We start from the raw sequence: 57,671 nt of genomic DNA on the forward strand, positions 1-57,671 counted from the left end.
CTACATGCGAACGGCATGGCCTTCACCGATGACCTCTTCAATCTCAACCGGCCCGCGCTCCGCCTCCACATGCGGTATGCAATCGAGGATGACGACCTCGCCGCGATGCTCGAGGCCTGCCAGATCGCCTAACCGCTCAACTAATACGATGCCCCGGCCCGCGAGGGCCGGGGCAGAAAGGAACTTTTTAATCATGGCATCATACACCGCTACACCCCGCCAGGTCAGCTACGCGATGTCGCTGCTCGACAAGGCCGGATTCCAGACACGCTACATGGACGCATTATTTAAGGTACTCGGCGCAACCATGCGCCAGCGGTCCGGCTCGGTAGCCGACTGGCTCGAAAACATGACCAAGTCAGAAATTTCGCACCTGATCGACGACCTCAAAGAACGAATCGCAGAGTCGGAGGACGACTAAATCGGCACCGCCCGGCCCCACATGGGGCCGGGATTGTCGGTTTCCGCCGCATTTTGTGTCGCACCATCCCATACGATCAATCTAGCCACGATATGCTGGCACTTAGGACAAGGAGACAAGCCATGACAACCATGACGATGAACGGCCTAGCGCAGGCCTACGCAGAGCACCTGACCAGACAGGCTGATATCTCGAACGTGCGGGGACGCCGCGCGTCCGCCGCCGGCTGTAATCCCGCCGCGTATGACTACTCCTACGAGCGCGACGGTGAAACAGTTGATGAGACGATGTGGATCGCCGAAAGCCTCGACGGCGTCATCGCCGGATACACCGAGACTGGCACAATCCGATTCGACGATGGGACCCTCACAATCGAGGCGCGCGAACAGTGATGACTGGCGCGGATTTATTCGCGATCCGGGAGACGATGGGCATCTCAAAAAACGAGGCCGCCCGTCGTCTCCACGTGACCACGAAAACACTCAACGACTGGGAGCACGACGAACGACCAATCCCCGACGGCGTCGCCGAGGAAATCACCGCGTGGGAAGACGAATGGTTAGATATGGTCGCCGCACGCATTGAAGACGTCGCCGACATCGCCGCCACCGGCGACCTGCAGGACGTCGACATGACCCTACACGCTGACTGGCAGATGCACTACGACGAGGCCGGTATGACTCAACGGGAACATATCGCGATGGTGCAGGCGATTCGGCTCGGACTACGCCTCGAAGGCATCCCCGTGACGACGCACTGGGCACGAGGCTAGCCGCGGGTCATCCTGTCCGCGAGTATCCGGTCGCGCTCCGCGCCCGCATGCTGATAGATCATCACCGTGTTCACGTCCGAATGCCCGGCGCGTGCCATGAGTTCCGCAAGTGTCGCGCCAGCCTGCCCGTACAAGGTCAGGCCGGAATGCCGCAGATCGTGGAACCGTCCAACCGGCAGGCCCGCGTTCTCGCACGCCTGCTGGTAAATGTTCAACAGGGCACGGGTGGAAATATGCCCGTCCCGTAGCGGCGCGGTCCACAGTAGAGCGTCCGGGACGGGCGCGACGAACTGGTTCAGATGCTCGGCGACAATCCGGCCCTGAGCCGGTGCGAGCGCGTTCGTCCGATAACCGGCACGGCTCTTTGGCGGCCCAACCGTGATCAGTCCGCCAGGGCCGCGCTTCGTGGTCTGATCGACACGGACCATGCACCCGCCGTCGGTAATATCGTCGCGGCGTAGCGCGGCGATCTCTCCGGCGCGTAGGCACCCGTAGGAGCCGAGGACGAGAGCGGCCTTGTACCGTGGCGGTGCGGCGGCGATGAGCCGGTCTAACTCGGCCGCCGTGTAGGCGATCATCTTGGACCCGTCACGACGTGCCACGCGGCGCATCCACCCGGGCGGGAACTCTGGCATCGTGGGAAGGACGCCGCGCGTATGCGCCGCCGACAGCCCGGCCGACAGGGCACGTGCAATGTTCCCAACCGTCGCGGGACTAACCGTGCCCTGCAATGCTTCGAGGAACTCCCGGATCATGCCCGTGGTGATCTGGGCGAGCCGCGTATCAGGGCCGAGATCGGGGACGATATGCGCATTCCACTGTGACTGGTAAGCGCGGACCGTGTTAGGGGAGTAGTCACTGGCTTCGAGCATGCTGATCCACGTGTCGCGCCATGCGGCGAGTGTGGGTGATGGGCCGGTGAGCGTTCCACCGTCGGGCGGTGTCCACGTGCCGTTGAGGATGCTGGCGTGCACTCGGGTGAGGTCTGCGCGTACAGCGGACTTCGTCACTTGTGTTGGCGTGTAGTAGTCTCTACCGTTTTTCCGGTAGCGGCCCCTGTATCGGCCGCTTCGCGTCGTTTGTACTGAGCCGAAGGTCGAGCGTGTCATAAGGGGTACCCTTTCGCCGTGGTACCCCTTAGGGTACCCCTTCGGATTTCGTCTCGGTTCGTTTCCCTGCGTTTCCGTGCGTCATGGCGGGGTGTGCCGAATCGCGGATATATGGCCGATTGTGGGCTGTAAAACGTTGATACCCCGCCGATTGCTCGACGGGGTACCGTGCCTCTGGCGGAGACGGCGGGATTTGAACCCGCGAGGGACCTTTCAGCCCCTACCTTCTTAGCAGGAAGGCGCACTCGACCAGACTATGCGACGTCTCCAAGTAGTCCAAGAATAGCGTGATGCGCCCCCGCCAGTCCACCTAGGGGGTGTATTCTGCGCGACGTGGGAGCATTTGTGCTGGTCAGAGGCTATACATTGCTGGTCAGAGCCTATGCGGCGAATGTCGCCAAGTTGCGACAGCCATGCGACAAGACTGCTAAATCCGGTGTGTAAGCTCGATTGTGCAACGAGGGAACTCGCGACCTGCTCGTTCGAACGAACAAGCAGGTTTGATCTTCTCTCACCCAACTCAGGGGCCCTGGGCTGGGTGGCTGAATACTCGGCCGCTTGCTCAGCAGAACCCGTAGGGCATCACCGCCCGAATACAAGAAGGATAAAGATCATGACTCGACAGCTTCCACGCAAGCGTTTACTGCAGGGCTTCGTGCTCCTCGGCGGATTCGCCCTGATTGCCACGGGGTGCTCCACCAACGTGAGTGACGATGCCAAGGATACCCAGACAACGGTTTCCTCTGACACGGGCACAACCATCAAGGGTGACAACGTGCAGACGACGGAAATCGATGGCGATGTTACCAACGTGGATAACGGCTATGACGACGCCGACGACGCGGACAATGACACCACCGATGTTCCCGATGCGGCGGATACGAACGACATCACCGACCCGGAGTGGTTGGAGGCGGCCGCTTCTTCCGAGAAGACAATTAATGGTGGTCCATCGGTCAATATCACCGAGTCTGACACCGTCATCACCATCAAGGGTGATTGTGAATCACTCAATATTCTCGGTGCGAATGTGACAGTGTTGGCCGAAGACATATCGGTCCTCAGTATCACAGGTAGCAATGTGAAAGTGTTTGGCGAGGAAATCGGCACCGTGCAGTTCACAGGCTCAGACAACACCATTGTGTGGTCAGATGTTTCCGAGCCGACTGTCGGTTCTGAGCTTGGCACGAATAACACTATCCGGCGGGCTGAGTGACGACGCTTCTGCCTCGTGAGGTTCATGAAAGCGCTCGCGGGGCAGCGAGTCGGCTCTGCGGTCGACCACACAACTAACGCCGGCCCGCCCAACTGGTGCAGGCGCACAGAAGTAATGTGTGGGCGCAAAGGTAGTGCGGGCCCAACGCGTCAGCTGTGCGCGACCGCAGCAGCAACTACTAGGTGTGGCTGAGAGGAATGCACTCCTCCCAGCCACACCTATATGATGAGCACGATATCGACATTTCCAAGCGAGGGGCGCAATGTCCGTGAATACAGGTGCACCGCGACGGGCGGACAAGCCGGTCGTTCTTCTTGTCGACGACGAGGCAGCCATCACCGACGCGCTCGCTCCCTACCTTGAGCGCTCAGGCTTCACTGTTCACATAGCTGCCAACGGTGAAGAAGGTCTGGCGTGCCACGAGGAGCTGGGACCGGATATTGTGGTCAGCGATGTCCTTATGCCGGTTATGGATGGTCGAGAAATGGTTCGCCGTATCCGCAGCCAGGGTGGGTGGACACCGGTTATTCTTCTTACCCAAATCGATGTCTCCTACGAGCGATCTGCCGCCCTGGATGAGGGGGCCGATGATTACCTCTCCAAACCGTTCGACCCGCAGGAACTCGTTTCTCGCATCCGGGCGGTATTGCGCCGCAGTGCGAGAAGTGCGGGCGTTGGAAACAACGCGCCCAAGCCGCTTTCGGCAGCGGAGCGGTTGGTATGCGGCGAACTTGTGGTGGACCGCACGGCCCGCCGGGCTTACCTTGGCGAACGCGAGTTGGTACTCACCCCGAAGGCATCTCTAGTGCTGGACTACCTCATGACTCACCCGAATGAATTGCATACCCGTGAGCGTCTCTTGGCAGCACTGTGGGGTATCGACTTCGTGAGTTCGACGCGGGCAGTCGACCATCGCATCAGGGAAATACGTCGAGTTCTTGGGGATGACCCAACACATCCGCAGTACATCGAGACTGTTCCCTCCGTCGGCTATCGCTTCATTGGGAAGGTGCACTCGTGAGAGGCGCCTTGCATTCCGGATTCAGTGCTTCACTGCGGCACAGGGGCGGGCGTGATCGCACCCTCGCTTTGGTGGCGCCCGGCTCCGACACGACACGGCGGAGCCTACAGAGGAACGCACAGCGAAGCGGAAGGAACCTGGTATGAGCCAACAATCGACGCATCCCATGGCGCCGTCGCGCCGCGTTCCACGTGTACGAATGATCTTGCTGTGCCTCCTTCCCGCGTTGGTGACGGCGGTAGGCGCTGTTATGTGGTACCTGTCGGGTGAGCGACGACGCCTCAATATCTCGATCACTTTTCCCGGTCTGCTCGCGGAACTCGGGATAATGACCAGCCTGTTGATAGTCGCAGTCGTCGCGATCCGGTGGCGATTCCGGGAACATTTTCAACAGGGATGTGTGGCAGGAGAAGAAGCCCGCCGCGTCGCCCACCGGCAGTTCCTGCAGCGCCTCGACCACGAACTGAAGAACCCGCTCACCGCCATGCGTGCCGCGGCAAGCGGGGAGGACTCCGCACAGAGCCGGGCCATTATCGACACCCAGTCGCAGCGAATGAGTCGGTTGCTGACGGATCTGCGCAAGCTCTCGGACCTGGAAACCGCTCCGCTGAGCATTGAGGATGTTGATATTGAGGAAACGACTCGCGACGCCGTTGCAGCAGTCGAGCAGGAATTGGCGGCTCGCGGGGAGACGCGTGCTTTCGATGTGACTTTCCCGGAGGCGCCCTGGCCGTTGCCGACGGTGCGCGGCGACGGCGACCTGTTGTACTCGGCGATCTACAACCTTGTATCCAACGCCGCAAAATACACCGACGAAGGCGCCGTGATTGAGATACGCGGCAGCCAGCGGCAGGGAACTGTGACACTGGAGGTGGCAGATACCGGAATCGGTATCCCGGCGGAGGAAGTGCCTACGGTATGGGCGGAGCTTTCTAGAGCGGCGAATGCGCGCAGTCGCCCCGGCTACGGATTGGGCTTGGCGTTGGTACAGACGATCGTGTCGCGGCACGGCGGCAGCGCCGCATTGAGTTCCAGACTCGGGGTGGGGACAAGCACCGTGATCACTTTGCCTATCAGCTAGACAGGGCGGCGTCAGTTGGACGTGGACGGCCCAGTTTGACGGGCTGGCGTCAATCAGGTGCGGGAGGCATCAGGCGCGAACGGCATCAAGCAGGCATTGACGGCCAGCTAGGCGCGAACGGCATTTGTTGTCAGACGTGGGGACCAGTTAGACGGGCTGGCGTGACGGCGGTACGTTGGTGAAGGGGCACTTACCTGACCGTCATTCCCGTTTGCATGACAGTTCGCCGTCTCAAACCGCACTGGTCTGGCGGCGTCGCACACCACGACGCGGGAGAGACTCGCAATCCTTGATGGTCCGAGATAAACGAATGCCGGAATTCCAACGGAATCCCGGCATGTGGCGGTAGCGGCGGGATTTGAACCCGCGGTGGCTATTAACCACACAGCATTTCGAGTGCTGCACCTTCGGCCGCTCGGACACGCTACCGTCATGTATTGTACAGAACAGGCAGGGAGCGTGCGAGTCGCAAGCCGTTGCAATAGCACACATTTTCGTCTCGCTGCGACTTCATACGGTTGCATCAGTATGGCTGCGAATTTCGTACGGCTGGAGCCGATATGGTTGTGGATTCCCTCAGTTGAAGGTAGTCCGGCCCGCTGTTTGAGCATGGCTGTGGTTTCGTGACCGGCGGATGGGTGTGGCGTGCGTGCCGTGGTGTGGCGGAGTTAGTGGGCCGCGCGCTGAACGGCCAGAAGGGTCGGGGCCGTCTGGCCAGATGCTGATTGCCAGACGGCGTAGGATGTGGCGCTGTGGGCCGGAAGGCGTGCCTGTTAGGTGTCCGATCTTCCGAAAAAAGCACGCAGCACAGTGGTGCATTCTTCCTCGCGGATCCCTCCGACCACTTCAACCTGGTGGTTGAGGCGCGGGTCGCGCAGCACATCGCGCACGGATCCCGCGGCGCCCGCCTTCTGATCCCAGGCGCCGAATACGACTCGTCGGATTCGCGCCAGAACAATCGCACCCGCGCACATTGTGCACGGTTCCAACGTTACGTATAGTTCACAGTCATCCAAGCGCCACTGGCCGATGGTGTTGGCCGCCTGCCGAAGGGCGTTGATTTCGGCATGGCCGACGGGATCGGCGTGGGCCTCCCGAGTGTTCCACCCGCGCCCAATAACCTCGCCATTGCGGACCACGAGAGCGCCAACCGGAATATCGCCGCTCTGTTGTGTGCGTTGGGCGATTGACAGTGCCTCGCCGATCCATGCTTCTTCCAGCTCATACATCACGGCCAGCCTACCGGTTTCCAACGGGCCGAGAACCTCGACGAGGCAACGCGGTCCGTTCGTACGGCAGTGCGTGTGTTCGACGTCGTCGTACGGCTCGGTCGACTTGATAAGTGGCGGTCCGGCGGCGATGGCCGTGCCGGATTTCTTCGACGTCGTACTAGTGGATCATTCGACGTGGCAGCGCAGTCCCCTCCTCGCTGGTAAGTTTGAGCTATGCGTACCCAGATCATTGAGCACCCATTGGTGGCACACAAACTGACTCTTCTGCGTGACCAGAACACCCCGTCGCCGGTGTTCCGTCAGCTCGTTGATGAACTGGTCACACTGCTTGCCTACGAAGCAACTCGGGACGTGAGTGTGGACGCCGTTGACATTACGACTCCGGTGGCTCCCACGACCGGCGTGAAACTGGCAAAACCACGCCCGATGGTCGTTCCGATTCTGCGCGCAGGTCTGGGAATGCTGGAAGGCATGGCAAAGCTTCTGCCGACGGCCGAGATCGGATTCCTGGGAATGAAGCGCGATGAAATGACGCTGGAGGCCATTACATACGCGAACCGTCTACCCGATGACCTCTCCGGCCGCCAGTGCTACATCCTCGATCCGATGCTTGCCACCGGGGGTACGCTCGTCGCCTCGATCAACTACCTGCTGGAACGCGGGGCACGTGAAGTGACCTGCGTGTGTATCCTAGCCGCTCCTGAAGGTATCGCGGCCGTCGAAGCGGCCGTTGGTGACCGCGCCGACGTCTCAATCGTCGTCGCCGCAGTTGACGAGGGCCTGAATGAAAACAGCTATATCGTTCCCGGTTTGGGTGATGCGGGCGACCGTTTGTACGGCGTCGTAAACTGACGGGCGAATGGTGAATTGAAGGCAACTGGGTTGTACACTCGCCACCGCGTCGTGAACCTACAATCAACTCGTTGCCTGGCCCCGAATCGTTAGTGAACGACTCAGGGGTGAGTTAATGACCGGCACGTGGCTTGAGTACCGAGTCGCGAACTGCCGTTTGGGGTGCGCCGACCGGGGCACGCCGCTTGGGACGCGAACCACGGACCGAATCTCGAACAAACGACGAAGGAAAGCAATGTCGAAGAAGAAGCGCCGCAATACCCGACAGAACCGAGCATCAGCAACCACTAAACCCAAACGCGTTGTTATCCCGTTTGTGGAGCGACCTTTCGAGGGTCTGCCGCTGGAAATGGAATTGGTTGCCATGCGGGAGATTCTGCCGCTGGCCACCGTGGACGTGCGAACCACTGAGGAATACGGTAGTGCCCAGCTGACGCTGGCGAGTATCCTCCCCGGGATGGCGGCGGCAATTCGCAGGGAGGATGGCGTGCTCCTGGTCGCCATGCAGACCGTCATGCATTCGGGTGATGCGTCCCTCGATATTGCCGCCCGTATTATCGCCGGGCTGGAACTGCAAGCTGGCGAGACTTTCCACATGCCCGAGCAGCCCGAGCCGGGACCGCGGATGCAGGATGTTCTGGACCTGGAGAGCTTCGAGACCTTCACGCTGTATGAGGAGCCAACATTCTGGATGACGCCAGAGGAGGCAGCGAAGCCAGATAATCGAGATGCGCTTCGCTCCTCTCGTGAACAATTGGTGCCGACCGCTGCGGTAGACGGCGTCCCCGGCGCCTACTGGTGCCGCATGTCTCGTGAGTTCCTGCGCTGGGTGCGACCGGAGCCGCGAGACCGTGTACTCGATGGACTGGCGCGCCTGCGTGTGGCAGGTCAATGCACTTTCGACGAGTCACGCTTTGTTGGCGCCTTCCGGGCACAGGGCTTGTTGATCCCGGTCTGGGAGTTGCAGCCCGGCTCGGAGGCCGACGAATTGGTGCAACCTCTAGCGGAGTTTGCCTCTGTGCTCGACGCTGCCATCTCCTCCACGGAACCGTTGACGGCGGACGAGAAGCGTGCACGAGCAGGGATCGTCTCTCGGCAGGTGACATTGCGATAAGCACCTGGCAATACTCCGTTGTTCCTGCACTCACCGGAATGGGCCACGCGCCTGGTAGCTGCGAAGCGGATGGTCATGAACCGGACTGTGTTTCGCGGGATTCCGACCGCCTGCTGCCTATAGGGTAGATAGCGTGACCGAATCTGATCAGAATGTTGCCGTCGTCATCCCCGCCAAAGATGAGGCGGATCGTATTGAAGCGACCATCCGTGCGGCACGCACCATCCCGCACGTCGATCTTGTTGTGGTGGTCGACGACGGTTCTTCCGACAACACGCAGGAGATTGCCCGTGCGGCCGGGGCAACCACCGTGCGTCACTCCGCGAATCGTGGCAAGGCGGCAGCCATGGAAAGCGGAGCCGCCGCCGTCGCCATGCGTGACAGGGAGGGTCATCCCAGCCGCCTTCTACTTTTCATCGACGCCGACTTGGGCGATTCGGCTACAGAGACTGCGCCGTTGGTCGAGCCGGTTGCCCGCGGAGTTGTTGATTGCACGATTGCAGCCCTTCCACCGCAGGAGGGAGCCGGCGGGCATGGATTCGTGGTCGGGCTCGCCAGAACATCAATCGAGCGTGCAACCGGCTGGACTCCGCGCGCTCCACTTTCCGGTCAACGCTGCCTGACCCGTGCAGCCTTCGAGGCGGCACTTCCTTTGGCGGCCGGCTGGGGCGTGGAGGTGGGTATGACCATCGATCTGCTTGTTGCCGGCTATACCCTGCAGGAAGTGGAGTGCAATTTGCGGCATCGCGCTACGGCAAATGATTTGTCCGGTCAACTGCACCGGGCGTACCAGTACAAAGATGTGCGTATCGCGGTTGCGAAGCGGAGGCTACGCCGAGTGCGCGTAGCCGGGAGTCTGCGCCACGGGATACCAGTCGAAGAGTTTCAGCCGTTTAATTCTTTCGAGGTGCCGACGGCGTAGCGCTCCGCGCATCCGCGTACCTCGCGACCAGGGCGGCCCAGAGGGGGATCGCCACAATCGCCCCGAGCGTGGGAACCACGATCCCCGAGTCGTTGATGAAGAATCCGACAGCGAGGGTTGCCCCCACGGCGACTATTGATTCGCGCAGCAATGGCAGGTCACGCCAAGCCGCCATGAAGGGCCCAGTGCGGAAGGATCTGCTGGTGGTGGCATCGGCATCGCCCGTTTGAGGCGTGGCACTGGCCTGCTGAGGCGTGGCACTGCCCTGCGCGCCTTGGAAGTGACGCGACGAGGGGGTGGGATCTCCGACTGCGTCAGCGTGCACGCTCGCGTCCGCCGCTACGAAGGACCCGGAACTTGAATCAGCGGCCTCGGCACGCGACGCGGAGCGACCTCGATGTTGTACATGCACTCGCCAAGCAATAGTGACCACCACCGCGACAATGGCAATGAGAAAGGCCACCACGGTCCAAGGCAGGTTGAAGAACGATTGCGATAGCTTGCGGGAAATGACTTCAAATCCGCCGCCGTCGAGAAGCGACTGAATGAACCGGCCCATATGCGAGCGTTGTTCGGGCGGACGCAGATAGTCGATGAAGGAAAAACCGAGTGACACGGCGAAGCCCGCGCCGAGGATTGCCAACACACGAAGCCATGTCAAAGGAATACGCCAGACGAGGATCGCCAAGAGGGTGAAACCGACGATGAGGGCGGGCGGTCCGCCGAAGTCGGCGCCCAGCGACGGCGACCCATCCAGAAGCACGGCCACTGCGGCGACACTGAGCACGACCAGTCCTGCCCGCCGGGGATTACCGCGGCGAATATGCCGTTCAGCACCGTAGGCTGTCACCAGCAGAAGACTAACCGCGAACATTGCGAATGTCGCATTGCTCAGGCCGTAGAAGCGACCACCTACCTGCGGTTGTGTTCCCAGAAGGGATGCCAGCTGCAAGGGATAGCCCGCACCTCCGGTGGCCACAACGTCGATAGCGAGAGTCGCCGCTGTGACGCCAGAGACCACCACCAGCGGTGCCGCAGGATCTCTCCACCGTCTGAATAGGCCTATTCCGGCCATGATGGTCGCGATCAGAACAATGCCACCGAAGAGCCCCAACGCCGGGTTGGCAAAACGCCACCACGGCAGCAGATTCACCAGCAGTGAGGCGGCGGGCAGCGATGCGGTCCATGTGCCGAACTGGATGAGGAAGCGACGTGACTCGACGCCGTCGTCGTAGCGCAGACGTAGCGGGATCAGAATTACCATGATGCCGACACACAGCAACATGACCAGATAGAAGGGGCCGACGAGGGGCCGGACCGTCTGCGAACGGACTTGGTCGTCTACCAGCGTCGCAGCGGCGTCGGCACCCGAGCCGATACTGTCAGAACTCGCAATCAGCGCGGATCCCACGGTGTGTTCCAGGGCGGGGGACTGCGGGTCGATCCAGGTCAAAAGGGTGGGAAGGAGGTCCGTCAGTTGGATGAGGCCAAGTTGCCGGGTCGCGTCAGAACTGATCAACCGCGCCTGAGTAGTACCCGAGGTGTCAATCCGCGGGCCGACAGCCGCAAAAAAGCCCAGTTGTGGTGTGATCTCTTGGCTATCCCCAACCGAGGTGACAATGACGGTTGCATTAGGGCTTACAGCCTCGATTTGCTCCAGCAGTGCGCCGAAACGTGCGTCCAGTGCGGCAATCTCCGCGTCGACGTCGTCGGGAACTTCGGCGGCGGGAGCGAAGGCGGAACGCATTTTTTCAAACGCGGAAGAGGTTTCTGCGGGCTGTGTCGAACCGGTGGGTTCCAGCAACGCGTCGGGGTAGCGGACCGCTCCCAGATCGACAACGATGAGGTCCTTGCCCGCCGCTGCTTCCTTGTAGGCGTCTGCCGCAGCATCACGGGCTGTATCCTGGTGTGGTGCGTCCTCGGTGGAGCCGGGAAGTGGGTCGACATCCACGTAATCGGTGCTTAACACGCCGTCTGACTGAGCGAGGGCCAGTGCGGCCCCGGGACCGATGGCCAGCGCATCTACTCCGGCGATTTCGTCACCCAAAAGGCCAATTTCCGCCTGGTAAGACGATTGCTCATTGGCGTTGCGTAAAGCGCCCCAGCCGGGAATATGAAGTCCGGACTCGGTGTGTTCCGGTGATGGAATAATCTCGCAGGCACCCGTCGCATCGGTGGTGCGTTGACCGGCGCTGAGCGTCAGCCACCCGGCCGCTGGGCAAGTTGTTTCCCCGACCGTCCGCACCACGATATTCGCGTTGCCGGCGCGATCAATGAACTTCCACAAGTGCGGGGTGGTCTCGGCGCTCAAGTTGTTCCACAATACGCCGGAGAAGCCGACGACGACGACGGGTCCGGTGCCAGATGGGCCGTCGTTCTTGGTGGTTGCAGCGGCAGTGTTGGCAGCGGGATGTGTGACGGTGGAAGCGCTGGCAGCGGGATGTGTGACGGTGGAAGCGCTGGCAGCGGCAGCGCTCGCGTGGATGGTCCACAGCAGGAGGGCACACAGAAGAGCCAGTGCGCCATGCCTGAATCGTGCTACGACCATGGATACAGAGTACCGCGAATCCTTTTCCTTGCTGCAGTGGGGTGTCATCGCGCCCGTTGTGGAATAAGGCGGTGCGTCGTGGATCGGGGGCTCCGCGCCCGTGCCAATGTAGCCGAATGGGGCCCATATGTTGTGGGCAAGTGGGTTGTGCGCGGACAATCTGGATTGCTCGCACGGCGAGGCCCATATGACGCGGACAAGCAGGTTTATGGGCTGGACGGTGAAATGCGCGTCGTCGGCACCATTACGTGTGTGTGGCTTGTCGCGGCGCTGTGCTGCACGAGCACGCCGATGGCGGGTACAGTGATGACATTGCCGCTATACGGGCGGCCTGAGGGAGGTTGATATGGGCGAGCAGTCCGGGTCTCTGCGTTTTTCTTTCCTGGGCCCGCGCGGCACCTTCTGCAATGAGGCCGTCAATCAAGTTGCGGAAAAGGATGCAACGCTGATCCCCGCTGTTGATGTGCCGGCAGCGCTCAACATGGTTCGCGACGGCGAGGCCGATTACGCCGTCGTCCCCATCGAGAATTCCGTTGAGGGTGGAGTCAATGCCACCCTTGACACCTTGACGCAGGGCACCCCACTGGAAATAAAAGCGGAGATGTTGGTGCCCATCCGATTCGCCTTGGCGGTGCGTCCCGGCACGCGGCTGGAGGAGGTTCACCGTATTGCCACGCATCCGCATGCTTGGGCGCAATGCCGCGGATGGATTGCAGAGCATATTCCCGGTGCGATTCATGTGCCTACCACATCAACCGCCGCCGGAGCTGAGATGCTCGCCTCTGGGGAGGAGACGCCCGGATTCGATGCCGCGCTCTGCCCGGTTCCAACATGTGACATGTTCGGGTTGTCCTCGCTGTCCAACGATGTGGCTGATAATCAGAATGCGATTACCCGCTTCATCATGGTGAGTCTGCCCGGAGCACAGCCCGAACGTACCGGTGCGGACAAGACGACGTTGATGGTGCAGCTGCCTAGCGATGAGGCGGGCGCGCTGCTTTCCATGTTGGAACAGTTCTCAACGCGAGGAGTTAATCTTTCGCGCATCGAATCACGCCCCATTGGGGACGCGCTTGGCCGCTACGCCTTCTCCATTGATGCCGAGGGGCATTTGGAGGACGAACGTATCCAGGCGGTGCTGATCGGTTTGCATCGCGTATGCCCGAGGGTAACCTTCCTAGGTTCTTATCCTTCGGCAGTGGGTAAACAGATACGGCCTCGTCCCGGCACCTCCGATACTGATTTCATTTCGGGACGACGTTGGGTGGCTGGTCTGCTCGGGCGACGAACTCTGCATGAAGGAGATCCCGCGTAGCGCGAAGCACGCTACTGCAAGCTCCGGCAATGCGACCGGCCGTGATGCGACTGGTGGCATTGCCACCAGCGGCTGTTACATCACGCGGACGGCGAGAGCCCCCTCTTCCACCCAAGCGCTGACGTGGCGGGCGAATCCGAGTAGATCGCCATCCGCCTCCACCTGTTCCGGGCGACTCGTCGTTACCGTGACCTGCCGGGTTCGGCGCAACTTGATGTTGCCTGCTTCCGGTAGGGCGCCTCGCGTCTCGCCAACGCTTTGCGTTCCCGCCCGCCGGACCAGGTCTCCCCAGCCGATTAGGCCGCCGCGCGTATTCATCACCGCGATATCGAGCCAACCGTCGTCCACGCGTGCCTCGGGTGCGACGACGAAACCGCCGGGAAGGCGGCCGCAGTTGGCGAACATGATCGACCGTGCCTCGGTCTGTACACCGGTATCGTCGGCGTAGCTTGAAGTGTCAGCGCCAGGCGTGCCGTCCCTGCCGGTAATGATTGTGGCGTGCAGGCGCTCGCCGCTCAGATGTCGCAACCCCGAGAATATGTAGGCGATCCACCCCAGGCTGCGTTTGAGCCGTGCATTGGTGTCGCTCATGACCTTGGCGTCGAATCCGATACCCGAAATGACGACGAAGGGAACTGTGCCCTCGAAAGGTACAGCATCGGGTACAGAAGCGGTGAGTTGTGCACGTTCCTCCTGGCTCATGACAGGTGCATTCATCCACCCGATATCGATACGGCGAGTGCGCCCGGTGATCGCAACAGATGCCATATTGCGTTCGGAATCGAGCGGTATTCCGAGATTGCGCGCCAATAGGTTACCGGTGCCAATGGGCATGATGCCCAAGGGGACGCCGGTGCCCGCCAATGCGCCGGCTACTTGACGCACAGTGCCGTCGCCACCGGCTGCAATGACGACGCTCGGATTCAGATCGAGGGCCCTTCGTGCCTGCCCGCCGCCCGCGTCCTGAGCGGTGGTAGGTATCCAGACGGGTTCACCCAGGCCGGCGTCCCCGGCAGTCTGAATGATGATCTCACGAAGGTCATGCAGGTCGTTCGCGCGCAGCGGGTTGTATATGACGACGACGGGTCCCGTTTTGCGGTGTGGAGCATGGCCGTTGCCCGATTGTAACTCGGCGACAGTGTGCTCCAAAGCGCGCAGCCGTGCACGGTCTACTCGCATTGCTTTCCGCATGATCGTAACCAGCGTTGCGAGAATAACCGCCAGTGCCAGCGCGATGATCGAGATCCAAAGCGTGACCATGGAAGTACCTTATCGAACCCATCCGTTCGGTTGGAACTGTGACCGCTACCCGCAGCCGACCAGCGCAGTCCGCCAGGAGCCGAAGGGCGCGTGGTATGAGTAGGTGGGGTAGTCACCAGAAGTTGAAGTGGGGATGCTGGGGGCGCCGAGGCAACGTATCCTTGAGTACATGATTGATATCCGTTTCGTCCGCGAGAATCCTGAAGCCGTGCGCGAGTCGCAGCGGCGGCGTGGCAATGACGAGTCGACCGTTGATGCTCTGCTGGCGGCCGACGACGCCCGGCGATCCGCATTGCAGACTTTCGAGTCCGAGCGAGCGCGTCAGAAGGAACTGTCGCGTTCGGTCGGAAAGGCAAGCCCGGAGGAACGGCCGGTAATTCTGGCTCAGGCCAAGGAACTCGCCGAACGGGTTAAGGCGCTCGAAGCGGAGGCCGCGCGAGCCAACGTGGCATATGAAGAAGCTAATCGAGCCATTCAGAACATCGTGCTGGATGGTGTTCCCGCCGGCGGAGAAGACGATTATGAGGTGCTGCGCCATGTGGGCACCCCGCGGGACTTCGCTGCAGAGGGTTTCGACCCGGCTGATCATCTCGACGTGGCCGAAGGTATTGACGCCATCGACATGGCGCGGGGCACGAAGGTTTCCGGTGCGCGCTTCTACTATCTCAAGGGTGCGGGTGCACGCCTGGAGTTAGCACTGCTGACAATGGCTGCCGATCAGGCGGAGGCCAACGGTTTCACCCTCATGGTCACTCCCACGCTGGTCAATCCGGACATTATGGCTGGCACAGGGTTCCTCGGCGCGCATTCGGACGAGATTTACTATCTACCGGCGGACGACCAGTACTTGGTGGGCACCTCGGAGGTCGCGCTGGCCGGATACCACAAGGATGAAATCGTCGATCTGTCGGACGGGCCGATACGCTATGCCGGTTGGTCATCGTGTTACCGGCGTGAGGCAGGCTCCTACGGCAAGGACACACGCGGAATCATCCGCGTGCACCAATTCAACAAGGTGGAGATGTTCTCCTATTGCCGGATCGAGGATGCGGCGGACGAACATCAGCGCTTCCTCGCTTGGGAAGAGGAAATGCTGCACAAGGTGGAGTTGCCGTACCGCGTCATCAATACCGCCGCGGGCGATCTTGGCTCCTCCGCTGCGCAGAAGTTCGACTGCGAGGCCTGGCTGCCGACCCAAAACCGCTACATGGAGGTCACGTCGACGTCGAACTGCACCACTTACCAGGCGCGGCGGCTTCACGTGCGGGAGCGGACTACCGGAGAGAATCGTATCGCGGCGACGCTGAACGGCACCCTCGCCACGACGCGCTGGTTGGTGGCGCTGTTTGAGAATCACCAGCAGGCCGATGGGACCTTGTACGTTCCGGAGGCACTGCGCCCGTATCTGGGTGGTCGCGACCATATTGCACCAGTTGACAGGAAATGAATGTGACACTTCCGCTCACCGACGACGCCTACGACTGCACGCCTGCCGATAACCGGAGGACGTATGGCCACGTCGGCTATGCGATGGAGCCGGAAAAGGAGCTGGTCACAGCGATGGCAGAGCTACCGAGTGCCGGACCGGATCTCTTCGTTGCCCTTGATATTGACGGGACGATACTGCGCTACGACACCAGTTTGTCGGAGCGAGTTGCCGGGGCCATCTGTGCCCATTTGGAGGCGGGCACGCATATCACCTTGGCTACGGGCCGTGGGATTCATGCGACAAACCTCGTGCTGGAACAATTGCAGATCAGCCGCGGTGTTGCCGTCTGCTCAAACGGTGCAATTACCGTGGGGGTGGGCGAGCGCTCGCTGCTGCCGGATTCGGGGGAGCCGGTGTCTCTCGTGCGAGAAGTGGAGGTGCCATCGCTCGGTGCGGTCGCGCTGCCGGGTGTGCCTGCCGAGCAATATACGCTGCTGGCGGCTCACACCTTCGACCCACGCCGCCAGGTGCGGTTAATTGGCGAACTGCTTCCCGATGCGCTTATCGCGTTGGAACAACTCGACGGGGCGCGGCTGGTCACGGGAGAGTTCCCGCCCGGAGAATTGACAGGTCCGAGTTATGTGATGTCCCGCGCGGAATTAGAACAGGTTCCCACGGCGACTCGTCTCACGGTTCGCGCGCCCGATATGTCTCCGGCCGAAATGACGGCAGTCATTGAGGAAGCCGATCTCAGCGGTGTGGAGTACGCCATCGGCTGGACCGCGTGGTTGGACATCTCGCCAGGAGGGGTATCGAAGGCGTCGGCACTCGAGGAGATTCGAAGTCGACTCGGTGTAGACCTGCAGGCAACTCTCGCGGTGGGTGACGGCGGTAACGATATCGACATGTTGACATGGGCCGGGGTCGGTGTGGCCATGGGTGGTGCTGCGGATAGTGTTGTTCAGGCGGCAAACGCTCAGACCCGCGATGTGGACAATGATGGACTTGCCGATGTGCTCGAGCTGTTGCTGGACTGATCCGGTGGTTGCGGGGCATGAGTGGAGGTGATCGGTTCCAGTCGGCAGTTGTAGGCAGAGCGTGTCGGCGTACGCTAAGGGATCAGTGCCGGGCTGGAGATGGCTGCTACCAGCCGACAATGGCGGTTTCGCTGCGCGCGAGTCGTCCCGGTGGCCCGAATATACTGGACGCAATCCCGAGGAGGAACGTATGAGGCATCACCCGGCGTACCGTATGCGTGCTCGATACCTCAACCTTCTGCTCCTCCTCTGCGTGTGCCTGACGGGAGCGACTGGATTTGACGGTTTGTCGGCACCGGGTGCTGAAGCTACGCGGGCAGGTTCGCCTCTTTCTACGGCAGCGGTAACCAGAGCTGAGATCGCAGCGCTACCCTCCTCTAAGGCCGCTGCGGGCGGGGACGGGACGTCGGTTCCGGAAGTACCCGCAGGTGTCGAGGATTTGAAGGCGCAAGGCGTGGAGAGTGCGAAGGCGCAAGGCGTGGAGGCCGTGACGCTGGAAAGGCAGCACGTCGTCGTGATCCTCACCGGTGGTTTGCGATGGGATCAGCTCGATGGCGATCTTACGCCGGAACTCTCCGCCTACGCGGCGTCGGGTATTATGTCCAATCTTGTTCCGCTTGCCACTCGCGGGGCGGCGTGCCCGGTTGATTCGTGGCTGGCCATGTCCGCCGGGCGGCAGATTTCGCCGCGCGCGCTTGCAACGCGAGCGACCTGCCCGCGTCCGACCGTGTTCCGGGGCTTCCCCATCCAAAGTTGGGAAGCGTACGAAGACGCTCTGGCTGCTACATCTTCGGAAGGCTCATTGGGGACATTTGGGGCGATTTTGGCCGAGGAGGGTGTGAGCACTCAACCCATTGGAACGGGCGCGGCATTCGTATTGGCGAACCCGGACGGCACGGCGCCGAGAAACTATCAGGTGGCGCCGACGTCGAACATGGAGTTGGCGGCGCTGGTTTCCAGCAGTGCGTCCCAGTACGACCTCACTATCGTTGACGCCGACGCGGAGAGTTACGCCTCCGACGACGAGCGCCAAGCTGCACGTATCGCGGATTTCCTGGAAATCGAGCAACGCCGAGCTGCGGGGCAGGATCCTGATACCACCGAGGGAGGTTCCGAGAATCCGCCGGATGTAGTGGATGGTTCGACGTTAACGCCGCAACGAAGGATCTACTCGGCGATTAACACGCGGCGTGTCGAGGCAATCCTGCGCGATCTTCCTGCAGGAACACGGGTGCTGGTGGCATCGGTGGTTGATATTGATACCACCAGTTACATGCAGCTCCTAGTGGCGGCGGATGTGCCGTCAGCCGAGGCGAGCGGCACCGATGACATGGCGCTGGTGCCCGGGCTTGGATGGAGCGAGTCGGTGCGGCAGGACGGTGTCGTCCAGTTGGCAGATCTCGACCCGACCATTCTGAGTTGGCTGGGAATAACGGACCACAATATTGCCAGTGGCACGCCAATGAGTACCGTGAATCCGGTAGCGGTGCCATGTTCACCCGATCAGGCGTGTTACACGGATCGATTGAGTGAACTAGATGATCAAGCCTTGCATTCGGGCAAGATTCGTACCTGGCGCGGCCGGTTCGTTCATTGGTTGACGACGGCGGCCATCGTGTATTTCCTGGCATCGCTTGTGTTGCTCGCGGCGCCGGTGTATCGGCGTACGCTACGTTTCCGGTGGCTAAGGGAAGCGTGGATGCTTGCTGGGCTGACCGTTGCGGCGGTTCCGTTGGCTAGTTTCATTGTTGACATGCTGCATTGGTGGAATACCGACTCTGCAGAACTGGCGCTTGTGGGTGGCAGCTGGCTATTGGCCGGCGGGATCGGTGTGATTGCACTGAACTTTCAACGCTTGTGGCTACCGGCCCCACTTGTAGTGATAGCGGGGGTGACTGCGGCGTCGCTGACAGTGGATGCCGCTCTCGGTTCGCGTGTGATGGCCGATTCGCCGATTGGTTTTAATCTGTTGACGGCGGCGCGTTTTTATGGCGTCGGAAATGAGGCATATGCGCTGATTGCAGCGGGCACGTTGATTGGCCTCGCCTTCTTGGGCACATGGATTCGAGATCGCGGTGTCGGAGTTTTCCGCGGCAAGTGGGCAGCGGTGCTGACCGTGGGTGCAATTGGTCTTGTCGTTGCGGCGATTGATGCTCTGCCGAGCCTCGGTGCCGATTTCGGGGGAGTGCTATCCTTCCTGCCCGCACTCATTGTTCTTGTGCTCCTTATAGCGCAGACGCGGATTTCGGTGGGGCGCGTTCTTGGCATTGTCGTGGTTACCGGCGGTATTGCGGCTGCTCTAGCGATCGTGGACTGGTTGCGGCCGGCCGAGTCACGCACGCATCTGGGTCGCTTCGTCCAGTTCATTATCGACGGTGAACTAACCGACGTGATTTCGCGGAAGCTGGCGACAAACATCCGCCTATTGTTCGCCTCGACTCACCGCTGGGTGGTGTTGACCGCATTGCTTCTGCTGTTCCTGGCGCTGTTCCAAACGTTGCGACGGCGTCCAGCCTTAGGCGTGGATGGCAAAGCAATCGATCAGAAGTGGCGTCCGGCGTGGTGGAATGGTGCGCGCAACTGGTGCGTGAACATGTGGGGTTGGCTCGGTCCGGTGCAGCGCGTTGCGCGTGCCGACCAGACTTCCGAGGCGGAGCCGATGGGCTCGACGGCGCAGACCGTCGGGGCCGTAGAGCGGGTCACGTCAGTGGACAAGGTGGATGCGGTGCGCGGGGTATCTGTGGACGCTGCGGGCGGGGCACCTGCGGACAAGTCAACGAGCACGGGAGTAAGGGGCTTCGACCTAGCTCTGTCGGAGCGTGTGCCGGCCCTGCGGGATTCCCTGGTGTCGGTCGCCGTGTGCATGGCTTTGGCGCTGTGCTTGAATGACTCCGGCATCGTGTTGCCGGGCATGGCAGCGATTATGGTGGTTCCTCTGCTGGAGGTGCTCGCGCTGCGATACACGCATTTGCGTGAGAAGAGTGCAAGAGTGCATTCTTCCGTAGATGTCCGCAGAGTGGATGCCCCGCTCGTGGGCGAGGAGGCGGGCGAAGCTTCACGATGCGCCGGTGAGTAGACTAATATGGTTATGCCGTCATAGGCATTGAGGAAGGTTGACAGAGCGGCCGAATGTGACGGTCTTGAAAACCGTTGTGCGGTGATCCCGCACCAAGGGTTCGAATCCCTTACCTTCCGCAATCCGTTGGTGCCCCGCAGAGCAATCGGCGGGGCACCAACGTTTTACGGCGTGATGACAGCGTTATCGCCAATGGGGCAAGAGTCTAGAAAGGGACTGGAAGGGACTCATAGGGACTGGAAGGGACTCTGGGAGGGGCACCCTGAAGGGGACCCCGCAACAACGACACGGAAGGGTACCCCTCATGGGCAGATCGGGCTTCGGCACAATACAGACCACGCGAAGCGGCCGCAGAACACCTACTCGGCCCCAACCCGTACCTGCTCGCCGTCGAACTCGGCGTCACCCAATCCCTCATCCACGCATGGCAACGCACCCACATGGACAGACCGCTTGCCGCCTAGGAAAGTAACAGGCTGTGTGAAACACATGCCATACTAAACAGCGAAAGGACACACACCCGGCGACGCCGCCGTAAGAACCAGGGATGACATGCTGAACTACAGCCCAGACATCATCAAGGCCTACCAGTTCGACAAAACGGGCCGCACAATCACCGTCACCATCGTCGTGAAAACAACACCCCTACCATCCAATAGGCACGAAGAAACCGTCTGCGTCGCAGGAATCGCCCACAACCCCTACCGGTGGGTTCGCCTCTACCCAGTCAGATTCCGAGACCTCGAACGACACGACCAATTCAAGAAGTACGAAACCATTCGTGTCCCCGTACGAGCACCATCAAACGATGCACGGAATGAAAGCCTTCGACTCGACGGCAACCTAGAAATCATCGGCAGCCTCCACAAAGACTGGAACACGCGGGCAACACTCCTAGCCAACTTCCCACCAGTGACACTATGCGCACTTCAACACAACATCACCCATGACGCGAACGGTCACTCACTCGCCGTCGTCCGCCCGCGAAACATTCCCACTCTCACAATCGAGCCACACCCAGGATGGACCCCGCGGGAAAGAGAGATCATCGAAAAGTGGGCACAACCAACCCTCGACGTCGCCACGTTCACATCGTCGCGAACTCCACTTGAACCACCCCGATACCGTATCCACATCAACTTCACGTGCAAGAATGAGGACACGTGCAACGGACACTCGATCTCCTTGACAGACTGGGAAGGAACAGCGTTACAGCGCCGCATCCCAGCTGACGCGACCATCGACTACGTGCACGCACAGGTCATACGAAAATTCATCACCGAGAAATTCAAACCAGGCAGAACTACTCAAATCATCGTCGGAAACCAAGCGCGGGGCACCAAACGGAAGTCTTTCCTCGCACTCGGCATTTTCGGCCCGTATAACGAGCCTCAACCAACACTGTTCTGATGCTCAGCGAGGACCGCTGTCACTTCATCAATCACAAGTCGCCGGTGGCATTGCTCATGGTAATGCTCAAAACAGAGAACGAGAACCGTCTGATTGGTCGCTAAATCCGCAATATAATGAACCGCGGCTGTCCCTTCAGGCGTGTGCAGGACCTCGTCAGTGAAACGCTGATATGCGCGCGCAGCTGCAGCTGTTCCAGGGGTGGCGAACGCTGCGCGATTGTCCTTCGGATTACCTAACTCTCGCATATGCACGTAAGACAAACCGGCAGCTTCCAACGCTTCCCGGAGCCTCGTCTTCGAGAAGCCTTTTTTCCTACTAATGGGAGTCATACGAACATCAACGACGACGTCCGCATGTACTCGCTCCGCCTCACAGATAAGGTCTTCGATGGACTTCCCCTCGTATCCCCATCCGCGTATCGAGCCCTGTGCGTGTGTCATAAACCTAGTCTAAACACTCAACCCTGGTGATCCCTGGACGTCTAGCCGTCCCCTTAGAAATACTCCCGTGTTACATAACCCCAACCACTCCTCATGCGAGGCACAGGTGCACCTTCCAGAGGTACCCACCCGTCTGGCAATCCGCAATAATCTAGGCCGCTAGTCCGGTCCCTTATCTTTTGCGGCGTGAAGCCGCCGGTGGTGATGGCACCCGAAACAGGGACATCATGAACCACTCGCTCAAGCACGAACACTCCATCAGGTGCTGGTGGCAGGCGAAACGGGCGCATTAGCAGCGCAACTGCGCACGAGCCGAACGGCTCCGCATCAATCGCGGTGACGGAGCCAGTAGAAATGTGCATACTCTGTGATTAATGCGGTCACTAGCGGTCCAAGCCAGTTACGCGGTGTGAGCCAGGATTCGGCAGAAAAGACGGCTCCTTCTATATACGTCAGGCCGGCCAGGATTCGTGCCAATAGAAGAACGCACAGGAAGCCGATGACTTCCTTCCACGGGGAAATACGTCGCTCATTGGTGTTGATACTGTTCATGCGGCCCTCCATTGGTTACCGGACTATTCTGTCTCTTCATGGTACGCCTCGGGGTGCGGCTATGACTCCGGGAGTCTTGACATAGGTCCCATGAGCTTACTCTGTGCTTGCCTTTCGACGGGCAGTGGCGACAAGCAGCGTTCCGCACAGAACCGTTGCCGTCGCAACCAGAAGTGGAATCGGGTTAAATCCGGTACGTGCCAGCGTGGTCGTGCGAGCGGCCTTCGCCGTGGTGGTCTGTGTGGCAGCAGTGGTCGCGGAAGAACTGGGCGCCGCCGCAGATGTCACGGGATCTGAAGATGGTTGCTGCGAGCTTGGCGCAGATGTTGGTTCAGGATTTGAAGCGACCACGGTCCGCACGGTGCCGGAACCGGTTGGGTCGAATACAAGCGTTGTCTCGTAGGGCACACCGTTGATGGTGGCGGTATTAGTTTGGGTCGGACCGCCCGTTGTTTGGACGTAGACACGGCACACATGGTCAGGGCTCTCAGCAGCGAAAGAGACACTGTTCTCGGACTGGTCAGTTGGGGCGGGGTAGTAGTCAGCCACTCCCCAGGCGTCAGCTGATGTGCATCGGATCGCGCCGAGGAATAGCACGCCTGAATCGCTGACGACATATTCGGTGCTGCCGGTCATGTCAATGTTCCAATTCGCGCGGAAGAGGTTATAGTCGTCGCCGGTGATCCGCTCGAGCCATCCCACTTTTTCTGTACGGCGCGGCGCGGGCTCATACGCAACCGGTGAACTGAGCTCAACGCTGTACGGCACGCCGGTCGCGGTGCCGGTAAACTGTGACTCTCCAACGGCGCTCCGGAGTATGAGTGCTCGCGCTTGAACAGTGGCGGTAATCGACTCGTAGGCTTGAACGCCCTCTACAAGATGGCAATACAACATGGCGTCCGCCGTGTAGCAGCTCGCAACGACTTCGCCGTCGTCTGTGGCTAAATCAAAGAAGGGTGCGGCCTGCCAAAGAAAGCCGTTGGGTAGGCTCAGTTGGAAGCTGTCGCGCGGCTGGGGATTCGAGATCTGCCAGTCGACCTCGGTTGTCACGTATGAGCCAACGGAGGGCCCGGCAGGGTCTTCGGGCGTCATCCGTACATCCGTGATCGGTATAGTAGCCGCCCGTGCACCGGTGGATATACCGACGGCGCCGAGACATGCGAGTACAAGTGTTAGCAAGATTGCGGGCACGATCCGATGACGAGGTTTCGTAGCACTCTGCATTGAGGGACCCTTCTCATTCGTGTGTCGAAGAAGTTCTCTGCTCCTACACGCGGGAAGTATCGTCAGCCGATAATACACCGGTGCGGTGGCGGTTTCCTCGCATGTCTGCGGGAATACTTGATAGCGTACATGGCTTTAGGATCGGCGCGAAATAGTTTGTGTGCACCATCTCAAACTGTGGGCGGGCACATTGGCGTGAAGAAAGAAAGGGCGGTGAGGATACGGGGCATGGTGTGCCATGCCTAGTAAGCGCTGTCTGGCGAAACAGGCGCTGTCTGGCGAAGCGGGCGGTGCCTGGCGAAGCGGGCGGTGCCCGGTAATGTGGGCGGCACGGCGAGTGAGGGGAAAGCTGGGGTAGCATGACAAATGTCCGTTGAATCACCAGGAAAGGTGTAGGAAGTAAATGGATGCGTGAGGCCTAGATGGTGACATGGGCTAGCACACACCCCACACGTCGCGGGCGTAGCGAGCTCGCGTGTGAATAGCCAGAGATTCTAGGCGTACTCATTCAGTACGGAAGCCTGGGTCAATTTCGTGAGGTAAAAGCAATGGACGACAACACACAAGAAAAGCCGGAAAACACGGCAACTCCTAGCGCCAATAATGCAACAGATGCACAGCAACCCGATTCTGCCCGACCGGGCGCCACGCAGCCAATTGTCACCGAGCAGGTAGCGGCGACGAATCAAACGGTTACGGATCGCTTGCCTGTGGCGAATGACTCTGCGGCACAGGATCGGGTAGCCAACGTAACTCAGGCACCGACCGCGCAAATGCCGGTCGGCACGAGCCCTCTGCCCCAGGCGGAGCAGCCCGCAGGCACGGTTCAGCCGCCTTCGTATGCGGCGGGTGCAACCGGCCAAGTGCCATGGCCACAAACACCGGTCGCCGGTCAGGTACCGCCTAGTGGCCCGGCTCCTTCCGGTGGGCTGCCTCTTTCCGGTGGCCCGGCTCCAGCTACGGCACAGGAACCGTACGGCGTCGCCACGCAGAATGATGGTGCGAGCAGCGGAGGGTTCATTGCTGCTGCCGCAGCGCAGTGGACCATCTTCCAGCGTATTTTCTCGGGGCAACTGTTGGAAGCTTTCAAAACTGTCGAATCTGTCCGCCACACGTGGCTCGTTACGATAATTGGCACGCTGGTCGCGTCGGGACTGGGCGCGGGGGTTCTGGCCGGTCAGAGTCTCAAGTTCCTCAATTCGATCTTTAGCTTCATCTCGCGGCTCGATGCCGGAGGCTTCATTCAGACCTTCTTCCTCGTGGCCATCGTCTTCGCCATCGCGATGTTCATCCGTATCCTCGCCATCAAGTTCGCATTGAATCTGCGCCACGTTCCGGTGTCGTATGCGGCGGCGGGCAGGATATACGGGGTTGCGGTCAATCCGTTGTTCTTACTAACGGTGTTGGTCCTGATACTGGTCATCATCCCGACGCCCGTAACAATTGGCCTGGGTGGGCTCCTCACAGCACTCTTCTTCCCCATGTTCCTGTTCATGGCAGAGATCATGATTTATATCGGAATGAACCGAGTTGCTCCCGTGAATCGTTCGTTGCTCGTGCCGCACACGCTGATGACCGGTGTCTCTGCCGTTGTCACGATGCTGGTGTGCTGGGCGGTGTTCGAGATCCTGTAGGAGGTGACGGCATCGTGAAGCAGAATAAACAGACGCCCCGGGGTGTAAGAGTGGCTCTGATCGCCGCTCTCGCATTCCTTCTCTGCGCCTGTGGCGCGAAGATCGATACCGCGTTGAACCTGGCGGACGACGGATCGGGGGAACGGGTGATCACGCTCGTCATGGAGCGTGATTCGGACGCCGAATCTGAGATCAATGGGGGATTCGAGGCAGTCGAAGCCGCGATTAACAACCACTTGCCGGGCGAACTATCGTTTTCTGGTCTGGAGGTAACCGACGATAAAGCGACGGGCAGTTTCACTCTATCCTTTTCCGATCTTGATGAATATCGCGATAAGGTCGCGTCTCTTCTCGCCTATTCGGGGTCCAGCATTGAGCCGGATATTTCCGTCACCATGGGGGATTCTCCGTTGCAGCAGGGATTCGCCTACTCGGAGAATTTCACTTCGCGGGATTTGCTGGGATGGTTGCCTGATGCGCTTGTGACCGACGGCGTCATCTCAGACGACAACCGTTCGAATGTATTCGACTCATTGGGGAACGCCACCATCACGGTTGGTTCAGAGACGTATTCGGGCGACTACGGAGATCTTGATGTCCGTGAGGCGGTCGATAACCGTTTTTCGTCCGTCACGGTTGTGGTAACGCCGGGTGATGCCACGTCACTCGATGTGTCCGTGGTCCTAGGCCGTTGGCAAAGACCAACTGGTCCGATCGTCTCCAAAGAGGATGAGTACTTGGAATCGATCGATGTCGCAGATAAGCGTATTGACGAGGACCTCCCGGGCGAGAACGACTATGAACGATCCGTGGGATTCACGGTGAAGAACACGGAGGAACTTGCCGAGGCCCTGGACGCAGTCTTCCTGACGAGCGGCAGCGAGTTTCAAGTGACCGAAGAACCCAGCACCGACGGTGTGGTGGGCATCGTCTCTATCTATACCGGGCAGATCGATACGGCCAATGTGTGTAGTTCCTGCGACGAGCGTATCGATGTAGTCACCGGCGCGGATTCTGATGATGATGTATACGCGTCGGATGGGCGGGTCAGTGCAATAAGTCTGTCTGACTTCAGCGTGGAATCGGTACGGCCGGTGACCATAACGGAGATCAAGGCGGTGTTGAACGTGTCGGGAGGCCGGGACGCGACACTACGGGTCGACTACACGATTCCAGAGGACGATGCTGAAGCTTTCGGAGATATCATCGCCGAGTTGTTGGATCCCTCTGTTGCCGATGGAACATTAACAACCAAGGATGCGGACGGTTTGCGCACCTACACGGTGGAATTAAGCGAACCTGAAAAGTCCTTCCAGTATCCGGCGGCAACCTTTGGGCTCGTTGAGATGCAGAGCGGTGGGGACGGCGACTACCGCATCAGGCTCTCTCTTAGCCCGCAGGAGGCACTCGGCGGTGTCACCGCCGAGAAAACCAGTGCGGAAATCCAACTGCCGAGATTCAACTCGTTTACCGAGGACGCCGCATTAAGCAATCCAGACTGGACGGTTGAGGGTGGCACGGCCACACTCGAAACGAGTGACTCGGCGGTGAGTTTCACCGCCGCAGCCAAAGGTATGACGACGACGGCGCTCGTCGTCAGGATCGTGTTAAGCGTGCTTCTCGTCATTGCTATTGTTCTGGCAATTCTTTTCCGCAAGAAGATTGCGGCGTCCGTGCGGAAGGCGCGGACATCGTCGCAAATGAAGGCGGTGCAGGAGAAGGCGGCGCAGGCCAAAGCCGCATCCAGTAGCGCGCTGCAGAGCGCGGGAGCGCAATGGAACGCCGCCTTGGCGCAGCAGGATCAACAGGCGAGTACACCGGGTGGGCCCAATGGTGCAGCGGGGCCGGGCTCTTCGAGTCCTCAGCCGCTAGCGGGCAGTCCAGGTGGGCAGCAGCAATGGAGAGGTGGTCCAGCCGGGAATCCGGGTGGACCGAGCGCTTCGACGCTGCCGGTGGCGCCTCCGATTGGCGGTGGTGCTGCGTCTGCTGCACCGAGGCCCGAAGACTGGAGTGCAAACTTCAGTGAGCATTCGCTTATGTAGACGATACATGGAGCGCTTGCGGGCCTGGAGTTGCCCGGGGATAGTGCTCTGATTGTTGCCATCGGCCGTCTGTGGTTGCGCGTTGCAGTCACAGACGGCCGAGGCGTTTTGGAGTGCGGGGAGTGGGGCGTTTCGGACCGTGGACAGTGCGGTGTAGAAGGAGGGCAGTGTGGCGCAGTGGGAGGAGAAGGTGGTGCAGAACACGGAGCTCCGATGAACACCATAAGCAGAACCCCTAGCTTCCGGTGCCGGTGCGGAGAATGGATCAGAATCTAAGCGCCTAGCGGCCAGAAAGGAGATGCGCATGGCTTCTACGAGGCGAGATGGCCGCGCCAAGGTGCTTGCCGCCACCGATCCGAATATTCGGCACGCGGCGGAGATCGTGCTCGCGGGCGGTGTGATTGTGGCGCCGTCGGATACGAATATGGCATTGACTCGGGACGCCTGGAATGAGGCCGCCGTTCGCAGGGCCTTCGCGATCAAACGTCGTCCGGCGACGTCGCCGCTGACGCTATTCATGCGAGCTCCGGGCGACTGGCCGACGTACACGGAAGTTCCCGACGTTGATCGGCCGATTGTGCAGGCGTTGGCAGGCTCCTTGTGGCCCGGTCCTCTGAATATTGTGCTGCCGCGCGATCCACAACGAGTCCCTGATTTCATTGTGTGTGGAGGGAGCACGGTCGCCCTCGGCGTGCTGTCCAATCCAACCGTGCAGCGTCTGCTTGATTTCATCGGTAGACCGGTGGCGATGACATCGGCGAACCTATCTGGTCAGGCCAGCGGCGTTCTGGTAGATGTGGCGATGGCGCACGATCAGATCGGTGATGCAGTTGATCTGATTCTGGAAGGCGGAAAGCAGGGCACGACGACGTCGTCGACCATCGTGAAAGTGGATAACGGAAGGCTAACGATTCTGCGGCAAGGAGATATACAGCCGCAGACTATTCGTGAGACGTTGGCGGGATTACCGGTAGAACTGGCGTTCTAGGCAGAGCTGACCCGCTATGGCAGCGGCGACTGAAGATACTCTCGCCTTTGGTGCTGGAATGTTCGCTCGGCCGTCGTTTAAGCGAACGAGAAGGCCACTCCCTCCTGTGGTGCTGAATGGTCCGCACAATCCACGTCAGTGCAGGGCGTAGATCAGTGTATATGGCTCTCCCGTAGAGGCCTGGGATGGGCCGTTGAGTTCAATGACTAGAAGGTACATTTCTCCCGTGTCGTAAAGGCGGCCGTAAACGTGGGGATCACTGGAAAGATATGCTGTACTGATCGGCAACGTGAAGGTGTACTCGGAAGACTCGTACGTCCCGTCCGCCTGCATTTCCCAGCGGTTCCCTCGTATATCGAGCCTTGATGAGGGGCCCCATCGCGCCTTTACATAGAAGTCCGGCTCGCGGGCGACGACATCATCCGTATTGGCCGAGTAAGCGTCTTGCCACCGCAGCGTTTTGCCGGTCGCTGGGTCAAGCACGACGACCTGCGAGTAATAGGCGCGGCCGTCGTCGGTAGCCTGGACGTAATACGTCAGTTCAAGTGTCGGGTTATCGCCGCTGGTGGTCGCCGCGCTTGCAATGGGGACTGGTGATTGCTTTGGGCCGCGAGAGTAGGACCAGATCGTTTCTCCGGTGGCGGGGTCAAGTAACTGCGCCTCGGCTCTTGTGATCAACACAGGCCCGGCATCGGTATTAAAAAAACCATAGTAAGGTTGATCGAGTCCTTCGCGGACCCAGAGGACCTCGGTGTCTTCGCCGAGCTCTCGCTGCTGCGGCGCCTGACCGGGTGTGGCGCCGGTGGTTGTCAAATGCCCCGGTAGATATGTTGGTGGAGAGGTGAGGAAAAGCGGAGCTGCTAGGGCAGCGGGGATCAGAAGGGCGAGCCCGGCGGAAAGTGAGCGAATACCTCTTTTTCCTGCCGTGCCTTTTATGCTCAGTGCCGCACCGGCGGCGACGGCGGCGGCTACCAGCGCTGCGGCCATCCAGAGCATAGAGGTGGGTCCGATGGTGTCAGTGATGAGGGTACGCCTCCACCACCATAGGCATATGGCCGCTGCCATAAGCGGACCCGCGACGGTGATGGCGATGCTGAGGTTGCGTTTCCGCGTGTACTTGCAGAGTCTCCATCCAACAATTAGCCATGCCAATGCGAGAAGCACGATGGTGGCGATTGGGGAATGACGGACGGCGACGGCGGAGGGCCCGACGTATTTCTCGGTGCGTGCGGCAACTGCCAAGACGATAGCGAGCAGCGTGCTCGTGAGTGCAAGCGTGCTGCAGAATGTGCGACGGTCGAAGAGTCTCATTGTTCTGCCTCCTGCTGTCCGGTACGAGCATCAATGATCGTGCGCTCGCCAGGCGCATTCCCAATGGTGAGCGTTCCATCGGCGCCGATCCAGGTGACATTATGCCAGGGGCCGCGAGCATCTGATCCGTCCCGGTGAACCGTCCGTACCGACGCGCTACCGTGCGCGCGGTGGAGGTCGAGCTTATCGTTAACGAAGTTGTAGTCGTCAGAATAGAAATCGGACAGGATGAGGTCGTCACCGGCTGTACTGGCGAGCCATTCGTCGGTTTCCCAGCTTGTGGCCTCGCTGCCATCGAAGGGGAGGATGGTGATGGTTCCCCCGGGCAGAGGAGTTGTGCCGTCAGTGGTTTGAACGACCACCGCATCGCTGAGTAGGACCATGGAAACCACGGCCCCGCTGACCTTTGTTTCTAGCACCGTTTCACCGGTTGCAGCCTCCAGAACAACAACCGGAGTACTCATCGTGCCGTCCAGCTTGCGTGTGCAAGCGGTGTGCAGGACCAGGTAATCGCCCGTGGCCTGGACCGATCCATTGATCTGCGAATACGAGACAGACTTACGGTAGTCGGGGGTGAATACGGGGACGTTAATCGTGCGGCTCCAGAGGAACTCACCGTTGGAGTCAAACTGCACAATACGATCAGGCATGTCGTCGGCGGATCCTTCTTCAAGAATGACCAGAAGACCCGCCACAGTGAGAATAGCCGAATCATAGGTGCCCCAGGCTCCCGCGAAGGCATTGTAGATTCCGCGGGGTGTTGATACCTCCCACCCGCCGTCTTGGTCAATGTATGCGCTGACTTCGGGAAGAGGTTTAGTGGAGACATCGCCGAGTAATTCCGATATACGGTCCTTGCTGACGGCGTCGGCGAGGGCGTGAACGCCAAGCACCAGAATGATGGAAAAGGCGAAGGCAAGTCTCGGAAGAATGTGCTTGGGCGGGATGTGTTTGCCCCGAGGGCGTTCTTTCAAGCTGGGCGGCGGAGAAGAATCCTGATTGGGTGATAAGGACGTGTGCTGGCTGGCCGTCTGGGTGGCCGTGGAAGAGGTGTCGTCGACCGCTTCCGATGAGGGGGAATCCTGCATGGGTTCCGGGGACGTGTCGCGGGCTGCTGCCGAGGGTGAGTTAGGCTCGTCGGTGTGCGGTTCCATGGCGCAGATCATACCAAAAGCTGTTAATGCACGCGAGAGTTCTCGGGATACGACCTGAGTCGTGCCGGGATCGCTAATGGCACGACGGCAAGCGCCGTCCCGCTACCCGACAACACTCGGCAGCAATGCGTGCGAGCCGGTATGCGGAGTACTGTGACCGGTAGGTGGCATGCTGTGACCGGTGTGCGGCATGCTACGAAGCGTCGGATCGCGTCAGTGCAGGGCGTAGATCAACTTATGCCCCCATTTCAGGGGACCTCGAGGTGCTCCGTTGAGTTCAACGACCATAAGGTACATGTCGCCGGTGTCATAAGCATGGCAATGAGGGTGGGGAGTTCCGGAGAGATAGGCTTTGTCGATCGGCACGGTTAAGGTAAAAGAAACATCATGTATCCGCCCCACCTCTGTCTGGAGTTCCGGAGACGGCTCCCACTGTACGTCGATCTGCCAACAGAAAGAACTAGACGGCATCTGAGCTGGGCTACCCAGATTGGCCGAGTACTCGTCCTGCCAGCCCAGTGTCTGACCGCTTGTTGGGTCAAGGCGAACGACCTGCGAGTAATAGGCGCTGCTGTCAGTCGGATGAACGTCGAACTCCAGTTCCAGTGCTGGGTTTTCGCCGGTTGTGATCGCTGCTCCTTGTATAGGAATAGGTGAGTTTTTAGCGCCGCGGCTGTAGGACCAGGCCGTTTCTCCAGTGGCGGGGTCAAGCAATTGCGCTTGAGTCCTGGTCACAATGACCGGACCTAATTCGGTGGGGAAGATCGTCGCAAGTCCATCGTCGAGTATTTCGCGCACCCAGAGGACCTCGGTGTCCTCGCTGAGTTCTCGCTGCTGCGGTGCCTGACCGGGTGTGACACCTGTGGTTGTCAAATGCCCCGGTAGATATGTTGGTGGAAGTGTGAGAGGTGGCGTCGCGAGGGCAGCGGGGATCGTAAGAGCAAGAACGACGGAAGGCCAGCGATACCTACAGCCGCCTCTGAATTCTTTGGCGCGTGTCCGGGCAGGCGCGGCCCCGGCGGCGACGGCGGCAGCCACTAGCGCTGCTGCCATCCACAGTACGGAGGTGGGTCCGATGGTGTCATTGATTAAGACATGCCGCCACCACAACAGGCATGCCACGGCCGCCAGCAGCGGACCGGCAACGGTTATGGCGATGGCGAACTTGCTCTTGGGCATGTACCGGCGCAGCAACGATCCAACAGTCAACCACGCTAACGCGAGGAGCACGATGGTGGAGATCGGGGAATTAAGGACGGCGAGGGCGGAAGGCCCGGCGAGTCTCTCAGTGCCGGCGCCAACTGCCAACGCGACTGCCGTCACTGCACTCGCGAGTGCGAGAGTAAAACGAAATGTGCGCGGGTCAATTACTCTCATTGTTCTACCTCCCGCTGCGCGGTGCGAGCATCAATGATTGCCCTTTCTCCGTCGGCACTGAAAGTGGTGAGTTCTCCATCGGCGTCGATCGAGACGACGTCGCGCCAGGGGCCGCGAGCATCTGACCCGTCCGAGTGTACGGTGCGTACCAAGACGGTCTCACGGTACAGCCAAAAGTCGAGAAGGCCGGTACGGGAGTCATACATGTACTCCGTAGGGTAGATGCTAGAGAGGACGAGGTCGTTACCGGCCTTGCTGACAAGCCATTCATCGCTTTCCCAGCTGATGGTTTCTCCGCCGTCAAAGGGTAGAACAGTGACCGTTCCGCTGGCCTTCGCCGAGGTGCCATCGGTTGTTTGGACGACCACCGCATCGCTAAGTACGACCATCGAGAAGACGGCCCCGTTGACCTTCGTTTCTAGCACCGACTCCCCGGTTTCCACATCAAGGACGACGACGGGAGTGCTTTTTGTGCCATCCAGCCAATCGGTGCAATCGGTGTGTATAGCAAGGTAACTGCTCTCCGCTTGCAGTGAGCCATTTACAGCGGAATACGAGACAGCAGACATATACGCGCGGTTATGGAGACCATACACGGGGACGTTAATGGTCCGGCTCCACATAAGTTCCCCGTCGGAGTTGAACTGCACAATACGATCAGGCGTGCTGTAGTCAGTGTCGTAAAGCCTTTCCTCAAGGATGGATGCGGGACCAGCCGTAGTCAGAATGGTGTGGCCGTTCGGGCCGTTGGCCGTGACTCCACGGGGTGTGGAGACGCGCCATTCTTCCCGACCCTCGTCGAGGTATGCGCTGACTTCGGGAAGGGGTTCAGTCGAGACCTCACCGAGCAGTTGCGATACACGGTCATCACTAAGCGCTGCGGCCATGACAATAACACCGCGTGCCAGGATGGCGCAGAAGACGAAGGCGATTACTACAAGGAGTGGTCTGGAAGGGATGCGCTTGTATCGGGAGGTACTTGCGGTTTGGGTGGGTGGCGACGCAGAGTCTTGGGTGGAGGGCGCGGAAGTGTCTCGACTGGACGACGGGGAAGTGTCTTGCTTGTGCGAGGATGCAGGGTGCGTGCTCGCGGAAAGAGGATCTGCGGGTGACGAAGCAGAATCTTGTGTGGAGGCAGGGGATTTGTGGTGGGCTGCTGCCGGGGGTGAGCCAGACTCGTCGCTGGGAAGTTTCATGGCTCACACTTTATCAAGAGTCGATAATGTGCGTGGGAGTTCTCGGGGTATGAGCTGAGTCGTGCCGGTATGGCTAACGAGCACGATGGCAAGCGCCGTCCCGCTAGCCGACAACGCTCGGCAGCGATGCGCGCGAGCCGGTATACGGAGTGCTGTGACCGGTATGCCGAGTGTGACGAAGCGTCGGATCGCGTCAGTGCAAGCCGTAGATCAGTGTGTGCCCGTCACAGTGGTTGGCCGTCTCTGCGGAATTCGTCGTGCTGAGCGTGACATCTAGGACGTACATGCTGCCCGCGTCGTACACACCGCCGTGGATAGCGGGTTGTGCCGGCAGGCACGCGTCGTCGATTGGCACGGTAAAGCTGTTGCCTGTGGAGTCGAAGGTTACCTCGATGGTGGGGGACTGCTCGGCCTGCCGTACGGATGTGTCGGCGAGGTAGTTGTACACGGGGTCGCTGGGCAGTCTCTCATCCTGCCAGCCAAGCGTGTTGCCCGTCGCGGCATCTAGGAGAACGGTCTGCGTGTACACGTCGAAGCGCTCGTGATAACTGGTGCGAACGACGAAATTCAGCGCAACCGTACTGCCTTGATTCGTAACGCTTGCTCCCCACATCTGTATCGGGGAGTCCGCTGAGCCCCGAGAGTAAGACCAGACGGTTTCTCCGCTTGCAGGATCAAGTAGCTGCGCCGTATTTGATGTCACCACAACCGGACCGGAGTCCGTGGCAAGAACCCGAGAGACACGCTCGGGCATGGTACGAACCCAGACAACTTCGGTCTGTTCGCTCAGATCCCTTTTGTCAGGCCCAGCACCGACGCCCCCGGATGTTGTGAGGTGTCCGGGCAGGTGCGTCGGCGGCAGGGCCAGGAAGGCGGCAGCGAGGGCGATCGGTACCACGATGCCGAGTCCAACAGCGAACCAGCGGCTACTTTCGGTTTCCGTAGTGGTCAATGCACTCAATGCGGTGCCCGCCGCCACCGCGGCTGCCAGCAGTGCCATGGAGGTCCAAAGTATGGCGGTAGGCCCGACTGTTGTGCGGATAAGAATGCTGGCCCACCACCACAGGCAGGCCAGCGAGGCAACCGCCGGGCCTGCAACAGTCACGGCAAGGGCCAGCCGGGGCCATGGCAGGCGGCGGTACAGCCGATATCCGATTGCCAGCCAGGCGATGGTGAACAGAAGGATCTTGGTGATCGTGGCGTGTGTTGCGGTGCTGGCGGATGGCCCGGCGAACCGTTCCATACGTGCGGCGATTGCAAACACGACGGCAAGCAACGCGCACACCGAGGCAAGAGTAGTCCGTACCGTGCGGCGTTCAGGGCATTTCACGCTTGTGCCTTCTGCCGTGTGGTGGGCTGATTGATGTGTTTGAATCCTACCCGCTCCCACTTCTCCACACATGGCGGCATGACTCAGTATCAGTGCAAGCCGAAGATAAGGGTGTGCTCGTTGGACGGGGCGGCGAACTGTGATGCGCCGCCCTCTAGTTTGACGAGAAGGAGGTGCATGCCCTCGACGTCGTACACCGTGCCACTGATCATTGGGTCCCCGGAGAGATACGTTTCCTCCAGCGGTACGATGAAACTATTGTCATCTCCATCGGAGCGGGCGTAGCCATCGCCATCAGAATCGAACCGTACCTCAATGGCTGAGGAATACGGCATCTGTTGGGTAGTTGTCTCAACCACGTAGCGGCCGTAGAGAGGGGACGGGGCTGGAAACTCGTCCTGCCACTCAAGCGTTTCACCCGTCGCCGCGTCTAGCAGCACCGTCTGATAGTAAGAGGGATACCGATCGGAGGAAGGGCTGACCTCGAATCGCAGGGCGACGGCGGAGTTCTGTTCCGCAGCTTTTGAAGTAGTGACGGTCGCCGCTACTTGAATGCTCAATCCGCGCGTGTACGTCCACACCGCTTCACCACTGGTGGGATCGAGAAGCTGGGCAGTCTGTGCAGTTACCACCACGGGGCCGGCATGTGTAGCAAGCACGGTTACGTAAGGCTCCGGTATCTCGTGTACCCAGATTGCCTCCGTGTTTTCGCTGAGTTCTTTTGGTGCCGGGGGATTGCCTGCCGTTACGCCGCTTGTCGTCAGCTTTCCGGGAAGGTAGGTAGGCGGCAGAGTGAGCAGTGCGGCAGTTACCACTACCGAGACGGCGACGCCGACCACGGCGGAGAGTCGACGTTTGCCGTTGTCCTTCGTCGGTGCCGGTGCAGTCAGAGCAGCAGCCGTTGCCACTGTGAGTGCCAACAGTGCCACGGTGGTCCACAGAATAGCTTTGGGGCCAATGGTCTCGCGGATGAGAGTTGCGGTCCACAACCACCCGCACGCGAAAGTAGCCACACCTAAGCCGGGAACTGCAACGATACCTACACGTGGAAAATCACTGATAATGCAGAACCAAGCTATCGGGAACCACAGGATGACAAGAAGGACGATCCAAGACATCGGCCCGTGCCGCATGGCCACAACAGACGGGCCGACCAAGTTTTCCTGTCGGGCGGCGAATGCGAGCGCGATAGCGATCAGTGCGCACGTCACTGTCACTGCCCGGTGTAGCGTAGGGCGGTCGAGGTCCTTCACTGTGCTTCCTCCTGCTGCGCTGCTACCTGCCCGGTGCGGGCGTCAACAATGGTTTGCTGGTCTTTGACGTATCCAATTGTCAGCAGGCCATCCGAGCCGACCTTGGCCACATCTTGCCAAGGTCCGAGGGCGTCTGAACCATCGGGGTAGACGGTGTGGGCGGAGGCCGTTCCGTTGGGCCATAACGATGTCTCGGTGGTAATAGAGTCACTCTCCACGAGGCCGAAGACGTCCGTGAGAATCAGGGTTTCGCCGGTGCTGCCGGCCAGCCATTCGTCGCTGTGCCAACTGGAGATATTGCCGCCTCTGAAAGGAAGGACGGTGATCGTTCCGCCTGCGCGTGCCGTGGTTCCGTCGATAGTCTGAACGGCGACGGCGTCGTCGAGCAGGACCATTGCTACTGCGGCGCCGTCAACCTCGGTTTCTAACACGGTTCGTCCGCTCCTCGCCTCCAGAACGACGACGGGTGTGCTTGCCGTGCCGTCGTCATGGCGGATATAGCGGGATCGCAACACGAGATGTTCGCCGTCGGACTGAAGAGGACCGGTGACTCGGGTGCGATTGGCGCGGTATACGGCGTTGTGACTCGTCGAGTAATAGTCCGCAACAGTATTGCCCAGCGTCCGGTTCCACACGACATCGCCGTCGGTATCAAACTGCACGATGCGCTCGGTCGAATCCCATTGCTTTTCCTCAGAGTCCCAAAAGTACTCCGCTAAGACGAATGCGGGACCCACGGATGTAACGACGTTATACGTATACGAGTCGGAGAGCTCGTCAGGTGCTAGTACTTCCCAATCATCCGGGGCAACTACATCCCACTGGTCATCAACAAGGCGTGCGCTCACGCCGGGGAGTTGATCGGTGGATACCTCTCCAAGAAGCTCCGGTTCGCTGGTGCGTAGGTGGATGAGGGCCACGGCACCGACGGCGATGATCAGGGCGCAGGCAATAGCTGCCGCAAGGAGACGGCGCCCATGGAGAAGAGTGCTGCGTTTGGAAGGCGCCTTGCTCTCTGTGTGCGGGCCATGTTTCGAAGCGTGACCGTGCTCGGGTTGATCGCCTGTCTCGTGCTGCGAGTCAGGCTCGTGGGGTGAGTCGGGTTCGTGCTGTGAGTCGGGTTCGTGACCTGAGCCGGCCACCTGCGCGGCAGCCGCGTCGTCGTCGGGTTGGGCAGGTGCGCCATCCTCGAGAGGGTGAGATTCCATGCGTGAACTCTAGCACAGTGCGTCGTCGTATGGTGGGGTTAATAGAGCCCGCATACGAGTTTGGTGTCCGCAGACGAAGCAGGCAGGACCTCCAGAAGGTACATGCTACCGGCGTCGTACAGTCTCTTCTCGATCAAATAGGTGTCTTGGGGCAGAATCCTCGCGTCTAACACAATGGTGAAGCTATTGCCATCGGCATCAAAGATCACATCAAAGGCTGATGCATCATCCATTTTGTTTCCGTGCGGATACATGGGATTCACCCAAGTGAGCCCAGCATCTGGCTCACGTCCACCGGAACCATTGCTAAGCAGTTCCGCGTGTTCCCAGCCAAGCGTTTCACCTGTCTCTGCGTCCAGGAGAACGGTCTCTGGATAACGGTAGGCGCTGCTGGAAACCTCGTACTCTAAAGCGACTGTCGAACCTGAGTCTCGAACTTCGGCACTGGTAATGAGCTGTTGGGATGAGTCAGAGCGACGTGTGTATGTCCAGACCGTTTGACCTGTGGCGGGATCGAGCAGTTGGGCTGTCGTCCGTGTGACGATAGTCGGACCGGAGTCTGAATTGAGCATCCAGGAGCGGCGCTCAAATGCGCGACACCAAAGAAGTTCCGTATCCTCACTGAGCTCTCTTTGCGGCAGTGGCTGCTCTGCCACCACACCCGTTGTGCTTAGATCTCCAGGGAGGTGAGTGGGTGGGAGAGAGATGAGCAATGCGGTTACTCCGATACAACTGACGGTTCCGATTAGCGACGCCCTGCCTTTACTGCTGGTGTAGTCAGTATCGGGGGAGTTGTCAATGCCGCTCCGACGCCGATTGCAGCGGCGAGCAGCGCAACGGCACTCCACAGCAGGGAAGTTGGAGCAATGGTCATGTGATTGAGCGTGGTGCCCCACCACCATAGACAGGCCAGCGCTGCCAACACGGGGCCGACAATGGTGATGGCGACGCCGATTCTATGCCAGGAGAACTTGCGGCAAAGAGCTGATCCTGCAATGAGCCATGCAATGGATAGTAAAAGGAACCGCGTTATAAGGTCAGACGCCGCAGCCGCGCTGGAAGGGCCAACGATTGGTTCTGTGCGCGCCGCGATCGCCAACGTAATGGCGATGATTATGCATACACTCCCGACAGTCAGATGCAATGCATGACGGTCGAGGTTGCGCAACACCTTGGGTCTCATCGTTCTGGTTTTCATCGTTATGGCTCCGGGTTGTAGATGTGGACTTGGGTGTCTGCGCATCCTGAACATGACGACTGCGATGCAGGTGGTAAAGACGACGGGGGAGGTGATGTGCTCTCCTCGAGAGGGTGAGATCGCATGTGCACACCTTAGCAGGCGATTGGCAGGCCCGCCACGGGAACGGCATGCTGAGTGCATTGATACGGTGAGCGGTGTTCATATTGATACGGTTAACTGTGTGAATAGGAGACACGGTGCGTTCGCAAGGTTATTTGGGCGGGGGAAGTCGGCCGAGTGGACGCGGCCAGGCAGCGCGTGGAGCGACGACGGCAGGCGGGCTTGGGGCGAGGACTCGCGCGCACGGTCTGTTCGGAACAGTACTACTGCGGCGGATGCCATGGTGCAGGCCGGTGGCTCGCACGTCACCGACCCACGTGATCAGGCGACGCACCCCGCCCCGGTTCTGCCCTTTGAAGCCGCACTCGTTGCGCGTGGAAATAAGGTCGATGCGATCAGGAGCTATCGTGGGCGTACGGGCGTCGGCCTACGTGCCGCGAAGGATGCAATTGACGGAGTGGAAACGGGAGAGACGCCGATTGCGCCAGACGACGGCGTCGCCCAAAACCCAGTGCTTTCAGTGCGGGAGACCATGCCTCCACCGAGTACGGATGAGGTGGCGCTGATCAGGGCGGGAATGAAGGTGTGGGCGATCAAGGCTTACCGGGAGCGTACCGGCGCGGACTTGAAGACCGCAGCCGACGTGATGAACGAGTATGAGCAGCAATAGTGGGCAGTGTAGGACACCCGGTGGGTCGGGACGGTGCAGAGGCTGTCAGGCAGAAGGAGTGCAGCAGCTATCCGTTTACTCTATGTTCGGCTGCACACGGGTGAGTCCGGGCCTTATTCTCGGTCGCGCAGTGATGTCCGCGGCTGGAGTTGTTATGACTACTTGACGCATGGGAGGCATCGCTTGTGCAAGAACTCAGTCGGATGAGGAGAAGCTGAATGGCTCTAGAGTTTTTGTTCGCAGAGTCTGCGCTCTGGTCGGCGTTGTGGATGGTACTAGTATCGATATCCGTCCGACGTTTTCCCTTCACCATGGAACATGACTATCCCGAAGATGTGCGAAAAGTAGCGAATATCAAGCCGCCGTCGAGCCGACAGAAGCGAACCGGTATGTTGTTTGCGACTTTGAGTCTTTCGCTGACATTCGCCCTGTTGGTTTTCTTCGGTGTCTCCGGAATTAGGGACGTGGGGCAGGGATTTCTTCCCATGTTTATCCGCGTGTGGGTTATCTGCATGGTGTGGAACGTTGTTGATCTAGTCGTCGTTGACTGGTTCTTGATCTGCGCTCTCGCATGCAAGTACTTCCTGCTTCCCGGAACGGAAGGCTATACGGGTAACAAGAACTACCGGTTCCACTTTAAGGGATTTTTGAAAGGCAGCGTAGCCATGACCTGCATGGCGTCCATTGCAGCCGGAGTGGCGTACGGAATCATGTTGTGGACGTAGCAGGGAGATTCTTTTCAATGGTGGCATGTATGCGCCATAAGCGACCGAAAGGAGGAACAGCCATGGGTGTGGACAAGAATATACAGCCTGCACTCCGGGATCCCCGTCCGAAAGCTGGACAGATTGAGGGGGAAAGAACACTGGAGCGAGCAGGTGTGCACTGCGCTTGAGGCGTGGCGGCTGGGCATTGAACTGCGTCGTGGTAAGCCTAAGAGCTTCCGGCCAACGATTGGCACGGCGTTCTAGCGCTCGGGACCGGCCGACGGCGTCGTCGCTCAGACGTCGATGCGGCGCAGGAGGTTCGGGGGAGGAATCTCGCCGGTGAGGATGTAGTTGCGGAAGACGGGTACGGCCTACTGCCCAGTGAAGATTTCTTCCGGGTGGAGCTGCACGGTGATGAGGTCCTCGGAACCGTTGTCCCAGGAGAAGAGGACCCAGCGGTCCGGATCGACGACTGGTTCGCGTGCCAACACGTAGTGGATGTAGCCGCAAGCGGGGTCGGGAACGCGAGTCTCAATGGTCATGGCCAGCTCGGAGCCGACAGCCTGCATGTACCGGTGTTGCTCGGGGTCGTCGTCGGGCAGATCTGCAAGACGTTCGATTCCCTCCGGCAGGGGTTGAACTCCCATGGCGAAACGTGGTCCCTCGGTGAAAAGAGGGGGAAAGAGCAGGTCATTCTCAACTTCGTCCGCGACGAGTTCGGGAGTCTGGGGAATGACGTCTCGTTCCACCTTTCCGGCTCGGGCGCCTACATCCCAAACGAAGAAACGTCGCATAATCATATCCTTGCTGTGATAGGCGGAGGCGCCACCGTGTTACGGAGGCGCTGTCTGAACGGGGAAGCGCTCAGAACTTCGGAGCGTTCCGCAGCGAAGATGCCTTCAGGCGACCACGAAACCGCGATTTCTGCGGTGTGCGACTACCGTATCCATCAGGACGAAGATTGCTGCACTGTCAGCGACTAAGTTCGCAAGTTTCGCTCCTCCCAAGCATAGTGTTTTCCGGGTTGGTCGGTGAAGGGGTGGCCCGTCGCACGGCCTTCGGGTGTGCGCGCAACCAGCGGCGCGGTTATGGAGTCGAGGGCTCGACAGCTACATACAGGAAGGAGTCGCACTCATGCGCGGGCGCGGTTATGGAGTCGGCTGGACGGCCCAGTAATTGCCCATTGAGTCGAAGTGCAAGAGGTGCAGGCGCTCGGGTGTCAGCACAATAGGTTTGCCCGAGACGAGCTCGGTCATCGTGCCGAGCGCTTTGCGGAACTCGCGCGGCTGCAATGGAGTGAGCGTGTGAGGCCGGTAGTAAGCGAGGGTGATATGGGGCGTGAACCGCTCGGAAGGAACGATCTCGTCGAATAGCGCTCGGGCCTGCAGCAGTTTGCGATGCTCGGCCTCGTCGTCGGCCGTGATTCCGACGACGACGCTCGTGTTCACCAAATTGAATACGGCGGTACACCTTGTGCGGATGGGGCCGATTGCGCGTGCTCGGGCGACGAGTTCTGTTGCGATTGCAAGGCCGCTCTGCATCGACGGCCATACCAGTTCCCGGTTCGGGGAAGCGTGAAGATCGTGGAGAGTCACATGCGCCATCTCCACCGGTAGCGGAACCGAGAGAGACTCTCCGAAGTGGGTATGAAGGTCTTTCGCGAGCGAGCCAATGAGTTTTTGTGCGTCGTCGTCGAGGAAGTAGGCAACCGTATCGCCGTGGAACGGCTGTAGCATGCCGGTTTGTGGAGCAATCTTCTCCGCCAGGGATGGAGGGAGGCCGAATGTTGGCTCGTCGGGGACCGAATCAGTTTGGAATGAGTTGATGCGTTCGGTGAACTCGTGCAGGTTTTCCATGCTGGGTTCCTTCGGGTTTTGCGAGTAGCGGGTGGTGTGATCCGTGTTTTGGGAGTAGCGGCTCGTGTGGTGCCTCGAACGCATGAATACTACTGGGCGGATGCCAAGTGGGCAAAGTACCTGCTCAGCGTTCTGCGTGCCCGTGGATGACCGGTGCGAGCGGACCGAACAGGCCGCTGATTTGTGTTGTCTGCAGCTGTACACTGGAGAAGCCGGCGCGGTTAATCGTGTCCGCAGTGTCGCGGCACGGGTCGCACCCATGACCGAAGCGTCGGGTGAATGGGCGTGCCATTGTCTGAACGCGACGAGCTTTCGAGCCGGGAGCGGCAACCACGTGTTCGTAGAACACCAGCACGCCCCCGGGTCGTAGCACTCTGATGGTTTCGCCCAGAGTGGCCGCCGGGTCCGCAACCGAACACAGAACGGTGGAACAGATAGCTGCATCAACGCTGGCGTCCTCCAGTGGTATCTGCTCTGCGCGTGCTGACAGCAGCTGAGAATCAGGTCTGGAATTAACTGCGGCCGCCAATCGGCGTCCGGGAGAGGGCTCAAGTGCCAGCCAGTGGACGCTTGGATGCAGCATTGATGCGGAAACTCCGGTGCCCGCACCGAGATCAAGGATCGTGCCCCTGAGGGTGGGAAGGACTCGCATCTGCCACCGTTGCTGCGTGGTTACGGCGGACGAAGAAGGCTCCATGTGGTCCATGGTACTACCGGCGTGGAATCCGGCGGTGGCGCGTGCGTGCCGTCGGCGAGGTCGTAGCCGGCGAGATCGTAGCCGCTTGCGCGGCCCCAGTTCGTGCTCGGTCATGTGGGGTCAACGACGACGGCGCACGAGACGCGGCGCAGGGTCGCGGATCATCCCCGCTCACGCGGGGTCAACCCTTCCAGCGTTTGGATACGGCGTTACGCCGCTGGATCATCCCCGCTCACGCGGGGTCAACTATCATGCCGGGCGGGCAAAACCCGCTGGGTAGGGATCATCCCCGCTCACGCGGGGATGATCCAGACTTGTTGTTTGACTTGGCCCTTCACCCCGCGTAAGCGGGGCTTTGACGGGCAGCCGCTGGGGACGTAACGGGCCCCAGCAGTTGCCCGACCTAATCGAGTTTTCTGAGAGATCCATATGAACGCCACGTCTGTCCCGACGCCCGCGAGGGCGAAGCCGGTGGTGTTGGAAGAGGCTACTGCGCCCGCCACCACCGGCCTCGTCGACCGTTTTGGCCGGGTGGCTCGCGACCTGCGCGTTTCGCTCACTGACAAGTGCAACCTACGCTGCCAGTACTGCATGCCCGCCGAGGGGATCACGCCGCTGCCCACTGCCCGCCTGCTCAGCGACGCGGAAATCATCCGCCTGGTCCGCCTCGCCGTCGAACAACTCGGAATCCGTGAGGTCCGCTTCACGGGCGGGGAACCGCTCCTGCGCAAAGGGCTGGAGAACATCGTTGCTGCAACCGCCGCCCTACGTACAGACCTCGGCACCGCGCCCGATATCTCACTGACCACCAACGGTCTTGGCCTTACCCATCGCGCTGCCGCGCTGAAAGAGGCCGGTCTTGCGCGCGTGAACATCTCGATGGACGCTGCCTCCGCCGAGACATACGCCAAGCTCACGCGTCGTAATCGGTACGACGACGCCGTCGCCGGTGCAGCTGCTGCCACAGCCGCCGGGCTGCACCCGGTCAAACTCAATGCCGTTCTACTACCCGGCGTCAACGCGCACGAGGCTCCCGCGCTCTTGGCTCAGGCCCTGCGCGGAGGCTACCGGCTCCGCTTTATTGAATTCATGCCGCTTGGCCCCCGGAATTCGTGGAAACGGGAGGAACTCCTTACGGCCGATGACATTCTTGCTGCCTTGAGTGAGCACTTCACCCTCACGCCACGCCCGGCCGCCGAACGCGGTGCCGCCCCCGCTCAGGAATGGGACGTGGCCGCTGGATTCTTCGACGGGCAGGCGCATCCGGCAGGTCGGGTCGGCATTATTGCCTCCGTGACCAGGCCGTTTTGTGGTGACTGCGACCGCACCCGTCTCACCGCCGACGGGCAGATATGCACCTGCCTTTTCGCGGCGGGGGAGACGGACCTACGCGGGCCGCTGCGCGCTGGCGCTTCCGACGCCGAATTGGCCGAGATCTGGCGGCACGCCATGTGGGGTAAACAAGCCGGTCACGGCATGGATGACCCCGCCTTCTTGCAGCCGACCCGGCCCATGAGCGCCATTGGCGGCTAGGCTAATGGCATGACGATTCGGATGCGTTACTTCGCCGCCGCAGCTGATGCGGCGGGAACGCGTGAGGAAACCGTGGAGCTCGCCGAGGGCACCGTCACAGATCTTCGCACCCAGTTGCTTGCCCGCCATTCCCCTGAATTCGGCGCGACTCTGCAGATTTGTGCGCTGCTGGTAAATGGCACGCGTGCCGCTGATGACACCCCGCTGCCCTCGGGCGATGTGATGGTCGACGTGCTTCCTCCATTCGCGGGCGGATAGGGCGGGCGCACTCTGCGCCTGCTAGGTGCCTGCCAGCACGCTGTACTTTCTCCGATTGGCAGAGGAAGTGCTCGGAATCTACCGGCTCTCAAGGCCTGCAAGCCCTCTCCCGTTCACGGGCGGATAGGGCGACTACGCGCTGCCTGTCCACGCATGTGTTCCGTCCGCGAATTCCTGCTTCTTCCACACCGGCAGCTGCAGCTTCACCGCTTCAATCAGCTGTTCCAAAGCCTGAAAGGCCTCGCGGCGATGCGAGGCTGACACCGCCGCGCCCAGAGCGGCATCTCCCACTTCTAGCAGTCCGACACGGTGCCGGACCGCGATTCTGCACGCACCGCTTTTCTCCGCAACCTCTTCTGCCACGCGGCGGATCACGGCATTCGCATCCGGATGCGCCTCATAGTGGATAGATACCACCGCTCGTGCCTCGTCATGGTTGCGTACCCGCCCGCAAAACGTTGCAACCGCACCCGCGGTGGGATAGGCGACGTCGTCGTCGAGCATGCGCATATCAATCGGCACATCGACGACTTCGGCGCGCACCACGGTGGTGTCCCCATGCTCTGGCATGCCGCGGTGCTGCGCCTTCCACGTCGCCTTGGCATGAGCGTCCTGCCGCAGTTCGTGTTCCGCCCGATCACGGCGCTGATGGGCCGCCAGGGTAGCGGTCTCCTCTCGCGGCGGATGTGGGGCGGTGGCCTCAACGTCCGTCAGTCCGGCCGTGATATGTGCGAGAAGCGGACCGACAACGGCGACGGCGTCGCGCACCCCGCCGGTCGAGCCGGGAGCGTTCACGACGAAGGCCCGCCGACCGGCGTGCTCCATAATTCCGGCAACTCCACGTGAGAGTGCGGCCGTTGGAACGCGTGGGTTCGCGCGCAATAGCGACTCGATGCCACCGAGCCGAGCTGCTAGCAGGGCAGTGGTTGCCTCCGGCGTGAGATCGCGGGTAGTGATCCCTGTGCCTCCGGTGGTCAGTACCACGTCTGCTCCACCGGCGACGGCGGCGCGGAGGGCCTCCTGAACGGAGGCAATGCCGTCTGGCACGACAACCGGCGCGTTCACCTCGCCGTACCGGCGCAAGAGTTCGGCAGCTAACGGCCCGGACACGTCTGTGCGCTCGCCGCGGGCGCAGCGGTCGGACACTGTGATGACGCTAATGCGTGGATGCGACATATTCACGATTCTAGGGGTGTTTATTGCGGCATGATAGAAGGTGCACGTGTGGGGCGATGCTCGGCGATTCGTGTGAGAAGCGGGGAAGCCCGTGCGAGACTCGGGAACCCTTGCGGGACGTGGGAAACCCGTGCAGCTCTCGGAGGAACCTGTTCAGGTCTCAGGCAAGCCCGTGCGGGACTTGAAGGACTCCGGCAGTCCATTCGCCGCATCTGAAAAGGAGAGGTAGAGGTGGAGGCACTCGCGAAACCTGTGGTAGAGCTTTCCGCGGCGCAACGCGGCCGCTATGCTCGGCAGGTCCTCTTGGAGGGATTCGGGTCGCTCGCCCAGCGGCGCCTACTCGGTGCGCGCGTGCTGGTTGTGGGCGCCGGTGGCCTTGGTTCTCCCGTCCTGTTGTACCTGGCCGCGGCCGGGGTGGGAAGCATCGGGATTATCGACGACGACGCCGTCGACCCGTCGAATCTGCACCGGCAGGTGATCCACACGCTTGACGCGGTAGGCCTGCCGAAGGTGACAAGTGCGGCGGCGCACCTGCGCAGTCTTAACCCGGACGTGCAGGTGATCGAGTATCCGCAACGTCTCAGCGAATCCAACGCTCGTGACGTTATCGCCGAGTATGACCTGGTGATCGACGGTACGGACAACTTCCCCACCCGCTACGTGGTGGATGCGGCATGCTCGGACCTCTCCATCCCGGAAGTGTGGGGCTCTATTCTGCGCTACGCCGGGCAAGTCTCTGTGTTTTGGACGGGAGAGCGGGCATATGCGCACGGAGTTGCCGCTCCGGGCGTGTGCCTGCGTGATCTCTTCCCGGCTCCGCCGCCTCCCGGTGCCGTGCCCGCCTGCGGTGAGGTGGGGGTACTCGGTTCGCTGTGTGGACAAGTGGGTGCCATCATGGCCAGTGAAGCCATCAAAATGCTGACAGGCACGGGAGAGCCACTGCTCGGAAAGGTGCTCGTCATCGACTCTCTGAAAGGTAGGACGGACATGGTTGATGTGCATGGTGCGGAAGACAGGCCGGAGCCGCTGCGCGGCGAGGCATTGAGCGCCGCCTGCGCTTCGCCGATGCCGGGCGGCGCTGCGTCGCCGCGTCAGGCTGGGGTTCCTGGTGGCGCTGCGGCGCAGGGGGCCAATTCTGCGACGTCGTCGGCCGTCACGGTAGAGCAACTCGCCGAACTGCTGGCTGCCCGGCAGGCCGGTACCACGGACTTCACGCTGGTGGACGTGCGGGAGGAAAACGAACGCGCCATCAATGCCATTCCCGGGTCGGCGTATCTGCCGCTCGGCAGGATCCTCGCCGATCCGCAGACCGCACGGGCCGAGCTTGGCGGCGGTCCGCTCTACCTGTACTGCCTCGGCGGCGCGCGGTCTCAGAAGGCTGTTGATGCGCTCAAAGCGGCAGGCGCCGATGCCATCAATGTTGAAGGTGGGATCCGTGCGTGGTGGACGCGGATTGATCCGGACATGCCGCAGTACTGAAGCTGGCGAGGTGTGCTCGCAGGGGCTCTTTCGTGGCCAGGGAGACCGCGTCTGGACAATTTCGGAACGCTCGGAGACGGTAGCGAAGCGAGGAGTCCGAGACTGCAGCGAAGCGAGGAAGTAGTGAAAGAAGTTGCGCAACACTTTGCGGACGTGCTGAGTCTGGGCCGTCCACTCTCTGTAACGGAAGTGCCGCTGGCACAGGCGCGAGGTTTGACCCTTGGAGCAGATGTGCCTGCTCGCCTGCCCATCCCGCCCTTCACCAATTCAGCGATGGATGGTTTCGCGATCCGCGCCGCCGATGTACAGCCCGGCATTTCCCTGCCCGTTCTCGGTGATATCCCCGCTGGTTGCACCACACCACCGCCGTTACGCCCCGGCACGGCATTGCGCATCATGACCGGGGCTCCGCTGCCTCCGGGGGCCGACGCCATCCTGCAGGTCGAGTTCACGGAGAACTCCGACCAGAACATGCTGCTTGATCCGCCGGAGAGCATCACTCCGACCGCAGTTGTGTGCGCAGGAACGCATATTCGCCGTGCCGGGGAGGACATTGCGGCAGGCAGCCTCGCCTTCCAAGCGGGTACCGTGCTGACCCCGGCGCACCTTTCTGCCCTGGCAGCACTGGGCTACGCGAGCGCGCCCGTCCACACCCGGCCACGCGTGGGTGTGCTGACCACCGGCGATGAGTTGCGCGCTCCGGGCGCGGACCTGCTACCCGGCCAAATCCCGGACTCCAACTCGCTGCTGGTGGCACAACTGGTCGAGGAACACGACGCCGTCGCCCGGGTTCATCACTGGGCGGGAGATGAGCCGACTGCCTTCAGCGCGGACTTGGATGAGCTGGCGATGGACGTGGACTTGATCCTCACCACCGGCGGTGTCAGTGCCGGAGCCTTCGACGTCGTGAAAGCCGCACTTGCGCACCGAGGTGTGCTCTTTGAGAAAGTCGGCATGCAGCCGGGAAAACCACAAGGATGGGGAGTGTTGCAGGCCGGCGGAGCCACGGCGATGCAGCGGCGATCCGTTCCCATACTGTGCCTGCCCGGAAATCCGGTGAGCGTATTCGTTTCCATGCAGCTCTTCGCACTACCGCTGCTCGATAAGCTGTTGGGCCGCGCAGTCACCCCCTACGAGGAGATGTTCCAACCGGCGAGAGCCGCTGCGGGATGGGAGCGAAAGCCGGGCCGTGTCCAGTTCCTGCCCTGTGTACGGGTAGCCACAAAGGTGGGGTTCCCGGAGGGAAACGGTGCGGATTATCAAGCGGGAAACTACACGGAAAACCAAGCGGGAAGCGCCGCAAAGGATGGAACGGAAGATGAGGCGAAGCAGGCCGCGAAGGGCGGTATGAGAGACAGCACGGAAACCCCGGCAAACGGCCCGGTAGAAGGAACCGGCGGCTCGAAAGAAATACCCGGCCTTCCCCGCACCGCTCCCGCAGAAGAACAATCCGTCACCGAAGATCCGGCGGTTGCCGTGCAAATCGCGCATATGCCCCGCATCGCCCCCGCCACATCCGGCGGATCCGGATCACATTTGATAGGAAGTCTGCCACTGGCAACAGGTTTGGCCCGTGTGGCAGCTGATCGAGCATGCGTCGCGGCGGGTGACGACGTCGACGTTCTCTGGTTGAAAGCACAGCGGCGGTGACGGAAGGCGAGTCAATGGCAGGCCGAACGACGCTCCGCTACCCTAGCCGGAGGCGTCGGCTTGATGGAAGGCAATAAATGGCAGATGAAGCGACACCGCGGGGTGGTGGTGCACAGCCCGACAGTGCGCCTCAGGATGAGGGCGGGATGATGGGCGGTGGTGCGCCGCTCGCCCATAGTAAGCCCCTTCCTCCGGATGAAGGCGGCGCGCTCGGAAAGGCACCCACTGCAGGCGGCGCTCCCGACAATGAACTCGCACCGCGCTTCGCCCACCTCACTGAGGCGGGCGAAGCACATATGGTGGATGTGACGGCGAAGAACATCACGGTACGCGAAGCGACGGCGGTGGCATCCGTGCGTTGCTCAGAACATGTGATGCGGGCACTGCGCGAGGGAACAGTGCCGAAAGGCGACGTGCTCGCCGTCGCCCGAATCGCCGGTATCCAGGCGGCGAAACGAGTACCGGAATTGCTGCCCCTGGCGCACTCCATTGAGATTCACGGCGCCGAGGTCGAGTTGCAGCTGCAGCGTGATCGCGTGGACGTTACGGCGACGGTCCGTACGGCAGGGCGAACCGGGGTGGAGATGGAGGCGCTGACCGCCGCGAATGTAGCGGCACTAGCCGTGATTGACATGGTGAAAGGCGTGGATCGCTCGGCCGAAATCATCGATTGCAAGATCATCTACGAGTCGGGTGGGCGCTCCGGAACGTGGTACCGCCCGGGATATGAGCCGCAAAGCGGCGTCGGGGAATTGGAGCTGGTGGGCGTGATCGTGTTGGCGGGCGGAACCGGAATGCGCCTGGGTGGCGTGTCCAAGCCCGATGTCGTCGTCGGTGGGCAACGCCTCCTCGATCTTGCACTGGCCGAAGTGGGACGTGCCTGCATCGCGGTAGCCCAGGGCGGCGCGCAACACGATTCGGCTGTTGTGCCAGTGCCGAAGATCGTGGTTGTGGCTCCCGACGGCGTGGCGCTGCCGCCGGATGTGCATCGTACCTTGGAAGATCCGCCGCTGGGCGGTCCCGTTGCGGGATTGGCAGCAGGGTTGGCGGAGCTGAAAGAACATGTGGGAGTGCACCGCCGCGCCGTCGTCGCCCTGCTGACCTGCGATGCACCACTTGCGCCCCGCCTGTATCCGGAACTGCTCCGCCAACTCTCCGCACATCCGCGCGCGGCCGGAGCGGTTCCGGTATCTGGCGAGGTCGTCAACCGGGCGGCCTCAGACATGCGCGAGCGGCCGGACGGTAGGACCTTCCGGCAGTATCTCAACGGTGTCTACGGTGCCGAGGAACTGGCTGATACTCTGCGGGGCGACACCCGGAACAGCTCCGCACGTGCCTTGTTTGCCGACCTTCCCGTCATCGAGGTCCCCGATACCGACAATGTATCTATGGACGTTGATACCTGGGATGATGCCGCCGACTTGGAGCACCGCTTGGCTGAAGGGTGATCTATGGCCGGAGGTCGAGACCGAGTTTATACACGCCGGAGTACGGAGGCGGTGAGTGCTAGTGCCGAAGAAGCGTAAAGGCCTTCTTATCGCGATAGCCGTCATCCTTCTAGAGCTGATCGCGGGAATGCAGACCTATCTCAGCCAGTTGATCCTTCCGATTATGGCGGCCGAGTTCGGATCCCAGGACTACTACGGTCTGGTCATGGGGGTGGCCTCCGTGGCAAGCATGGTGGGACTACCCGTCGGGGCTGCGCTGCTGCAACGGTTTCGGCTTCCGAGGCTTCTTTTGGTACTCACCGCGTTTCTGTGCGCGGGAGCGATTATCAGTGCGACATCGCCCAATATCGGCATCTATCTGATCGGGCAGTTTATAAGAGGATTATCCGCCTCGTGCCTTGCCATGGCATCGCTGGGCGCTGTCGCTCTGGGGCTATCTGGCAGAGCGCGCCAGCTCACGCTTGCGTTTTCATCCGCTAGTTGGGTGGTGGCATCAATCGTCGGACCAACATACGCGGCCTGGGCAACACAACTGTTCTCCTGGCGATGGGCGATGCTGATCTACCTGCCCTTACTGATTGCGGCCAGGTTCGTGGTGGCATTGAACCTTGATGGCAAACAAACGACACGAAAAGCACCGATCCCCTTCGCACAAGTGCTGGTTCTATCTGTTGCTGTGACCCTGACCGTGTTGCCGGTGGCCGGGGCGCTGCGTGGCCTCTGCATTGCCGGGGGAGTCGCGCTTCTACTGCGGGCATCGGTTGCGCTTCTACCTCGCGGTACATTTACGGCCCAGGTGCCGCGCAAACGTGCACTGGCAGGAATGTTCTTTCTGACCGGGGCCTACTTTGCGGCGAATGAGCTGGTCGGGCTGACGGCGCATGATCTGTACCATGCGCAGGTCGGCACGCTGGGGTGGATTCTTCTAGCGGGAGGACTTACCTGGGCCGTGATGGGAGTGCTGTGCGGTATACGCCCGGCGGGATCGCCGCGGAGTTATCGGCTCCGCTCCGGGGTGGGCGTGGCACTTATCGCGCTCGGCGCCGCCGCTATGGTCGGAATGTGCATCGGCATTTCTGGCACGGCTAATGCCACAACTGTGATTCTCGTTTTATGGGCCGTGTGTGGTCTGGGTATGGGTGCCACCTATGTCGATACGCTCAACATCTTCTTTGACGAGCCGGCCGTTGACGACGGTATTTCCATGGAGCAGATCGCCGGAGCGTCCGTTATGGTCGAATCACTATCACAGGCGATGTTTGTTCCGCTGACGGCATCGACTGTCGCCATGGGATTCTCCGGCGGGGAACCGAATGCCACCTTCTATGGCCTCGCCTGGCTGTTCGTGCTCGCGGGAAGTGTGGTGGCGTGGATGTATTTACATGCCACCGGGCCGCAAGTAGGAGCGGAGACGCGTTGAAGTGATGTAGGCATGTTGCCGACGACGTCGTGGCCGTTGCGTCGGCATCCTACGATTCGTTGGTGCCTTCCTCCGCCTTCCGCGCGGCCCGCTCGATACGGCGTTGGGCGGCCTCCGCCTCACGTTCGGCGCGTGGCTTCCAAAGCGGCTTCCGCTCACAGGTTATCGCGCCGAGCATCCACCACAACCCCTCGATAAGAGCGGCGCCGATCAGGCCGATAACCATGCCCGTGAGCATCATGTGTGTGTTCGACGAGTCAAGAATGAAAATGCGCTGCGTGAAATTGGCGGTGAAGATGATGCCGTAGCCCAGCAGCGGCAGGAGGATGAGTAGCATCTTCCACCATTCGTAGGGCCGCGCTACGGTGGCCAACACCCAGGTGGCGGAGATGATAAGGGCAAGCAGTGCCGCAGTAGAGGCTTGCGTCGCCTGCGTCTCCGTCCCTTCGGGTACGCGCACCAGCAGATAGGTGACAAATGAGGCGGCGGCAACCACGGCGCCCGCGGGAACTCCCAACCGCAGCACCCGCTGCACAAAACCACTGCGCGCCTTTTCATTGTTCGGTGGCAGAGAAAGCAGGAAAGCGGGAATGCCGATGGTGAACCATCCGGTGATCGTCACGTGGATCGGTTGGAAGGGGAAGGGCAGCGAGAAGAGCAGCACCAGCACCGCCAGGATGGACGAGTAAATCGTCTTCGTAAGGAACAGATTGGCAACACGCTCGATATTTCCGAGCACGCGGCGACCTTCACCCACTACGTGCGGCAGCGTGGCGAAGCGATCATCCAGCAGCACGATCTTCGCCACCGAGCGGGTGGCTGCGGTACCGGATCCCATGGCGACGCCCAGGTCGGCATCCTTCAAGGCCAGCACATCGTTTACGCCGTCCCCGGTCATGGCAACCGTGTGCCCGGCCTGCTGGAGAGCCGACACCATGGAGCGTTTCTGCTGCGGTGTCACCCGCCCGAAAACCTGTGAATCATTGACGGTTTCGCTGAAGTTCGCTTCCGTGAGAGTACGCGCATCCACGGGTTCTCCCGCGTCTACCCCCAAAGAACGGGTCACGGCCCCCACCGACTCCGCGTTGTCGCCGGAAATGATTTTCACGTCAACACCCTGGCTGCGGAAGTATTCGAGTGTGTCTGCGGCGTCGGCCCGTACGCGTTGTTCCAGGATCACCAGCGCCACGGGGTCAACGCGGCCCGGGGCGGCGTCGTCGGTAACCGTAGCTGATGCGCGTCCAAGCAGCAGCACACGCAGCCCGGTAGAAGCAATCTCGCCCGCGCGCACGCCGGCGGCGCTTTCTGCGTCAACAAGCACATCGGGTGCGCCAAGCACCCAGTGCCCCTGTTCGTGAAAACTTACGCCCGACCACTTCTTCGCGGAGGTAAACGGCTGGAGCTCGGCAACGTCCCACGTGTGTTCGGCCTGGCCGACGCCGTCGATAATCGCGAGCATAGACGAATTCGGTGCGCTATCGGCCGCGGCGAGTTGGCGCAATACCATGCGCGCCTCCTCCTCGTCGTATGTTCCCAGCACTTCCAAACGCCCGAAGGCCATGGCGTTTTCGGTGAGTGTGCCAGTTTTATCCGCGCAGACCACGTCAACGCGCGCCAAACCCTCGATGGCGGGTAGCTCGTTGACTAGGCATTTGCGGTAGCCGAGTCGAATGACTCCCAGAGCGAAGGCGGTGGAGGTGATTAGCACCAAGCCCTCCGGGATCATGGGCACCAGGGCGGCCGCAACTGCCAGAATAATGGCACGCCAATCGTTCTCGCCCACGCGGATCTGCCCGATAATGGTGACAATACCGACGGGGATAAGAATCCAGGTGATGACCTGCAGGATCCTGTTGATGCCCGATTGCAACTCCGAATGCACCAGAGAGAACTTCGCCGCGGCGGCCGTCAGTTGGGCGGCATAGGCGTCTGCCCCGACCTTGGTTGCACGGTAGGTTCCGGTTCCGGAGGAGACGAAGGAGCCGGACATGATCTCATCGCCGGGCTCTTTCGGAATCGGATCCGATTCGCCGGTAAGAAGCGACTCGTCGATTTCCAGGTAGTCGGCTTCGGAAACAACACCGTCCACGACGATTTGCTCACCCGGCTTGATAACCAGAATGTCACCGAGGACGACGTCGTCGCGTTCAACTGCCTGCTCGCGCCCCTCCCGCCGCACGGTCGGGTGCGCTTCCCCGACCACAGCAAGCGAATCCAGCGTGTGTTTGGCGCGCAACTCCTGGATGATTCCGATAATCGAGTTGGCGATAATAAGCAGACCGAAGGCGCCGTTCATCCACGAACCGGTGACCATGACGAGTGCAAACAGGACGCCGAGCAGCGCATTGATACGCGTGAACACGTTGTCGCGGATGATCTGCCAGGTGCTTCGACCGGAGCGTGGCGGCAACGTATTGACTTCACCTGCGGCAATTCGCTCCCTCACCTGTTGGGAAGAAAGTCCGTACGTCGGATCGGTGGCCACAGGGTCCATGCTTACTGGCATAGTAGACACGTTATCAGGCGTGTGGAGTTTCCCGACACTTGCGCGACGATTGCTCACTGTAGGCGGAGACGACGAGGCGAGTGCACCGGCACGCTCCGCGCGGCCAGTGATGCCGAGCAACGGAGTAGCGGCCAGTGATGCCGAGCAACCTCATACGTGCGAGAGACGACTCCGATAGGTGTCAGAGGCGGGTATGTTCTCTGGCCGTTCGGACGCGTCGTGGTACATAAACCCGGCGCGGGCGCAGGTTCGGCCCTCATGAACATCGTATGGTTCTTCATCGCGGGCATCTGGCTGGCGATTGGCCATCTCGTGAGTGCATTGGTGATGGCGGTGACGATTATCGGGATACCGCTGGCACTCGCTAATCTCAAGCTCATTCCGGTCACCTGCTTCCCCATCGGGAAGATGGCCGTGAGTGTTGAGGAGGCCAGTTGGCGTGGGTACACGCCGCTCGGTGCCGTCTCCATCTGAGTAGCGCGTTGCCGCCGCCGGAGAGAACACGGCACCGGTGAAAGGCAACGTCCGGGCGGCGAATCAATGCGCCTGGCCCAGCCCGTGAATCTGTGCGGCGGGCCAGCCAGTGAATTGATGCGGCGTGGATATCCCCTGAATTGATGTGCCGGGGCGATACTGAGGAATCCAAGGTGCCAAGGCTATGTTTTGGTGCGTTTGTCCAGCACTTTTGCTGTTTCGATCTAGACAGTCGGGCGCACGGACACGCGCGAAGTGCCGCAGACAAGAAGGATTCAGTGTTCTAACATTGTGGAGTTAATCCAAGTTTGGAGGCCGAATAACGGCTTATGAGCTCAGGGGCAGCCCGTGGTTGAAAGATGTCTAGGCTGAACCGTGCGCAATATGGCCGAAATATGGCCACAATGCGATTGGAGTACTCTGTGGCGACAACCGAGTTTACGGCCATTGCGGAGCAGGGACATGCTCACTTTCAGCCGGGCGTCCCGTACGTGGTGCCCTGCCCGCAGGGATCTGTTTTCGAACTCTTGGAGCATACCGCGAGTATCTACCCGGATGCTGTCGCCTTGGACTACTTCGGTCAGACGTGGACGTACAAGCGCGTCCGGCAAGCAGCTTTGCGGGCGGCACAAGCGCTGTACGACGTCGGCGTTCGGCCCGGCGACACTGTTTCTCTCGCCCTGCCCAACTGCCCACAGCACTTCATTGCCTTCTACGGTGCCATGCGCCTGGGGGCCGCCGTCGCCGCACTCAACCCGCTGGCCCCTGCCGCCCAACTGAAACAGCAGATGAAACGTCACGGTGGGGCGGTCTGCGTTGTATGGGACAAGGTCTCTTACAAAATCAAACAGGCCGGTCTGAAACCCGCGGATATCCTCACGGTCAGTTTGACGGACTCCATGCCACGGCGCATGCGCGCCGCACTCCGCCTTCCTGTGGACAAGGCTGCGCGCACGAGACGGCGACTCACCGGTCCAGTTCCCTCCGGAACACGTTCCTGGGATAAACTCGTGCGCCGTAGCCACGTCCTCGCCGAGGATATCCCGCAGGCACAGGCATCCGATATTGCGGTGATCCTGCACTCTTCCGGTACCAATGGAGTACCGAAATCCGTACCGTTGACGCACGCCAATATTCGCGCGAATGTGAGCCAGAATCTCTTCTGGGTGTGGGATCTGGACCGTGGCGCCGAGGTGTTTTACTCGCTCCTGCCGTATTTCCATGCCTTCGGCATGTGTTTCATGCTGTGCTCAGCAGTGGCGATCGGGGCGCGGCAGATGATTCTGCCCACCTTCGATGCTGACCTCGCCCTGCAAGCCCACGAGCGAAAGAATGTCACCTTCTTCGTCGGTGTTCCGCCAATGTTCGATCACATAGAGAAGAGGGCGTCCGAAAAGGGCACCGACCTCTCCTCGATTAAATTCGCAGTGTCCGGCGGTATGTCACTCGATGCGGGAATCGCTGAGCGCTGGGAGAAGGCCACGGGTGGTTACATCATCGAGGGGTACGGCATGTCCGAGACCTCGCCGACGATCTGCGGATCGCCGCTGTCTGCGGAGCGCCGCCCCGGCTGCCTCGGCTTGGCATTCCCAAACACAAATGTCAGACTGGTGGATCCGGATGATCCGGCGCGCGATGTGCCCGACGGAGAACCGGGAGAGATTCTGGTGCGCGGCCCGCAGGTCTTTTCCGGCTACCTGGATGCCCCGGAGGAGAATGAGGTGGCGTTTTTTGACGGCTGGTTCCGCACCGGCGATATCGCCCGCAACGACGACGGCTTTATCTACCTGGTAGATCGATTGAAAGACGTCGTTATTACATCGGGATTCAATGTGTTCCCTTCGCAGGTCGAAGATGCGATTAAACGGCTGACCAACGCGGAGGATTGCGTGGTGGTTGGACTGCCCAGCGAGGCAACGGGCGAAGAAGTGGTCGCCGTCGTGCAGGCGAACTGGCGCAAACCGGATCTAAACCGCTTGCGGCGAACGTTGGAACTGGAACTGCCGCATTACGCCCTGCCTCGGCAACTGCATATGGTTGACGAAATCCCGCATAGTCTGATCGGCAAGCCGGAACGACGCAAGATGAGGGAACAGCTGCTTGCCGCCACGAACTCGGACGCCGGTGAGATTGAGCCGGAGGATGTGGCGGTAGCCGCGGGTACGGCGGAATCCGACCGTGTGCCGGTCTCCGACGACGCGGCGGCGACGGATGAGGCCGTGCCAGAAGACTAGGCCCGCTGCTACTAGGCCCGCCGCTATAGCCAGCCGTTATCCCGCGCAATAATCGCGGCCTCGACGCGGGTGCGCGCCCCGGTCTTCTGGATGGCCGACGAGAGATGGTTGCGTACCGTGCCCTGCGAGAGGAATAACTTCTTGGCGATTTCGCTTGCGGTGGCACCCGTGGCGGCGGCGCTCAGTACGTCGCGTTCACGTTGGGTCAACGGGTTGAACGCGGTGGTCAAAGACTCTGCAGCGAGATCTGCATCGACGACGCGTTGCCCTGCCATCACTTTGCGCACCGCAGTGGCCAAGGACTGCGCAGGAGCATCCTTCACGACGAAACCTGAAGCCCCCGCCTCCATGGCGCGCCGCAGATAGCCGGGCTTCCCGAAGGTTGTCACCATAAGCACCTTGATCTGCGGCCATCTCTGATGAATTTCACGTGCCGCCGTGATACCGTCCATTTCCGGCATTTCCACGTCAATCAGTGCCACATCTGCCGCGATACCTTCCAGTATTTCCAACAACTCCTGCCCATGTGCGGCCTGCCCGACGACGTCAATGTCATCTTCCAGGCCAAGCATCATGGCGATTGCGCCGCGAACGAGTGACTGGTCGTCGGCAACAATAACGCGGATTGGGCTTCCCATGGCCGTTAGCTTAAGTCACAGCGGTTGGCAGTGCCCAATCGCCGCCCTGAATCGCCACCGCATCCTCGCCGGAGGACTTCGAGCCCTGCGGCTGCGAG

General features: G+C 60.7%; 49 protein-coding genes, 3 tRNA genes and 3 pseudogenes (1 of these 55 running past the window's edge). 30 read left to right on the forward strand and 25 right to left on the reverse strand.

All coding sequences use genetic code 11. The features are described from left to right. Window positions 1-193 precede the first annotated feature (193 nt). The 3 genes from EKN07_RS06200 (at window position 194) to EKN07_RS06210 (ending at window position 1,193) form a co-directional block, all read left to right on the forward strand. A complete protein-coding gene (locus tag EKN07_RS06200) occupies window positions 194-421 on the forward strand; it encodes a hypothetical protein (RefSeq protein WP_126145918.1) in 228 nt (75 codons plus the stop codon). Window positions 422-543: 122 nt separating this feature from the next. Then, a complete protein-coding gene (locus EKN07_RS06205; RefSeq protein WP_126145919.1) occupies window positions 544-813 on the forward strand; it encodes a hypothetical protein in 270 nt (89 codons plus the stop codon). Beyond that, the gene (locus EKN07_RS06210) at window positions 813-1,193 is read left to right on the forward strand and encodes a helix-turn-helix transcriptional regulator (protein WP_164546616.1); all 381 of its coding nucleotides are present in this window, start codon (window positions 813-815) and stop codon (window positions 1,191-1,193) included. The genes EKN07_RS06205 and EKN07_RS06210 overlap by 1 nt, the downstream gene beginning before the upstream one ends. Here EKN07_RS06210 and EKN07_RS06215 read toward each other — a convergent pair. Further along, complete coding sequence (locus EKN07_RS06215; RefSeq protein ID WP_126145921.1) at window positions 1,190-2,302, reverse strand: site-specific integrase; 1,113 nt, start codon at window positions 2,300-2,302, stop codon at window positions 1,190-1,192. The two genes, EKN07_RS06210 and EKN07_RS06215, sit on opposite strands and share 4 nt — an antisense overlap. A 175-nt stretch (window positions 2,303-2,477) precedes the next feature. Further along, window positions 2,478-2,571, reverse strand: a tRNA-Ser gene (locus tag EKN07_RS06220). A 344-nt stretch (window positions 2,572-2,915) separates the two neighbouring features. Here EKN07_RS06220 and EKN07_RS06225 point away from each other — a divergent pair. The 3 genes from EKN07_RS06225 (at window position 2,916) to EKN07_RS06235 (ending at window position 5,620) form a co-directional block, all read left to right on the forward strand. Further along, a complete protein-coding gene (locus tag EKN07_RS06225; RefSeq protein WP_164546617.1) occupies window positions 2,916-3,518 on the forward strand; it encodes a DUF3060 domain-containing protein in 603 nt (200 codons plus the stop codon). A gap of 262 nt (window positions 3,519-3,780) precedes the next feature. Further along, window positions 3,781-4,539, forward strand: coding sequence for a response regulator transcription factor (locus EKN07_RS06230; RefSeq protein ID WP_108714790.1), 759 nt, complete (start codon window positions 3,781-3,783; stop codon window positions 4,537-4,539). Window positions 4,540-4,681: 142 nt separating this feature from the next. Further along, window positions 4,682-5,620, forward strand: a complete 939-nt coding sequence (locus tag EKN07_RS06235) for a HAMP domain-containing sensor histidine kinase (protein WP_240611309.1) — start codon at window positions 4,682-4,684, stop codon at window positions 5,618-5,620. 340 nt (window positions 5,621-5,960) lie between these two features. On the opposite strand, the gene EKN07_RS06240 is transcribed toward EKN07_RS06235, so the two are convergent. Continuing rightward, window positions 5,961-6,049 (reverse strand) — tRNA-Ser (locus EKN07_RS06240). 344 nt (window positions 6,050-6,393) lie between these two features. Then, entirely contained in the window at window positions 6,394-6,849 is a 456-nt protein-coding gene (tadA, locus tag EKN07_RS06245; RefSeq protein WP_126145923.1) for a tRNA adenosine(34) deaminase TadA, read from the reverse strand. A gap of 216 nt (window positions 6,850-7,065) precedes the next feature. Between tadA and upp the strand changes: the two genes are divergently transcribed. The 3 genes from upp (at window position 7,066) to EKN07_RS06260 (ending at window position 9,740) form a co-directional block, all read left to right on the forward strand. After that, window positions 7,066-7,704: a uracil phosphoribosyltransferase gene (upp, locus tag EKN07_RS06250; RefSeq protein ID WP_108714792.1), complete on the forward strand. Its 639-nt coding sequence runs from the start codon at window positions 7,066-7,068 to the stop codon at window positions 7,702-7,704. Between the two features lie 235 nt (window positions 7,705-7,939). Further along, window positions 7,940-8,818: a DUF5926 family protein gene (locus EKN07_RS06255; RefSeq protein WP_108714793.1), complete on the forward strand. Its 879-nt coding sequence runs from the start codon at window positions 7,940-7,942 to the stop codon at window positions 8,816-8,818. A 133-nt stretch (window positions 8,819-8,951) separates the two neighbouring features. Then, window positions 8,952-9,740 (forward strand): glycosyltransferase, encoded by a 789-nt coding sequence (locus tag EKN07_RS06260; protein ID WP_108714794.1) that lies wholly within the window; start codon window positions 8,952-8,954, stop codon window positions 9,738-9,740. On the opposite strand, the gene EKN07_RS06265 is transcribed toward EKN07_RS06260, so the two are convergent. After that, the gene (locus EKN07_RS06265) at window positions 9,712-12,288 is read right to left on the reverse strand and encodes a hypothetical protein (RefSeq protein ID WP_126145924.1); all 2,577 of its coding nucleotides are present in this window, start codon (window positions 12,286-12,288) and stop codon (window positions 9,712-9,714) included. The two genes, EKN07_RS06260 and EKN07_RS06265, sit on opposite strands and share 29 nt — an antisense overlap. Before the next feature lie 78 nt (window positions 12,289-12,366). Here EKN07_RS06265 and EKN07_RS06270 point away from each other — a divergent pair, with 78 nt between their 5' ends. Continuing rightward, a complete protein-coding gene (locus EKN07_RS06270; RefSeq protein WP_126145925.1) occupies window positions 12,367-12,633 on the forward strand; it encodes a hypothetical protein in 267 nt (88 codons plus the stop codon). Between the two features lies 1 nt (window position 12,634). Then, window positions 12,635-13,603 (forward strand): prephenate dehydratase, encoded by a 969-nt coding sequence (gene pheA / locus EKN07_RS06275; protein ID WP_126145926.1) that lies wholly within the window; start codon window positions 12,635-12,637, stop codon window positions 13,601-13,603. 75 nt (window positions 13,604-13,678) lie between these two features. Here pheA and EKN07_RS06280 read toward each other — a convergent pair whose 3' ends face one another. Next, on the reverse strand, window positions 13,679-14,863 hold the full coding sequence (locus EKN07_RS06280; RefSeq protein WP_126145927.1) for a diacylglycerol kinase family protein: 1,185 nt from the start codon (window positions 14,861-14,863) through the stop codon (window positions 13,679-13,681). Window positions 14,864-15,032: 169 nt separating this feature from the next. Between EKN07_RS06280 and serS the strand changes: the two genes are divergently transcribed. The 5 genes from serS to EKN07_RS06305 all read left to right on the forward strand — a co-directional run bounded on the left by serS (window position 15,033) and on the right by EKN07_RS06305 (window position 21,815). After that, entirely contained in the window at window positions 15,033-16,310 is a 1,278-nt protein-coding gene (serS, locus tag EKN07_RS06285; RefSeq protein ID WP_126145928.1) for a serine--tRNA ligase, read from the forward strand. Window positions 16,311-16,312: 2 nt separating this feature from the next. Continuing rightward, a complete protein-coding gene (locus tag EKN07_RS06290) occupies window positions 16,313-17,329 on the forward strand; it encodes an HAD family hydrolase (RefSeq protein WP_241228147.1) in 1,017 nt (338 codons plus the stop codon). Window positions 17,330-17,519: 190 nt separating this feature from the next. Beyond that, the gene (locus EKN07_RS06295) at window positions 17,520-20,405 is read left to right on the forward strand and encodes a DMT family transporter (RefSeq protein WP_126145929.1); all 2,886 of its coding nucleotides are present in this window, start codon (window positions 17,520-17,522) and stop codon (window positions 20,403-20,405) included. 31 nt (window positions 20,406-20,436) lie between these two features. Next, window positions 20,437-20,524 (forward strand) — tRNA-Ser (locus EKN07_RS06300). A gap of 433 nt (window positions 20,525-20,957) precedes the next feature. Beyond that, window positions 20,958-21,815 carry a hypothetical protein gene (locus EKN07_RS06305; protein WP_126145930.1) on the forward strand — a complete coding sequence of 286 codons (858 nt, stop codon included), beginning with the start codon at window positions 20,958-20,960 and terminating at the stop codon, window positions 21,813-21,815. Here the strand turns inward: EKN07_RS06305 and EKN07_RS06310 are convergent. From EKN07_RS06310 to EKN07_RS06320, 3 genes are all read right to left on the reverse strand, one after another. Further along, the gene (locus EKN07_RS06310) at window positions 21,797-22,258 is read right to left on the reverse strand and encodes a DUF488 domain-containing protein (RefSeq protein ID WP_126145931.1); all 462 of its coding nucleotides are present in this window, start codon (window positions 22,256-22,258) and stop codon (window positions 21,797-21,799) included. The genes EKN07_RS06305 and EKN07_RS06310 overlap by 19 nt on opposite strands. A gap of 327 nt (window positions 22,259-22,585) precedes the next feature. Then, window positions 22,586-22,810, reverse strand: a complete 225-nt coding sequence (locus EKN07_RS06315) for a hypothetical protein (protein WP_126145932.1) — start codon at window positions 22,808-22,810, stop codon at window positions 22,586-22,588. 96 nt (window positions 22,811-22,906) lie between these two features. After that, window positions 22,907-23,902, reverse strand: a complete 996-nt coding sequence (locus EKN07_RS06320) for a hypothetical protein (RefSeq protein WP_126145933.1) — start codon at window positions 23,900-23,902, stop codon at window positions 22,907-22,909. Window positions 23,903-24,582: 680 nt separating this feature from the next. Between EKN07_RS06320 and EKN07_RS06325 the strand changes: the two genes are divergently transcribed. From EKN07_RS06325 to EKN07_RS06335, 3 genes are all read left to right on the forward strand, one after another. Continuing rightward, window positions 24,583-25,668 carry a hypothetical protein gene (locus EKN07_RS06325; protein ID WP_126145934.1) on the forward strand — a complete coding sequence of 362 codons (1,086 nt, stop codon included), beginning with the start codon at window positions 24,583-24,585 and terminating at the stop codon, window positions 25,666-25,668. Window positions 25,669-25,682: 14 nt separating this feature from the next. Next, entirely contained in the window at window positions 25,683-27,710 is a 2,028-nt protein-coding gene (locus EKN07_RS06330) for a hypothetical protein (RefSeq protein WP_126145935.1), read from the forward strand. Window positions 27,711-28,014: 304 nt separating this feature from the next. Beyond that, complete coding sequence (locus EKN07_RS06335) at window positions 28,015-28,698, forward strand: L-threonylcarbamoyladenylate synthase (RefSeq protein WP_126145936.1); 684 nt, start codon at window positions 28,015-28,017, stop codon at window positions 28,696-28,698. A 135-nt stretch (window positions 28,699-28,833) separates the two neighbouring features. Here EKN07_RS06335 and EKN07_RS12535 read toward each other — a convergent pair whose 3' ends face one another. The 9 genes from EKN07_RS12535 to EKN07_RS06385 form a co-directional block, all read right to left on the reverse strand. After that, window positions 28,834-30,009, reverse strand: a complete 1,176-nt coding sequence (locus tag EKN07_RS12535) for a hypothetical protein (RefSeq protein WP_164546619.1) — start codon at window positions 30,007-30,009, stop codon at window positions 28,834-28,836. Next, entirely contained in the window at window positions 30,006-31,163 is a 1,158-nt protein-coding gene (locus EKN07_RS06350; RefSeq protein WP_126145938.1) for a hypothetical protein, read from the reverse strand. Before EKN07_RS06350 ends, EKN07_RS12535 begins: the two co-directional genes overlap by 4 nt. Window positions 31,164-31,376: 213 nt before the next feature. Continuing rightward, window positions 31,377-32,540 (reverse strand): hypothetical protein, encoded by a 1,164-nt coding sequence (locus EKN07_RS06355; protein ID WP_126145939.1) that lies wholly within the window; start codon window positions 32,538-32,540, stop codon window positions 31,377-31,379. After that, entirely contained in the window at window positions 32,537-33,736 is a 1,200-nt protein-coding gene (locus EKN07_RS06360) for a hypothetical protein (RefSeq protein WP_164546620.1), read from the reverse strand. Before EKN07_RS06360 ends, EKN07_RS06355 begins: the two co-directional genes overlap by 4 nt. Before the next feature lie 193 nt (window positions 33,737-33,929). Next, on the reverse strand, window positions 33,930-35,021 hold the full coding sequence (locus tag EKN07_RS06365) for a hypothetical protein (protein ID WP_206435688.1): 1,092 nt from the start codon (window positions 35,019-35,021) through the stop codon (window positions 33,930-33,932). Window positions 35,022-35,155: 134 nt separating this feature from the next. Next, the gene (locus EKN07_RS06370; protein WP_108714808.1) at window positions 35,156-36,319 is read right to left on the reverse strand and encodes a hypothetical protein; all 1,164 of its coding nucleotides are present in this window, start codon (window positions 36,317-36,319) and stop codon (window positions 35,156-35,158) included. Further along, window positions 36,316-37,527 (reverse strand): hypothetical protein, encoded by a 1,212-nt coding sequence (locus tag EKN07_RS06375; RefSeq protein ID WP_126145942.1) that lies wholly within the window; start codon window positions 37,525-37,527, stop codon window positions 36,316-36,318. The genes EKN07_RS06370 and EKN07_RS06375 overlap by 4 nt, the downstream gene beginning before the upstream one ends. Window positions 37,528-37,565: 38 nt before the next feature. Next, the gene (locus EKN07_RS06380; RefSeq protein ID WP_125482389.1) at window positions 37,566-38,183 is read right to left on the reverse strand and encodes a hypothetical protein; all 618 of its coding nucleotides are present in this window, start codon (window positions 38,181-38,183) and stop codon (window positions 37,566-37,568) included. 89 nt (window positions 38,184-38,272) lie between these two features. Then, window positions 38,273-38,710 carry a hypothetical protein gene (locus EKN07_RS06385; protein ID WP_125482390.1) on the reverse strand — a complete coding sequence of 146 codons (438 nt, stop codon included), beginning with the start codon at window positions 38,708-38,710 and terminating at the stop codon, window positions 38,273-38,275. Between the two features lie 238 nt (window positions 38,711-38,948). On the opposite strand from EKN07_RS06385, the gene EKN07_RS06390 reads away from it, so the two are divergent. Together EKN07_RS06390 and EKN07_RS06395 are read left to right on the forward strand one after the other, a co-directional pair. Beyond that, the gene (locus tag EKN07_RS06390; RefSeq protein ID WP_126145943.1) at window positions 38,949-39,497 is read left to right on the forward strand and encodes a hypothetical protein; all 549 of its coding nucleotides are present in this window, start codon (window positions 38,949-38,951) and stop codon (window positions 39,495-39,497) included. Window positions 39,498-39,715: 218 nt separating this feature from the next. Beyond that, window positions 39,716-40,222: a hypothetical protein gene (locus EKN07_RS06395; RefSeq protein ID WP_108714813.1), complete on the forward strand. Its 507-nt coding sequence runs from the start codon at window positions 39,716-39,718 to the stop codon at window positions 40,220-40,222. A 353-nt stretch (window positions 40,223-40,575) separates the two neighbouring features. On the opposite strand, the gene EKN07_RS13015 is transcribed toward EKN07_RS06395, so the two are convergent. The 3 genes from EKN07_RS13015 to EKN07_RS06410 form a co-directional block, all read right to left on the reverse strand. Next, on the reverse strand, window positions 40,576-40,998 hold the full coding sequence (locus tag EKN07_RS13015) for an NTP pyrophosphohydrolase (protein ID WP_240611311.1): 423 nt from the start codon (window positions 40,996-40,998) through the stop codon (window positions 40,576-40,578). A 354-nt stretch (window positions 40,999-41,352) separates the two neighbouring features. Then, window positions 41,353-42,060, reverse strand: a complete 708-nt coding sequence (locus tag EKN07_RS06405; RefSeq protein WP_126145944.1) for a hypothetical protein — start codon at window positions 42,058-42,060, stop codon at window positions 41,353-41,355. A 124-nt stretch (window positions 42,061-42,184) separates the two neighbouring features. Further along, window positions 42,185-42,757: a class I SAM-dependent methyltransferase gene (locus tag EKN07_RS06410; protein WP_164505395.1), complete on the reverse strand. Its 573-nt coding sequence runs from the start codon at window positions 42,755-42,757 to the stop codon at window positions 42,185-42,187. A 429-nt stretch (window positions 42,758-43,186) separates the two neighbouring features. Between EKN07_RS06410 and moaA the strand changes: the two genes are divergently transcribed. After that, complete coding sequence (gene moaA / locus EKN07_RS06415) at window positions 43,187-44,290, forward strand: GTP 3',8-cyclase MoaA (RefSeq protein ID WP_126145946.1); 1,104 nt, start codon at window positions 43,187-43,189, stop codon at window positions 44,288-44,290. A gap of 9 nt (window positions 44,291-44,299) precedes the next feature. Then, window positions 44,300-44,548 carry a MoaD/ThiS family protein gene (locus tag EKN07_RS06420; protein WP_108714822.1) on the forward strand — a complete coding sequence of 83 codons (249 nt, stop codon included), beginning with the start codon at window positions 44,300-44,302 and terminating at the stop codon, window positions 44,546-44,548. 132 nt (window positions 44,549-44,680) lie between these two features. Here EKN07_RS06420 and EKN07_RS06425 read toward each other — a convergent pair whose 3' ends face one another. Further along, window positions 44,681-45,724 carry a molybdenum cofactor biosynthesis protein MoaE gene (locus EKN07_RS06425; RefSeq protein ID WP_126145947.1) on the reverse strand — a complete coding sequence of 348 codons (1,044 nt, stop codon included), beginning with the start codon at window positions 45,722-45,724 and terminating at the stop codon, window positions 44,681-44,683. Window positions 45,725-45,955: 231 nt separating this feature from the next. On the opposite strand from EKN07_RS06425, the gene EKN07_RS06430 reads away from it, so the two are divergent. The 5 genes and pseudogenes from EKN07_RS06430 (at window position 45,956) to EKN07_RS06445 (ending at window position 51,721) form a co-directional block, all read left to right on the forward strand. Next, window positions 45,956-47,203, forward strand: coding sequence for a ThiF family adenylyltransferase (locus EKN07_RS06430; protein WP_126145948.1), 1,248 nt, complete (start codon window positions 45,956-45,958; stop codon window positions 47,201-47,203). Between the two features lie 123 nt (window positions 47,204-47,326). After that, window positions 47,327-48,853: a gephyrin-like molybdotransferase Glp gene (glp, locus tag EKN07_RS06435; protein WP_164546621.1), complete on the forward strand. Its 1,527-nt coding sequence runs from the start codon at window positions 47,327-47,329 to the stop codon at window positions 48,851-48,853. Window positions 48,854-49,113: 260 nt separating this feature from the next. Further along, window positions 49,114-49,575 (forward strand): annotated as a pseudogene (gene moaC / locus EKN07_RS13020) (cyclic pyranopterin monophosphate synthase MoaC); the annotation flags it as partial. A gap of 57 nt (window positions 49,576-49,632) precedes the next feature. Further along, window positions 49,633-50,301, forward strand: a pseudogene (locus EKN07_RS12850) (NTP transferase domain-containing protein); the annotation flags it as partial. 55 nt (window positions 50,302-50,356) lie between these two features. Beyond that, the gene (locus EKN07_RS06445; RefSeq protein ID WP_206435689.1) at window positions 50,357-51,721 is read left to right on the forward strand and encodes an MFS transporter; all 1,365 of its coding nucleotides are present in this window, start codon (window positions 50,357-50,359) and stop codon (window positions 51,719-51,721) included. Between the two features lie 49 nt (window positions 51,722-51,770). On the opposite strand, the gene EKN07_RS06450 is transcribed toward EKN07_RS06445, so the two are convergent. After that, the gene (locus EKN07_RS06450; RefSeq protein ID WP_126145950.1) at window positions 51,771-54,215 is read right to left on the reverse strand and encodes an HAD-IC family P-type ATPase; all 2,445 of its coding nucleotides are present in this window, start codon (window positions 54,213-54,215) and stop codon (window positions 51,771-51,773) included. 201 nt (window positions 54,216-54,416) lie between these two features. On the opposite strand from EKN07_RS06450, the pseudogene EKN07_RS06455 reads away from it, so the two are divergent. Then, window positions 54,417-54,701, forward strand: a pseudogene (locus tag EKN07_RS06455) (YccF domain-containing protein); the annotation flags it as partial. 422 nt (window positions 54,702-55,123) lie between these two features. After that, window positions 55,124-56,935 (forward strand): AMP-binding protein, encoded by a 1,812-nt coding sequence (locus EKN07_RS06460; RefSeq protein ID WP_241228148.1) that lies wholly within the window; start codon window positions 55,124-55,126, stop codon window positions 56,933-56,935. 23 nt (window positions 56,936-56,958) lie between these two features. Here the strand turns inward: EKN07_RS06460 and EKN07_RS06465 are convergent, their stop codons facing one another. Together EKN07_RS06465 and EKN07_RS06470 are read right to left on the reverse strand one after the other, a co-directional pair. Then, window positions 56,959-57,573, reverse strand: coding sequence for a response regulator transcription factor (locus EKN07_RS06465; protein WP_126145953.1), 615 nt, complete (start codon window positions 57,571-57,573; stop codon window positions 56,959-56,961). Window positions 57,574-57,583: 10 nt separating this feature from the next. Then, window positions 57,584-57,671 carry the final stretch of a histidine kinase gene (locus tag EKN07_RS06470; RefSeq protein ID WP_126145954.1) on the reverse strand. It continues 1,136 nt past the right edge of the window, so only the last 88 of its 1,224 coding nucleotides appear in the window; the start codon falls outside the window, past its right edge — the gene reads right to left on this strand; its stop codon occupies window positions 57,584-57,586.

Source organism: Actinobaculum sp. 352 (genome assembly GCF_003957265.1).
Classification (GTDB): Bacteria; Actinomycetota; Actinomycetes; order Actinomycetales; family Actinomycetaceae; genus Asp313.

Coding starts and splice junctions, on each gene's coding strand:
- EKN07_RS06200 (WP_126145918.1), top strand. CDS start 194: ATGGCATCATACACCGCTACACCCCGCCAGGTCAGCTACGCGATGTCG.
- EKN07_RS06205 (WP_126145919.1), top strand. CDS start 544: ATGACAACCATGACGATGAACGGCCTAGCGCAGGCCTACGCAGAGCAC.
- EKN07_RS06210 (WP_164546616.1), top strand. CDS start 813: ATGACTGGCGCGGATTTATTCGCGATCCGGGAGACGATGGGCATCTCA.
- EKN07_RS06215 (WP_126145921.1), bottom strand. CDS start 2,302: ATGACACGCTCGACCTTCGGCTCAGTACAAACGACGCGAAGCGGCCGA.
- EKN07_RS06225 (WP_164546617.1), top strand. CDS start 2,916: ATGACTCGACAGCTTCCACGCAAGCGTTTACTGCAGGGCTTCGTGCTC.
- EKN07_RS06230 (WP_108714790.1), top strand. CDS start 3,781: ATGTCCGTGAATACAGGTGCACCGCGACGGGCGGACAAGCCGGTCGTT.
- EKN07_RS06235 (WP_240611309.1), top strand. CDS start 4,682: ATGAGCCAACAATCGACGCATCCCATGGCGCCGTCGCGCCGCGTTCCA.
- tadA (WP_126145923.1), bottom strand. CDS start 6,849: ATGTATGAGCTGGAAGAAGCATGGATCGGCGAGGCACTGTCAATCGCC.
- upp (WP_108714792.1), top strand. CDS start 7,066: ATGCGTACCCAGATCATTGAGCACCCATTGGTGGCACACAAACTGACT.
- EKN07_RS06255 (WP_108714793.1), top strand. CDS start 7,940: ATGTCGAAGAAGAAGCGCCGCAATACCCGACAGAACCGAGCATCAGCA.
- EKN07_RS06265 (WP_126145924.1), bottom strand. CDS start 12,288: ATGGTCGTAGCACGATTCAGGCATGGCGCACTGGCTCTTCTGTGTGCC.
- pheA (WP_126145926.1), top strand. CDS start 12,635: ATGGGCGAGCAGTCCGGGTCTCTGCGTTTTTCTTTCCTGGGCCCGCGC.
- EKN07_RS06280 (WP_126145927.1), bottom strand. CDS start 14,863: ATGGTCACGCTTTGGATCTCGATCATCGCGCTGGCACTGGCGGTTATT.
- serS (WP_126145928.1), top strand. CDS start 15,033: ATGATTGATATCCGTTTCGTCCGCGAGAATCCTGAAGCCGTGCGCGAG.
- EKN07_RS06295 (WP_126145929.1), top strand. CDS start 17,520: ATGAGGCATCACCCGGCGTACCGTATGCGTGCTCGATACCTCAACCTT.
- EKN07_RS06305 (WP_126145930.1), top strand. CDS start 20,958: ATGCTGAACTACAGCCCAGACATCATCAAGGCCTACCAGTTCGACAAA.
- EKN07_RS06310 (WP_126145931.1), bottom strand. CDS start 22,258: ATGACACACGCACAGGGCTCGATACGCGGATGGGGATACGAGGGGAAG.
- EKN07_RS06315 (WP_126145932.1), bottom strand. CDS start 22,810: ATGAACAGTATCAACACCAATGAGCGACGTATTTCCCCGTGGAAGGAA.
- EKN07_RS06320 (WP_126145933.1), bottom strand. CDS start 23,902: ATGACGCCCGAAGACCCTGCCGGGCCCTCCGTTGGCTCATACGTGACA.
- EKN07_RS06325 (WP_126145934.1), top strand. CDS start 24,583: ATGGACGACAACACACAAGAAAAGCCGGAAAACACGGCAACTCCTAGC.
- EKN07_RS06335 (WP_126145936.1), top strand. CDS start 28,015: ATGGCTTCTACGAGGCGAGATGGCCGCGCCAAGGTGCTTGCCGCCACC.
- EKN07_RS12535 (WP_164546619.1), bottom strand. CDS start 30,009: ATGAGACTCTTCGACCGTCGCACATTCTGCAGCACGCTTGCACTCACG.
- EKN07_RS06350 (WP_126145938.1), bottom strand. CDS start 31,163: ATGGAACCGCACACCGACGAGCCTAACTCACCCTCGGCAGCAGCCCGC.
- EKN07_RS06355 (WP_126145939.1), bottom strand. CDS start 32,540: ATGAGAGTAATTGACCCGCGCACATTTCGTTTTACTCTCGCACTCGCG.
- EKN07_RS06360 (WP_164546620.1), bottom strand. CDS start 33,736: ATGAAACTTCCCAGCGACGAGTCTGGCTCACCCCCGGCAGCAGCCCAC.
- EKN07_RS06375 (WP_126145942.1), bottom strand. CDS start 37,527: ATGGAATCTCACCCTCTCGAGGATGGCGCACCTGCCCAACCCGACGAC.
- EKN07_RS06385 (WP_125482390.1), bottom strand. CDS start 38,710: ATGAGACCCAAGGTGTTGCGCAACCTCGACCGTCATGCATTGCATCTG.
- EKN07_RS06395 (WP_108714813.1), top strand. CDS start 39,716: ATGGCTCTAGAGTTTTTGTTCGCAGAGTCTGCGCTCTGGTCGGCGTTG.
- EKN07_RS13015 (WP_240611311.1), bottom strand. CDS start 40,998: ATGCGACGTTTCTTCGTTTGGGATGTAGGCGCCCGAGCCGGAAAGGTG.
- EKN07_RS06405 (WP_126145944.1), bottom strand. CDS start 42,060: ATGGAAAACCTGCACGAGTTCACCGAACGCATCAACTCATTCCAAACT.
- EKN07_RS06410 (WP_164505395.1), bottom strand. CDS start 42,757: ATGGAGCCTTCTTCGTCCGCCGTAACCACGCAGCAACGGTGGCAGATG.
- moaA (WP_126145946.1), top strand. CDS start 43,187: ATGAACGCCACGTCTGTCCCGACGCCCGCGAGGGCGAAGCCGGTGGTG.
- EKN07_RS06420 (WP_108714822.1), top strand. CDS start 44,300: ATGACGATTCGGATGCGTTACTTCGCCGCCGCAGCTGATGCGGCGGGA.
- EKN07_RS06425 (WP_126145947.1), bottom strand. CDS start 45,724: ATGTCGCATCCACGCATTAGCGTCATCACAGTGTCCGACCGCTGCGCC.
- EKN07_RS06450 (WP_126145950.1), bottom strand. CDS start 54,215: ATGGACCCTGTGGCCACCGATCCGACGTACGGACTTTCTTCCCAACAG.
- EKN07_RS06465 (WP_126145953.1), bottom strand. CDS start 57,573: ATGGGAAGCCCAATCCGCGTTATTGTTGCCGACGACCAGTCACTCGTT.